This is a genomic window from Lentzea sp. NPDC037011 (assembly GCF_055607425.1).
Genome location: NZ_JBVJRT010000011.1, coordinates 264,060 through 321,036, shown reverse-complemented (window position 1 = coordinate 321,036; position 56,977 = coordinate 264,060). Strand labels below are relative to the sequence as shown.

Annotated in this window: 53 protein-coding genes, 1 tRNA gene and 1 pseudogene (1 of these 55 running past the window's edge); 30 read left to right on the top strand and 25 right to left on the bottom strand. The window is 71.5% G+C overall.

The window, feature by feature from the left end; translation table 11 throughout:
* The 4 genes from ACZ7CH_RS31930 to ACZ7CH_RS31915 form a co-directional block, all read left to right on the top strand.
* A protein-coding gene (locus ACZ7CH_RS31930; RefSeq protein WP_360400796.1) for a sigma-70 family RNA polymerase sigma factor crosses the window boundary here: on the top strand, positions 1-373 show its 3' portion. 230 nt of this gene lie to the left of the window's left edge; the window shows 373 of its 603 coding nt (coding positions 231-603); its start codon lies beyond the left edge, outside the window; it ends in the stop codon at positions 371-373.
* A complete protein-coding gene (locus ACZ7CH_RS31925) occupies positions 370-1,092 on the top strand; it encodes an anti-sigma factor (RefSeq protein ID WP_470375635.1) in 723 nt (240 codons plus the stop codon). The genes ACZ7CH_RS31930 and ACZ7CH_RS31925 overlap by 4 nt, the downstream gene beginning before the upstream one ends.
* A gap of 29 nt (positions 1,093-1,121) precedes the next feature.
* Positions 1,122-1,739, top strand: a complete 618-nt coding sequence (locus ACZ7CH_RS31920) for a lysoplasmalogenase (protein ID WP_458434051.1) — start codon at positions 1,122-1,124, stop codon at positions 1,737-1,739.
* A gap of 66 nt (positions 1,740-1,805) precedes the next feature.
* Positions 1,806-1,879, top strand: a tRNA-Lys gene (locus ACZ7CH_RS31915).
* Between the two features lie 92 nt (positions 1,880-1,971).
* On the opposite strand, the gene ACZ7CH_RS31910 is transcribed toward ACZ7CH_RS31915, so the two are convergent.
* From ACZ7CH_RS31910 to dnaE, 4 genes are all read right to left on the bottom strand, one after another.
* On the bottom strand, positions 1,972-3,177 hold the full coding sequence (locus ACZ7CH_RS31910) for a hypothetical protein (protein ID WP_470375634.1): 1,206 nt from the start codon (positions 3,175-3,177) through the stop codon (positions 1,972-1,974).
* Positions 3,174-3,713: a tetratricopeptide repeat protein gene (locus ACZ7CH_RS31905; RefSeq protein ID WP_470375633.1), complete on the bottom strand. Its 540-nt coding sequence runs from the start codon at positions 3,711-3,713 to the stop codon at positions 3,174-3,176. The genes ACZ7CH_RS31910 and ACZ7CH_RS31905 overlap by 4 nt, the downstream gene beginning before the upstream one ends.
* A 537-nt stretch (positions 3,714-4,250) precedes the next feature.
* Complete coding sequence (locus ACZ7CH_RS31900; RefSeq protein ID WP_470375632.1) at positions 4,251-5,165, bottom strand: AAA family ATPase; 915 nt, start codon at positions 5,163-5,165, stop codon at positions 4,251-4,253.
* A gap of 133 nt (positions 5,166-5,298) precedes the next feature.
* On the bottom strand, positions 5,299-8,859 hold the full coding sequence (gene dnaE, locus ACZ7CH_RS31895; RefSeq protein WP_360400782.1) for a DNA polymerase III subunit alpha: 3,561 nt from the start codon (positions 8,857-8,859) through the stop codon (positions 5,299-5,301).
* Positions 8,860-9,212: 353 nt separating this feature from the next.
* On the opposite strand from dnaE, the gene ACZ7CH_RS31890 reads away from it, so the two are divergent.
* Together ACZ7CH_RS31890 and ACZ7CH_RS31885 are read left to right on the top strand one after the other, a co-directional pair.
* Positions 9,213-10,199 (top strand): fatty acid desaturase family protein, encoded by a 987-nt coding sequence (locus ACZ7CH_RS31890; protein ID WP_360400779.1) that lies wholly within the window; start codon positions 9,213-9,215, stop codon positions 10,197-10,199.
* A gap of 43 nt (positions 10,200-10,242) precedes the next feature.
* Entirely contained in the window at positions 10,243-10,944 is a 702-nt protein-coding gene (locus ACZ7CH_RS31885; RefSeq protein ID WP_360400776.1) for an SDR family NAD(P)-dependent oxidoreductase, read from the top strand.
* 3 nt (positions 10,945-10,947) lie between these two features.
* Here the strand turns inward: ACZ7CH_RS31885 and ACZ7CH_RS31880 are convergent, their stop codons facing one another.
* The 6 genes from ACZ7CH_RS31880 to ACZ7CH_RS31855 form a co-directional block, all read right to left on the bottom strand.
* Positions 10,948-12,147: a cytochrome P450 gene (locus tag ACZ7CH_RS31880; protein ID WP_470375631.1), complete on the bottom strand. Its 1,200-nt coding sequence runs from the start codon at positions 12,145-12,147 to the stop codon at positions 10,948-10,950.
* Positions 12,148-12,162: 15 nt separating this feature from the next.
* Positions 12,163-12,945: an ABC transporter permease gene (locus ACZ7CH_RS31875; protein WP_360400770.1), complete on the bottom strand. Its 783-nt coding sequence runs from the start codon at positions 12,943-12,945 to the stop codon at positions 12,163-12,165.
* On the bottom strand, positions 12,942-13,877 hold the full coding sequence (locus ACZ7CH_RS31870) for an ATP-binding cassette domain-containing protein (RefSeq protein WP_360400762.1): 936 nt from the start codon (positions 13,875-13,877) through the stop codon (positions 12,942-12,944). The genes ACZ7CH_RS31875 and ACZ7CH_RS31870 overlap by 4 nt, the downstream gene beginning before the upstream one ends.
* Positions 13,878-13,889: 12 nt before the next feature.
* Entirely contained in the window at positions 13,890-14,732 is an 843-nt protein-coding gene (locus ACZ7CH_RS31865) for a DUF4097 family beta strand repeat-containing protein (protein WP_470375630.1), read from the bottom strand.
* A 72-nt stretch (positions 14,733-14,804) separates the two neighbouring features.
* Positions 14,805-15,326, bottom strand: coding sequence for a YlcI/YnfO family protein (locus ACZ7CH_RS31860; RefSeq protein ID WP_458434059.1), 522 nt, complete (start codon positions 15,324-15,326; stop codon positions 14,805-14,807).
* A gap of 216 nt (positions 15,327-15,542) precedes the next feature.
* A complete protein-coding gene (locus tag ACZ7CH_RS31855) occupies positions 15,543-16,157 on the bottom strand; it encodes a TetR/AcrR family transcriptional regulator (protein WP_360400753.1) in 615 nt (204 codons plus the stop codon).
* A 110-nt stretch (positions 16,158-16,267) separates the two neighbouring features.
* On the opposite strand from ACZ7CH_RS31855, the gene ACZ7CH_RS31850 reads away from it, so the two are divergent.
* The 10 genes from ACZ7CH_RS31850 (at position 16,268) to ACZ7CH_RS31805 (ending at position 24,770) form a co-directional block, all read left to right on the top strand.
* Entirely contained in the window at positions 16,268-17,272 is a 1,005-nt protein-coding gene (locus ACZ7CH_RS31850) for a DMT family transporter (RefSeq protein ID WP_360400750.1), read from the top strand.
* A 25-nt stretch (positions 17,273-17,297) separates the two neighbouring features.
* The gene (locus tag ACZ7CH_RS31845; protein WP_360400747.1) at positions 17,298-18,116 is read left to right on the top strand and encodes an MBL fold metallo-hydrolase; all 819 of its coding nucleotides are present in this window, start codon (positions 17,298-17,300) and stop codon (positions 18,114-18,116) included.
* Positions 18,113-18,808 (top strand): DsbA family oxidoreductase, encoded by a 696-nt coding sequence (locus ACZ7CH_RS31840; protein ID WP_360400744.1) that lies wholly within the window; start codon positions 18,113-18,115, stop codon positions 18,806-18,808. The genes ACZ7CH_RS31845 and ACZ7CH_RS31840 overlap by 4 nt, the downstream gene beginning before the upstream one ends.
* A 293-nt stretch (positions 18,809-19,101) precedes the next feature.
* The gene (locus ACZ7CH_RS31835; protein ID WP_360400741.1) at positions 19,102-20,253 is read left to right on the top strand and encodes an aminotransferase class I/II-fold pyridoxal phosphate-dependent enzyme; all 1,152 of its coding nucleotides are present in this window, start codon (positions 19,102-19,104) and stop codon (positions 20,251-20,253) included.
* A complete protein-coding gene (locus ACZ7CH_RS31830) occupies positions 20,243-20,749 on the top strand; it encodes a DUF6190 family protein (RefSeq protein ID WP_470375629.1) in 507 nt (168 codons plus the stop codon). Before ACZ7CH_RS31835 ends, ACZ7CH_RS31830 begins: the two co-directional genes overlap by 11 nt.
* Before the next feature lie 6 nt (positions 20,750-20,755).
* The gene (locus ACZ7CH_RS31825) at positions 20,756-21,544 is read left to right on the top strand and encodes a dihydrodipicolinate synthase family protein (RefSeq protein ID WP_360400735.1); all 789 of its coding nucleotides are present in this window, start codon (positions 20,756-20,758) and stop codon (positions 21,542-21,544) included.
* Complete coding sequence (locus ACZ7CH_RS31820) at positions 21,541-22,356, top strand: iron-containing redox enzyme family protein (protein ID WP_360400732.1); 816 nt, start codon at positions 21,541-21,543, stop codon at positions 22,354-22,356. Before ACZ7CH_RS31825 ends, ACZ7CH_RS31820 begins: the two co-directional genes overlap by 4 nt.
* On the top strand, positions 22,353-22,661 hold the full coding sequence (locus ACZ7CH_RS31815) for a Rieske (2Fe-2S) protein (RefSeq protein ID WP_360400729.1): 309 nt from the start codon (positions 22,353-22,355) through the stop codon (positions 22,659-22,661). Before ACZ7CH_RS31820 ends, ACZ7CH_RS31815 begins: the two co-directional genes overlap by 4 nt.
* The gene (locus ACZ7CH_RS31810; protein ID WP_470375628.1) at positions 22,658-24,070 is read left to right on the top strand and encodes a purine-cytosine permease family protein; all 1,413 of its coding nucleotides are present in this window, start codon (positions 22,658-22,660) and stop codon (positions 24,068-24,070) included. Before ACZ7CH_RS31815 ends, ACZ7CH_RS31810 begins: the two co-directional genes overlap by 4 nt.
* Complete coding sequence (locus tag ACZ7CH_RS31805) at positions 24,060-24,770, top strand: DsbA family oxidoreductase (protein ID WP_470375627.1); 711 nt, start codon at positions 24,060-24,062, stop codon at positions 24,768-24,770. The genes ACZ7CH_RS31810 and ACZ7CH_RS31805 overlap by 11 nt, the downstream gene beginning before the upstream one ends.
* 141 nt (positions 24,771-24,911) lie before the next feature.
* Here ACZ7CH_RS31805 and ACZ7CH_RS31800 read toward each other — a convergent pair whose 3' ends face one another.
* The 4 genes from ACZ7CH_RS31800 to ACZ7CH_RS31785 all read right to left on the bottom strand — a co-directional run bounded on the left by ACZ7CH_RS31800 (position 24,912) and on the right by ACZ7CH_RS31785 (position 29,461).
* The gene (locus tag ACZ7CH_RS31800) at positions 24,912-26,291 is read right to left on the bottom strand and encodes a GMC family oxidoreductase (protein WP_470375626.1); all 1,380 of its coding nucleotides are present in this window, start codon (positions 26,289-26,291) and stop codon (positions 24,912-24,914) included.
* 165 nt (positions 26,292-26,456) lie between these two features.
* Positions 26,457-27,248: a TIGR02452 family protein gene (locus ACZ7CH_RS31795; protein WP_470375625.1), complete on the bottom strand. Its 792-nt coding sequence runs from the start codon at positions 27,246-27,248 to the stop codon at positions 26,457-26,459.
* A gap of 46 nt (positions 27,249-27,294) precedes the next feature.
* Positions 27,295-28,284: a hypothetical protein gene (locus ACZ7CH_RS31790; protein ID WP_470375624.1), complete on the bottom strand. Its 990-nt coding sequence runs from the start codon at positions 28,282-28,284 to the stop codon at positions 27,295-27,297.
* Entirely contained in the window at positions 28,193-29,461 is a 1,269-nt protein-coding gene (locus tag ACZ7CH_RS31785; protein ID WP_470375623.1) for a glycosyltransferase 87 family protein, read from the bottom strand. Before ACZ7CH_RS31785 ends, ACZ7CH_RS31790 begins: the two co-directional genes overlap by 92 nt.
* Positions 29,462-29,630: 169 nt before the next feature.
* Between ACZ7CH_RS31785 and ACZ7CH_RS31780 the strand changes: the two genes are divergently transcribed.
* Positions 29,631-30,467: a DUF4082 domain-containing protein gene (locus ACZ7CH_RS31780; protein ID WP_470375622.1), complete on the top strand. Its 837-nt coding sequence runs from the start codon at positions 29,631-29,633 to the stop codon at positions 30,465-30,467.
* Positions 30,468-30,565: 98 nt separating this feature from the next.
* Here the strand turns inward: ACZ7CH_RS31780 and ACZ7CH_RS31775 are convergent.
* Positions 30,566-32,101 (bottom strand): annotated as a pseudogene (locus ACZ7CH_RS31775) (ABC-F family ATP-binding cassette domain-containing protein); the annotation flags it as partial.
* 334 nt (positions 32,102-32,435) lie between these two features.
* On the opposite strand from ACZ7CH_RS31775, the gene ACZ7CH_RS31770 reads away from it, so the two are divergent.
* Positions 32,436-33,464, top strand: coding sequence for a sensor histidine kinase (locus ACZ7CH_RS31770; protein ID WP_470375621.1), 1,029 nt, complete (start codon positions 32,436-32,438; stop codon positions 33,462-33,464).
* 34 nt (positions 33,465-33,498) lie between these two features.
* Here ACZ7CH_RS31770 and ACZ7CH_RS31765 read toward each other — a convergent pair whose 3' ends face one another.
* The 7 genes from ACZ7CH_RS31765 to ACZ7CH_RS31735 all read right to left on the bottom strand — a co-directional run bounded on the left by ACZ7CH_RS31765 (position 33,499) and on the right by ACZ7CH_RS31735 (position 41,476).
* On the bottom strand, positions 33,499-35,037 hold the full coding sequence (locus ACZ7CH_RS31765; RefSeq protein WP_360400699.1) for a helix-turn-helix domain-containing protein: 1,539 nt from the start codon (positions 35,035-35,037) through the stop codon (positions 33,499-33,501).
* Positions 35,034-36,095: a DUF917 domain-containing protein gene (locus ACZ7CH_RS31760; RefSeq protein ID WP_470375620.1), complete on the bottom strand. Its 1,062-nt coding sequence runs from the start codon at positions 36,093-36,095 to the stop codon at positions 35,034-35,036. The genes ACZ7CH_RS31765 and ACZ7CH_RS31760 overlap by 4 nt, the downstream gene beginning before the upstream one ends.
* Before the next feature lie 63 nt (positions 36,096-36,158).
* Positions 36,159-37,229, bottom strand: coding sequence for a DUF917 domain-containing protein (locus tag ACZ7CH_RS31755; protein WP_470371303.1), 1,071 nt, complete (start codon positions 37,227-37,229; stop codon positions 36,159-36,161).
* Complete coding sequence (locus ACZ7CH_RS31750) at positions 37,222-38,790, bottom strand: hydantoinase/oxoprolinase N-terminal domain-containing protein (protein WP_470375619.1); 1,569 nt, start codon at positions 38,788-38,790, stop codon at positions 37,222-37,224. The genes ACZ7CH_RS31755 and ACZ7CH_RS31750 overlap by 8 nt, the downstream gene beginning before the upstream one ends.
* Before the next feature lie 11 nt (positions 38,791-38,801).
* Entirely contained in the window at positions 38,802-40,118 is a 1,317-nt protein-coding gene (locus ACZ7CH_RS31745) for a purine-cytosine permease family protein (RefSeq protein ID WP_360400688.1), read from the bottom strand.
* Between the two features lie 112 nt (positions 40,119-40,230).
* Positions 40,231-40,863 (bottom strand): hypothetical protein, encoded by a 633-nt coding sequence (locus ACZ7CH_RS31740; protein WP_360400685.1) that lies wholly within the window; start codon positions 40,861-40,863, stop codon positions 40,231-40,233.
* Between the two features lie 145 nt (positions 40,864-41,008).
* Entirely contained in the window at positions 41,009-41,476 is a 468-nt protein-coding gene (locus ACZ7CH_RS31735; protein ID WP_470375618.1) for a hypothetical protein, read from the bottom strand.
* Positions 41,477-41,533: 57 nt separating this feature from the next.
* Between ACZ7CH_RS31735 and ACZ7CH_RS31730 the strand changes: the two genes are divergently transcribed.
* The 9 genes from ACZ7CH_RS31730 (at position 41,534) to ACZ7CH_RS31690 (ending at position 52,257) form a co-directional block, all read left to right on the top strand.
* Entirely contained in the window at positions 41,534-41,977 is a 444-nt protein-coding gene (locus ACZ7CH_RS31730) for a YbaB/EbfC family nucleoid-associated protein (protein ID WP_360400679.1), read from the top strand.
* Positions 41,974-42,282, top strand: coding sequence for a type VII secretion target (locus tag ACZ7CH_RS31725; protein WP_360400676.1), 309 nt, complete (start codon positions 41,974-41,976; stop codon positions 42,280-42,282). Before ACZ7CH_RS31730 ends, ACZ7CH_RS31725 begins: the two co-directional genes overlap by 4 nt.
* On the top strand, positions 42,279-43,598 hold the full coding sequence (locus tag ACZ7CH_RS31720) for a WXG100 family type VII secretion target (RefSeq protein WP_470375617.1): 1,320 nt from the start codon (positions 42,279-42,281) through the stop codon (positions 43,596-43,598). Before ACZ7CH_RS31725 ends, ACZ7CH_RS31720 begins: the two co-directional genes overlap by 4 nt.
* On the top strand, positions 43,595-44,527 hold the full coding sequence (locus ACZ7CH_RS31715) for a DUF6346 domain-containing protein (protein WP_470375616.1): 933 nt from the start codon (positions 43,595-43,597) through the stop codon (positions 44,525-44,527). Before ACZ7CH_RS31720 ends, ACZ7CH_RS31715 begins: the two co-directional genes overlap by 4 nt.
* Positions 44,524-44,844, top strand: coding sequence for a DUF6346 domain-containing protein (locus ACZ7CH_RS31710; RefSeq protein WP_470375615.1), 321 nt, complete (start codon positions 44,524-44,526; stop codon positions 44,842-44,844). The genes ACZ7CH_RS31715 and ACZ7CH_RS31710 overlap by 4 nt, the downstream gene beginning before the upstream one ends.
* 119 nt (positions 44,845-44,963) lie before the next feature.
* Positions 44,964-45,854 (top strand): hypothetical protein, encoded by an 891-nt coding sequence (locus ACZ7CH_RS31705; protein ID WP_470375614.1) that lies wholly within the window; start codon positions 44,964-44,966, stop codon positions 45,852-45,854.
* 52 nt (positions 45,855-45,906) lie between these two features.
* Positions 45,907-47,244: a TIGR02677 family protein gene (locus ACZ7CH_RS31700; protein ID WP_470375613.1), complete on the top strand. Its 1,338-nt coding sequence runs from the start codon at positions 45,907-45,909 to the stop codon at positions 47,242-47,244.
* The gene (locus ACZ7CH_RS31695; protein ID WP_470375612.1) at positions 47,241-48,395 is read left to right on the top strand and encodes a TIGR02678 family protein; all 1,155 of its coding nucleotides are present in this window, start codon (positions 47,241-47,243) and stop codon (positions 48,393-48,395) included. The genes ACZ7CH_RS31700 and ACZ7CH_RS31695 overlap by 4 nt, the downstream gene beginning before the upstream one ends.
* Positions 48,388-52,257 carry a TIGR02680 family protein gene (locus tag ACZ7CH_RS31690; RefSeq protein WP_470375611.1) on the top strand — a complete coding sequence of 1,290 codons (3,870 nt, stop codon included), beginning with the start codon at positions 48,388-48,390 and terminating at the stop codon, positions 52,255-52,257. The genes ACZ7CH_RS31695 and ACZ7CH_RS31690 overlap by 8 nt, the downstream gene beginning before the upstream one ends.
* An 85-nt stretch (positions 52,258-52,342) precedes the next feature.
* On the opposite strand, the gene ACZ7CH_RS31685 is transcribed toward ACZ7CH_RS31690, so the two are convergent.
* From ACZ7CH_RS31685 to folP, 3 genes are read right to left on the bottom strand one after another with little or no spacing between them, the layout of a single operon-like run.
* A complete protein-coding gene (locus ACZ7CH_RS31685; protein WP_360400652.1) occupies positions 52,343-52,627 on the bottom strand; it encodes a hypothetical protein in 285 nt (94 codons plus the stop codon).
* Between the two features lie 49 nt (positions 52,628-52,676).
* Positions 52,677-53,615 carry a hypothetical protein gene (locus tag ACZ7CH_RS31680; RefSeq protein WP_360400649.1) on the bottom strand — a complete coding sequence of 313 codons (939 nt, stop codon included), beginning with the start codon at positions 53,613-53,615 and terminating at the stop codon, positions 52,677-52,679.
* A 1-nt stretch (position 53,616) separates the two neighbouring features.
* Complete coding sequence (folP, locus tag ACZ7CH_RS31675) at positions 53,617-54,453, bottom strand: dihydropteroate synthase (RefSeq protein ID WP_360400646.1); 837 nt, start codon at positions 54,451-54,453, stop codon at positions 53,617-53,619.
* Positions 54,454-54,515: 62 nt separating this feature from the next.
* Between folP and ACZ7CH_RS31670 the strand changes: the two genes are divergently transcribed.
* From ACZ7CH_RS31670 to ACZ7CH_RS31660, 3 genes are all read left to right on the top strand, one after another.
* A complete protein-coding gene (locus tag ACZ7CH_RS31670; protein ID WP_470375610.1) occupies positions 54,516-55,556 on the top strand; it encodes a DUF2786 domain-containing protein in 1,041 nt (346 codons plus the stop codon).
* A gap of 94 nt (positions 55,557-55,650) precedes the next feature.
* Complete coding sequence (locus tag ACZ7CH_RS31665) at positions 55,651-56,133, top strand: hypothetical protein (RefSeq protein WP_470371314.1); 483 nt, start codon at positions 55,651-55,653, stop codon at positions 56,131-56,133.
* A gap of 64 nt (positions 56,134-56,197) precedes the next feature.
* The gene (locus ACZ7CH_RS31660) at positions 56,198-56,473 is read left to right on the top strand and encodes a GlsB/YeaQ/YmgE family stress response membrane protein (protein ID WP_470375609.1); all 276 of its coding nucleotides are present in this window, start codon (positions 56,198-56,200) and stop codon (positions 56,471-56,473) included.
* Positions 56,474-56,977 lie beyond the last annotated feature (504 nt).

Genomic DNA, 56,977 nt, shown 5'->3' with positions numbered 1-56,977 from the left:
GGCGACGAGGTTCGACCCCGAGAGGGGCAGTGCCACGACCTGGATCATGACCCTGACGCACCGCCGTGCCGTGGACCGGGTCCGGTCCGCGCAGGCGGCGAGCAACCGCGAGGAGCACGTGGCGCGGCTCGACCCCGCGCGGCCGTTCGACGAGGTGAGCGAGCAGGTCTCCGGCCGGTTCGAGCAACGCCAGGTGCGCCGCTGCCTGAGCTTCCTCACCGAGCTGCAGCGCGAGTCCGTCGTGCTCGCCTACTACCAGGGCTACTCCTACCCGGAGGTGGCGAGCCTGCTGGGCCTGCCGCTCGGCACGGTCAAGACGAGGATGCGCGACGGCCTGATCCGGCTCCGCGACTGCATGGGGGTGACCGGATGAGGACCACGTCCCCCGATCTGCACACGCTCACCGGCGCCTACGCCGTGAACGCCCTGTCCGACCTCGAACGCGCCGCGTTCGAGACCCACCTGGCCCACTGCGCCGGTTGCGCCGTGGAGGTCGCCGAGCTGGCGGCCACCGTGACCCGCCTGGGCGTCGCCGTCGAGTTCACGCCCCCACCGCACCTGCGCGCCCGCGTGCTGGCGGCGGCGAGCGAGACCCGCCAGCTGCCCCCGCACACCCCGCGCGCCGCCCGTTCCCGCAGCTGGCGTCCCGCCGGCGGCCTTCTCGCCGCCGCCTGCCTGGTCGCGGCCGTCGTGCTGACCGTGCAGGTCACGGGTTCCGACTCGTCGCAGGACCAGCTGACCCAGCTGGCGAGCGAGTACGGCCGGTTCTCCGACCTGCTGTCCACACCGGACGCCAGGCTGGTGACCGCGAACGGACCGGCCGGGTCGACCGCCACCGCCGTGATCTCCCCCAGCCGCAACGAACTGCTGTTCCTCAGCCGCTCGATGCCCGCCCCGCCGACCGACCGCGTCTACCAGCTGTGGGTGATCAACTCCGACGGCCCGCACTCGGCCGGCGTGCTCCCCTCGGGCTCGGCACCACTGCTGACCGGCGGCGTCACCGGCGCCGAACGGGTGGCCGTCACCGTTGAGCCACAAGGAGGTTCGCCCACCCCCACCGGCGAGAAGGTGATGGAGATCACCGTCGTGTGACGGTGCCGCAGTCGCTTTAGGCTGCGCCCGTGAAGAAACAGGCCTACGCGCTGGCCGCGGTCGTGGACTCGATCGCGGCCGCGCGCCGCACCACCTCCGTCCGCAAGGTGACGAAAACCGCGCTGATGCCCGCTTTGGCGGTCGCCAGCCCACCCCGCGACCCCGGCATGGCCGTGGGCCTCGCCGGCTCGTGGGCGGGCGACGTGGCCCTGCTCGGCGACTCCGACCGCGCGTTCCGCACCGGCCTGTTCTCGTTCCTGGCCGCCCACCTCGGGTACACGGCGGCACTGGCCCGCCGCTCCCGCCCCGGTACCCGCGGCGCCGTCGTGCCGATCGTCGCCGCTTCCGCAGCCGCCGCAGCGCTCTTCGGCCGCGCGGCCGGCCCGCTGGGACGCCCGGTCGCCCTCTACGCCCTCACCCTGGGCACGATGGTCGCCGCCGCGTCCACCGCCCGCGGCACCGGCGCCCGCCGCGTCCTCGGCGGCGCAACCCTGTTCATGACCTCGGACGCGCTGCTCGGCGCGAGTCGGTTCGTCCTCAAAGGACGTGCCGCCCGCATCGCGTCGGCCGGGGTGATGCCGACCTACGCGGCCGCGCAGTGGCTGCTGCACACCGGCTTCGCGCAGGGTCGGGGGGAGCCCTCGTAAAACGGTTCCCAGGCGTGTGCTAACGTTCTTCTCGTCGGAACGAGCAGGACACCGGCACACAAACAAGCGCCGCTAGCTCAGTTGGTTAGAGCAGCTGACTCTTAATCAGCGGGTCCGGGGTTCGAGTCCCTGGCGGCGTACACCGGAGAAGCAGGTCGAGATTCGTCTCGACCTGCTTCTCCTTTTGTGCGGGTTCGTCGCAGACCACCACCGGCTCGACCTCGGCCCACGGCTACTGCTGGTTCCCGACGTTCCTGGTCGCTTCCAGGCGGGCTCGGACGACCTGGACGTAGTCGGCCGGGGTCTTCGCGTTCCGGCACAGCACGACGGCCTTGCAGTCGTCGTCGAACGCGACGACCGCGCCCGGCCCGGGGTTGTCTTCGAGGGTGCAGCCGCCGAGGCCGAAGTCTTTGTGGGGCTGGGCAGCCGCGGCGGCGAAGGCAGCCCAGCGGCGCGCGTGGAGGGTGCTCCGGATGCCGCAACGGCGAGAAGGGGACTCCGGCGGGGTGAGCAGGAAGAGCCGCGTGTGCGCGCCGGCCTTCCTGATGACCGCCAGCTCGTAGCTCAGCTGCCGGTAAGGGTGCGGGAACGTGATGACACAGCGGGAGTGCTCCACCAGCCACGCGAACTGCTCGCGCCACTCCTCGTCGGCCGTGTAGGCCGCCGTTCCCCCGTGCAGGGGCAGGCGGTCGTGCAGGTTCCCCATGTGCTGCCAGCGTCCCAGCAGCTCGCTGGCGGTGGGCTCCAGGAACTCGGCGAACGACGCCCTGCCGCGGCGGAACCGGTTGGGCTTGTACGTGATGCCGAGCCCGGTGTTCACCCCGTGGTCAGCGGAGGTGTGCGCGAACAGGTCGAGCTCGCGGCGGAACCCGCGGATGTAGACCACCGCGCCGGCCTGGAGGACCACGTCCCTCTCCGCCTCTGCCTTGTCCTTGCGCAGCGCCGCGTCGAGGAAGAGGCTCGCCAGGACGATGAACGGCACGACGAAGACGTGCGCCCCACCGGTCAGGTGGATGACGGCGAGTCCCACCGGGACGGCCAGGGTGAGCGCCTTGCCGATCGAGAGGAACGGCATCCAGTGGCTCCTGCTCCCCACCTTCCTGGTGCGGCTCGGCCTGGTCGTCAGGACCAGGAGCGGCACGGCCAGCACGCCACCACCCAGGATCGTGAGCAGGACGGTGCTGCGGACCGGGACGTCGTCGAGCGCCACGACCACGTCGAACACCACGCCCGACAGCCAGGCGCCGGCGAGGGCGACCCCCGTGGCGACGTGTCCCAGCCGTCGGCGCAGGTCCCGTTGCGAACCGACCTCCTCGCGGGAACCGGACCAGTACAGCGCCGCGGCGGCCACCACCGGCAGCAGGACCATGACCACCAGGTTCAGGGCGGAGACGAGCTCGCCGTCCGACGCCTCAGCGGACAGGAACAGCATGTTCACCGCGAAGCCTCCAGCGCCAGTGCGGCCCGTTCCCGCGAGCGGGCCAGGTGGACGGTGCTCCCCAGCTCCTCGTTGAGCTCGACGGCCCGCCGGTGGCAGACGAACGCGAACCGGTGTCGTCCCGCCGAGGACAGCGCGACGCCCATCGCGTCGAGTGCCTGCGCCTGGCCGTAGCGGTCGCCGAGCCGCCGGAAGAGCCGGACCGCCTTGGCGTGCAGCACGACCCCGCTGTCCAGCGACCCCTGCGCGGTGCGGACCCGGCCGAGGAGGTTGACCGTGCTCGCCTGTCCCGCCAGGTCGGCGCGGGCGGTGTAGATCCGCAGCGCGGCGGTGGCGTCGTCGCACGCCTCCTCCGGCCTGCCCGCGTACAGGTGGCTCCCGGCCCTGCCGTTGAGGCAGTTGGCCTCGCCGTGGGTGTCGCCGCAGCGGCGGTAGTTCTCCAGCGCGGCCGAGTAGCACTCCGCCGACTTCGCCGGTTCACCGAGCTCGGCGTACGCCCTGGCCAGCGACCGCAGGACGCGGTTCTCGGCGGCCACGTCGGCCAGCATCCGCGGCCTGGAGCGCGGTGGTGTGGCAGTCGGCCCAGTCCTGCCACCGGCCGTGCAGGTGCAGGAAGTCGGTGAGCGCCCACGGGATCATCCACGCGTGGGCGAACGCCCCCTGGTCGAACGCGATGCGGGCGGCGGCGAGCAGGGCCGTGATCTCGGCCGCGAACCAGTCGACCGCCTCGGTGTAGCCCTCCACCGCGGGGAGGACCATCCCCTCGGGCGGGGCGGGCGTGTCGATCGGCCGCCGGTGCGAGTTCAGCACGCGGTCGGCGCAGAGGGCGGTGTGCAGGGCGTGGTCGAGGAAGCCGGTGATCGCCGCGCGGCGCACCTCGTCCGGGTCGACGGCCGCGCACCGTTCCCGTGCGAACACCCGGAGCAGGTCGTGGAAGCGGTACCGGCCGGCGTCGGCGAGCAGCAGGTTGTGCGACGTGAGCTCGCGCAGGTGGCCGTCGGCCTCCCGCACGGTCAGCCCGCTCACCGCCGCCGCGCCCTCGACGCTGAAGGAGTCACCGGGCCACAGGCTCGTCAACCGCACCGTGCGGGCGGCCCCGTCCGACAGCAGGTCGTACGAGCTGGAGATGACCGCGCCCAGGTCGGCGGCGGGGATGTCCAGCCGCAGACCGTGCTCCCGCAGCTTCCCCGCGAAGCGCTCCAGGTCCATCCCGGGGTGCTGCACCGCGGAGGCCGCCGCGATCGACACGGCGAGCGGCAGGTCGGCGCACTCCTCGGCGAGCAGCGCGACCGCGGATCACCGGCCCGTCCGGCGCCGAGGTGGTTCTCGAACAGCTCCAGCGACTCGGCGCGCGTCAGCGTTCCCAGTCGCAGGACCTCCGCGCCGTACAACGCGTGCAGCGCGGCGGGGCTGCGGCGCGTGGTGACGACCACGAAACACCCGTCACCGGGCAACAGCGGTTGCACCTGACCGCTGTCCCGCGCGTTGTCGAGCACCAGCAACAAAGAGCGGTCGTGCACCAGATCGCGGAAAAGAGCCATTCGCTCGTCGCTGTCCGGCGGCACCTCGCCGGGAGGTACCCGCAGCGCGGACAACAACGCCAGTGTGGCCCGGTCCCGGCTGACGGCGGGCTGTCCGGGCGTGAACCCGTGCAGGTCGAGGTAGATCTGCCCGTCGGGGAACAACCGCTCGGCGACGTCCCTCGCCCACCGCGTGACCAGGCACGTCTTGCCGACTCCGGGTGCTCCCTCGACCACGCAGACCCGGTTCCCCCGCCCGGCCGGGGTCTCCGCCAGTGCCGTCAGCGCCGCGAGCGCGTCCGACCTGCCGACGAAGTACCTGCTGGTAGCGGGCAGCTGGCGGGGGACGTGGCGGCGCTGCGCGGTGTCCGGGTGCACGTGGACGCCCCCGTGCACGGTGCCGGCCTGGACCACCGGGCCCCGTGTCCCCACCGCCTGGTTGCTGACCGCGTTCGACCCGTGGTCCACATTTCCCATCATCCACAGCAATGCGCAGAAATCCCGTGCGTCACTCCTGCGGACCAGTTCCGCTGATACGGCTGAGTTATCGCTCAGGCCATTTGTGGTGCTGACGCGGAAAACAGTCCTCGTCGAACCGAATTCACCTCTGGACGGTCACACCGCGGATCGTCTTGAGGTCGCCGAAGAACGACGGGGTCGGCTGGACGCGGTAGTTGTCCACGACCAGCAGTTCCTTCGTCTTGTCGCGGCGCTGGACCTCCAGGTGCACGGCGACGTGGCCCTCGTGCGACTTGAGGGTCAGCTTCAGCTCCTCGACGATCTCCGGCGTGAGGTTCTTCGCCTGCAGGCCCAGCACGATCGGCGGGTCGGCGTCGGGGTTCAGCTCGGCGTCGCTGATGTCGAGCGGGATGACGCCGTCGCCGAAGATCGCCATCTTGTCCTCGCGCCAGTTGACGCGGCCCTTGACGCAGACGGCGGAGTCGAGCTCCAGGTCGTCCTTCAGCACCTCGTAGGACTTCGGGAAGAACAGCACCTCGATCGAGGCGTCCAGGTCCTCGATCACGGTGATGGCCCAGGGCTGGCCGTTCTTGTTCACCCGGCGCTCGATCGAGGAGATCATGCCGGAGACGATCAGCTCGCCGTCCTTGGGCGGGTCGTCCAGGATCACGGCGATGGGCCGCGGGGCGTGCTTGCGCAGGATGCGCTCGGCGCCGTCGAGCGGGTGCGAGGAGACGTAGAGGCCCAGCATCTCCTTCTCGTAGCTGAGCATCTGCTTGCGCGGGTACTCGTCCGCGCCGATCTTGAGGTGCGCGAGCGGTGAGGTGCTGTCGTCCGGCTCGTCGGCGCTGTCGGAGCCGAAGAGGTCGAACTGGCCCTCCGCCTCCTTGCGCTTGATCGGCACCACGCCGTCGACCGCGTCCTCGTGGACCTGGAAGATGCCCAGGCGGGGGTGGCCGAACGAGTCGAACGCGCCGGCCTTCGTCAGCGACTCGATCACGCGCTTGTTGCAGACCACGAGCTCGGACTTGTCCATGAAGTCCGTGAACGACGTGTAGGCGCCCTTCTCGGCACGGGTCTTGATGATCGACTCGACGACGTTCGCGCCGACGTTGCGGATCGCGCCGAGGCCGAAGCGGATGTCGGTGCCGACCGCGCTGAACCGCAGCGCCGACTCGTTGACGTCCGGCGGGAGGACCTTGATGCCCAGGCGGCGGCACTCGGCGAGGTAGACCGCCGACTTGTCCTTGTTGTCGCCGACCGAGGTGAGCAGGGCGGCCATGTACTCGGCCTGGAAGTTCGCCTTCAGGTAGGCGGTCCAGTAGGAGATCAGGCCGTACGCAGCGGCGTGCGACTTGTTGAACGCGTAGCCCGCGAACGGGAGGATCGTGTCCCAGAGCGCCTGGATGGCCTCGTCGGAGAAGCCGCGCGGGTCGGCCCGCATACCCGCCTGGAAGCCCTCGAACTCCTTCGCGAGAACCTCGGCCTTCTTCTTGCCCATCGCCTTGCGGAGCACGTCCGCGCGGCCCATGGAGTAGCCGGCGACCTCCTGGGCGATGAACATGATCTGCTCTTGGTAGACGATCAGGCCGTGCGTCTCGCCGAGGATCTCCTTGAGCGGTTCCTCGAGCTGCGGGTGGATCGGCTTGACGTCCTGGCGGCCGTTCTTGCGGTCGGCGTAGTCGTTGTGCGCGTTCACGCCCATCGGGCCGGGCCGGTACAGCGCGCCGACGGCGACGATGTCCTCGAACGTCGTCGGCTGCATGCGCCGCAGCAGGTCGCGCATGGGGCCACCGTCGAGCTGGAACACGCCGAGCGTGTCACCGCGGCCGAGCAGCGCGTAGGTCTCCGGGTCGTCCAGCGACAGGTTGTCGAAGTCCGGGACGGCGGCCTCACCGCGGTTGGCCTTGATGTTGTCGATCGCGTCACCCATCACGGTGAGGTTGCGCAGACCGAGGAAGTCCATCTTGAGCAGGCCGATGTTCTCGCACGACGGGTAGTCCCAGCCGGTGATGAACGAGCCGTCGGGGCGGTACCAGAGCGGGATGGACTCGGTGAGCGGGTCCTTCGACATGATGACCGCGCACGCGTGCACACCGGCGTTGCGGATCAGGCCCTCGAGGCCGAGCGCGGTGTCGAAGATCTCCTTCACCTGCACGTCGGTCTCGAGCAGCGACCGCACCTCGGCCGCCTCGCCGTAGCGCGGGTGGCTCTTGTCGACGATGCCCTTGAGCGGGATGTCCTTCGCCATGATCGGCGGCGGCAGCGCCTTGGAGATCTTGTCGGCGATCGCGAAGCCCGGCTGGCCGTGGTGCACGCGCGCCGAGTCCTTCAGCGCGGCTTTGGTTTTGATGGTGCCGAACGTGATGACCTGCGCCACCTTGTCCGCGCCGTACTTCTCGCTCGCGTAGCGGATCATCTCGCCGCGCCGGCGGTCGTCGAAGTCGATGTCGATGTCGGGCATGGCGGTGCGCTCGGGGTTCAGGAACCGCTCGAACAGCAGACCGTGCGGGATCGGGTCGATGTTCGTGATGCCCATCGCCCACGACACGGCGGCACCCGCGGCGGAGCCACGGCCGGGACCCACCCGGATGCCGACGCTGCGGGCGTAGCTGATCAGGTCGGCGACGATGAGGAAGTACGCCGGGAAGCCCTTGTCGATGATGACCTGGGCCTCGTAGTCGCAGCGCTTGATGTACTCCTCGGGGACCGGCTGCCCCTTGAACCGCCACTCCAGGCCGCGCTGGATCTCCTTGCGGAACCAGGACGCCTGGTCCTCGCCCTCGGGGACCTCGAAGTTCGGGATGCGGTCGCGCGGGGTCCACACGTCCTCGTACGACTCGATCATCTCGGCCACGAGCAGCGTGTTGTCGCACGCCTCCGGCAGGTCCTTGAAGACCTCGCGCATCTCGGCGGCCGACTTCAGGTAGTAACCGTCACCGTCGAACTTGAACCGGTTCGGGTCGGTCAGCATCTTGCCGGACTGCACGCAGAGCAACGCGGAGTGCGTGTCCGCCTGCTCCTTGGTGACGTAGTGGCTGTCGTTCGTCGCCAGCGGCGGGATGCCGAGCTTCTTGCTGATCGCGAGCAGGTCCTCGCGGACCCGCGTCTCGATGCTGAGACCGTGGTCCATCAGCTCCAGGAAGAAGTTCTCCTTGCCGAAGATGTCCTGGTAGTCGCCTGCGGCCCGGTAGGCCTCCTCGACCTGGCCGAGCCGCAGCCGGGTCTGCACCTCGCCGGACGGGCACCCGGTCGTGGCGATGATGCCCTCGGAGTGCTCGGCGACCAGGCCGCGGTCCATGCGCGGCTTGTAGTAGTAGCCGGTCTTGCTGGCCTCGGTGTGCAGCCGGAACAGGTTGCGCAGGCCGGTGGCGTTCTTCGCCCACATCGTCATGTGGGTGTAGGCGCCCGCACCGGAGATGTCGTCACCGCGCTGGGACGGGTCGCCCCAGAACACGGGCTTGTTGTGCAGCCGGTTGTGCGGTGCGAGGTAGGCCTCGATGCCGATGATCGGCTTGATGCCGGTCTTCGTCGCCGTCTGGTAGAACTCGTCGGCCCCGTACATGTTGCCGTGGTCGCTCATGCCCACTGCGGACATGCCCAGCCGCTCGGCTTCCTCGAACAGCGGGGCCACCTTGGCCGCACCGTCGAGCATCGAGTACTCGGTGTGCACGTGCAGGTGGACGAACGACTGCCCAGACAAGGCGGAGACCTCCCAGCATCGTGGTCGACTGTGCCGGACCCGGCACGGACCAGACGCACACACTAGCCAAGCCCGGTCCGCCGCGGCCGCCCGACCGCACAGCGTCGATGATGCCCCCGAACCTACCCGGACGGGTCGCGCGACGCGCCGTGCGGTGGGCTCGCGGAGGCCGGCCCGCGGGTCGGCGGGCGGGACGCCGCAGTGGCTGCTCAGGCGTGTGCACGTCATCACACCGGGTGACATCCAGCCGTGGTGGGCGAGCTCGAACTCGCCGGTGCGCGGTGCGGGCGGCCTTTGCGCATCCGTCACCGGTTGTGCGTTGACTTGCCGCCGAAGCACGTCAAACTGCACGAATGGTGCTTCGGCAGGCGAGCGACTTCGCCCAGCTGTCCGCGTTGATCAAGCAGGCCGGCCTGCTGCGGCGACGGCGCGGCTCTTACTACGTCCGCATCGGTGCGAACCTGCTGGTGTACGCCTCGCTGTGGGTGGTGTTCGCGGTGCTGGGCGACAGCTGGTGGCAGCTCGCGGTGGCGGTCGCGCTGGCGGTCATGACCACGCAGCTGGCGTTCATCGGCCACGACGCCGGCCACAAGCAGATCTTCGCGTCCCGGCGCTGGAACGAGGTCACCGGCTACTTCCACAGTGGACTGGTGGGGGTCAGCTACGACTGGTGGGTGGGCAAGCACAGCCGCCACCACGCCAACCCCAACCACGAGGACGAGGACCCGGACGTCGACATCTCGGTGCTGGCGTTCACCCAGCGGCAGAGCGCGGCCAAGCGCGGGCCGCTGCGCTGGATCGCCGCCCGCCAGGCCTTCCTGTTCTTCCCGCTGCTGCTGCTCGAAGGCTTTGCGCTGCACTGGCACTCGATCAGGTACTCCGGCCGGGAGCGGTACGTGATGATCGCGAACGTCGTCGTGTACCTCGGCGTCGTCTTCTGGGTGCTGTCCCCCGTGTACGCCATCGCGTTCGTGCTGGTGCACCAGGGGGTGTGGGGGCTCTACATGGGATGTTCGTTCGCCCCCAACCACAAGGGCATGCCGGTGCTCTCGGCCGGGCACTCGCTCGACTTCCTGCGCAAGCAGGTGCTGACCTCCCGCAACATCACCGGCGGCTGGTTCGTCGACCTCCTGCTCGGCGGGCTGAACTACCAGATCGAGCACCACCTGTTCCCCAGCATGCCCCGGCCTGCGCTGCGGCACGCCCAGGTGATCGTGCGGGAGTTCTGCGAGCAGCACGGCATCTCCTACGCCCAGTGCGGGCTGTTCCGCTCGTACGGGTACGTGCTGGAGCACCTGCACGAGGCGGCCGCACCGCTGCGGGTCAAACCCGCGGTCTGATTCCCGCCAGACCCGCGGCTGCCGTTCGACCAGGCTTTGCCCCATGGGATCACTTGAAGGCAAAGCAGCACTGGTCACCGGTGGCAGCCGCGGGATCGGGGCCGCAGTCGCCGCCAGGCTCGCCGCGCTGGGTGCGCGGGTGGCGGTGACGTACCAGAACACCAAGCCGGACAACGGGTTCGCGATCAGGGCGGACAGCGCCGACCCGGACGCGGTGGTCGCGGCGGTCGACTCGGCCGCGGCGGAGTTCGGCCGGCTCGACGTGCTGGTGAACAACGCGGGCACGTTCCAGGTGGGGCCGCTGGACGAGATCGGCCGTGCCGAGTTCGACCACACCATGGCCGTGAACGTCCGTGCGCCCTACCTCGCGGCACGGGCGGCGGCACGGCACATGCGCGACGGCGGCCGGATCATCAGCATCGGCAGCAACGTCGCGGTGTACGCGCCGTTCCCCGGTTTCGCGTTGTACTCGGCGAGCAAGACGGCGCTCATCGGGATGACGAAGGGCCTGGCCCGCGAACTGGGACCGCGGGGCATCACCGCGAACATCGTGAACCCCGGTCCGACCGACACGGACATGAACCCGGCGGACGGGCCGATGGCGGAGACGATCCGCGGGCTGACCGCGCTGGGGCGCTACGGGCAGGCTGCGGAGATCGCCGAGGTGGTGGTGGCGCTCGCGGGGGACGCCGGTGCGTACGTCACCGGAGCCTCCGTCAACGCCGACGGCGGGTTCACCGCCTGACCGCTACTGCCCCCAGGTGACCGGCAGGGCGTGCACGCCGTAGATGTTCATGTCGGTCCTGAGCCTCACCTCGTCAGCGGGCACGGCCAGCCGCAGCGTCGGGAACCGGCGCAGCAACCCCTCGAAGCCGGCGCGCATCTCGATGCGGGCCAGCTGCTGGCCGAGGCACTGGTGGATGCCGTGCCCGAACGCCAGGTGGCCGCGTGCGTTGCGGTGCACGTCCAGCTCGTCGGCGCCGGTGAACCTCGCGGGGTCGTGGTTGCCCGCCAGCAGTGACAGGACGACCGTCGACCCCCGCGGGATCGTCTCGCCGAAGAACTCGACGTCCTCCGCTGCGTAGCGGAAGAACACGTCGGCGACCGCGAGGTAGCGCAGCAGCTCCTCGACGGCGCCGGGGACCAGCTCGGGGTCCGCCCGCAGCGCCGCGAGCTGGTCGGGGTGCTCCAGCAGCGCGAACGTGCCCAGCGCCAGCATGTTCGCCGTCGTCTCGTGCCCGGCGAGCAGCAGCAGGAACGACATGCCGACCAGTTCCGGGACGCTCAGGTCCTCGTCGCGGGCGAGGTCGGACAGCAGGTCGTCGGCGGGGTCGGCGCGCTTGGCGGTGACGAGGCCGGCCAGGTAGGTGGCGATGGCCGTGTAGGCGGCCATCTTGTCCTCCAGGGTGATGTCCCGCTCCATCATCCTGGAGGAGTTCACCTGGAAGGTCTCCCGGTCGGCGTACGGGACGCCGAGCAGCTCGCAGATCACCAGCGACGGCACCGGAAGCGCGAACTCGGCGACCAGGTCGACCGGCGGGGTGAGCTCCGCCAGCGCGTCGAGCTGCCGTTCGGTGATCGCGATGATGCCCTCTTCGAGCGCCTTCATCCGCCGGACGGTGAACGCGCCGGTGAGCTTGCGCCGCAGCCGGGTGTGGTCCGGCGGGTCCATGCTCAGGAACAGGCCGGGCTCCTGCGGGGACGGCTCGGTCTGCTCCGGCCAGCCCGGCGTCGGGTACGGCACGTGCAGGACCCCGAGGTCCTGCCGGGAGCTGAACCGGGTGTCCGCCAGCGCCTGCCGGACGGCCTCGTAGCCGGAGACCAGCCACCCCTCGTGGCCGTCGGGGAAGAGCATCGGACTGACCGGGCGCTCCGACCGCACGGCGGTGATGGCGCTGGGCGGGACGAACGGACCGGCGTCGCGGTCCATCGGCAAGCCTTGCAACATGGTTCGGTCTCCTTCTCAGCGGGTGGACTCGCGGTTGAACAGCTTCTTGGACCACAGGTAGCCGCCGAACCCGATGACGACGCACCAGCCCAGCGCGATCCAGCCGCTGTGGCCGATCGGCGTGCCCGTGAGCAGGCCGCGCAGCGCGTCGATGAACGGGGTGAACGGCTGGTACTCGGCGAACCAGCGCAGCACCGCCGGCATCGAGTCGGTGGGCACGAACCCGTTGCCGAAGAACGGCAGCAGGATCAGCGGCAGGCCGATGTTGCTCGACGACTCGACGGACCTGCTGGCGAGGCCCAGCGCGGCGGAGAGCCAGATGAGCGCGAACGACATGCCCACCAGCAGGCCGATGACGGCCAGCCACTCGACCGGGCCCGCCTGCGGCCGGAACCCGATGGCCACGGCGACGCCGAAGACGAACGCCATGGCGAGCACGGTCTGCACGAGGCTGCCGACGACGTGTCCGGTGAGGACGGACACCCGTGCGATCCGCATGGTGCGGAACCGGTCGACGATGCCCTCGGTCATGTCCATCGCGATGGAGATCGACGTGCCCTGCACCGCCGCGGTGATCGCCATCAGGACGATCGTCGGGGTGACGTAGCTCAGGTACTCGGCGCGGCCACCGGACGGCCCGCCGAGGCCGGCGCCGAGCGTGCCGCCGAAGACGTAGACGAACAGCAGCAGGAAGACGACCGGCATCAGCAGCAGCTGGAACGTCATCGACGGGTAGCGGACCATCCGCCGCAGGTTGCGGCGGACCATCGTCGCCGAGTCGGTCAGCACGTAGCTCATGGCTGGGCCACCTTTTCGGGATTGCCGGTGAGGGCGAGGAAGACGTCGTCGAGGTCGGGGGTGTGCGTGCTCAGCGAGCCGACCGGGACGGCGTTGTGGTCGAGCCGGTCGAGCAGCGCCTTGAGCGAGCTCACGCTGCCGTCGTTCGGCACGCGCACCGCGAGCGCGTCGCCGTCGCGGGTGGCGGTGCGGACGACCCGCAGGGCGGACTCCAGGTGGCGCGGGTCGGTGAACTGCAGCAGGACGTGACCACCGGGGATGCGCCGCTTGAGCTCGTCGGCGGTGCCCTCGGCGACGACCCGGCCGTTGTCCAGCACCGCGATCCGGTCGGCGAGCTCGTCGGCCTCCTCCAGGTACTGGGTGGTCAGGAAGATCGTGACGCCGGAGGCGACCAGCTCCCGCACGACCTGCCACATGGCGCGGCGGCTGCGCGGGTCGAGCCCGGTGGTCGGCTCGTCCAGGAAGATCACCTGCGGTGAGCCCACGAGCGTCATCGCGAGGTCGAGCCGGCGCCGCATGCCGCCGGAGTAGGTCGACGCCGACCGGTCCGCCGCGTCGACGAGGTCGAACTGCTCCAGCAGCCGGTCGGCCCTGCGCCTGCCCTCGGTCTTGCCGAGGTGGTGCAGGTCGGCCATCAGCTTCAGGTTCTCCCTGCCCGTCATCAGGTTGTCTACGGCGGAGAACTGGCCGGTGACGCCGATGGCGGCGCGCACGGCGTCCGGGTCGGCGGCAACGTCATGTCCCGCAACGGAAGCACTGCCGCCGTCGGCGCGGATCAACGTGGAGAGGATCTTGACCGTGGTGGTCTTGCCCGCGCCGTTCGCGCCGAGCAACGAGAAGACGGTGCCGCGCGGCACGGTCAGGTCGACGCCCTTGAGCACCTCGGTGTCGCCGTACGAGCGGCGCAGGCCGGTTGCCTTGATCGCGTTCATCGGGGTTGCTCCTCAGGCCCGGCGGATCGTGATGTCGCCGAACGACGTGCTGGCGTGGACCTTGACGGTCTGGGTGGAGTCGCCGGGGCCGTCGCTGCCGTCGAGGGTGTTGGTGACGCGGCCGAACCCGGTCTTGACGTCGAGCCACGCGGCGGTGCCCTGGGCGATGCCGAGCTCGATGCTGCCCATCGCGGTGCTGAGCGTGGCGGTGTCGCGGACGACCTCGCCGACGGTGACGGACCCCATGGCGGTCTTGGCGTCCAGCAGCGCGCCGACCCGCTCGGCGGTGATGTCGCCGTTGGCGGCGCGGGCCCGCAGCTCGCCGCCGACCGTGCCGATCTCGGTGTTGCCGTTGGAGTTCTTCACCGTCAGCGAGCCGGTGACGGCACCGACGCGGATGCTGCCGCTGCCGGACTTCACGTCGGCGTCGCCGTTCACGGCGCCGACGGTGACCTGACCGGCACCGGTGTCGACCTTCAGCTTGCCGGTGCGGTCGACGTGGACGTGGCCCGCGGACATGTCGGCCCCGGTCTCCCCGAGCACGCCGCTGGTGCGGATGCCGCCCGCGGTCACGTCGAGGTCGGCCTTCGAACCGGTCGGCAGCTCGATGACCACGTCGACGCTCCTGGTCTTCTTGGAGAAGTCGAACGTGCGCTTCTGGCCGCGGATGGTCAGCGTGCCGTCGGCGAAGTCGACGCGGGTCTTCTGCGCGGCCTCGACGTCGGAGGTGTCGCGCGGGTCGGACGGCCGGATCTCGACCGAGGTCGTCGTGCGGTCGCTCGCCCTGACCTCGACGTGGCCCGCGTAGATGTCGAGCAGCACCGAAATCGGTTCTGGCGTGTCGTAAGAAGGCATGGCTGTCCCCTCAGAAGGTGTCGGAAAACCGTCTCCGCAGGTCAGAGACGTGAGGTGAAGAGCGGCAGGGAGCTAGCGGACCCAGCCGGTGAACCGCTGCGACTGGGCGACGCCGCCCAGCCAGGAGTCGGTGCCGGTGTCGCGCTTGGGAGCCAGCTGGGCCGTCGCGGCGCGGACCAGCCACGCGTTGACCGACCGGCCCTCCTTCGCCGCTGCCTCGTCGATCGCGGCCTTGAGCTGTTCGGGCAGGCGGACGTTGATGCGCACGGTGGCGCCGTCCTCGTAACCGGAGGCGTCCTCGGCCGGTGCCGGGGCGGGCTCCGGCGCGACCTCGGCCGGCTGCGGCTCCGGTGCGCGGCGGGTCACGACGAACCGGGGGTCACGGCCCCGCAGCAGCACCTGCACCGAGTCCGGTGCCAGGTCCGCGGTGATCTCGTCGGCGGCGGCGGAGAGCGCTTCGAGCAGCGCCAGCCGGATCGCCGACTCCATCGACACGGTCAACCGCTCGACCAGCGCGCTGTCCTCGCCGCTGCCCATCTCGGCGGCGGTGAGGAGCTCGCGGCCGAGGGAAGCCACATACGGGGTCAGATCCATGGCACCACTATGGCACACGGTGGCACCACCCACAAGCACCTTTGGCTCAATTTGGCATCACCGTGGCTCAAAATCCGGCCTCAGGGAGGATAGTCGCAGCTCACAGCAGTGAAGCAGGATGGCTCACGCGGTGCCACAGCGACTCGGAAGTGGCCTTCGGACCGCAGCACGACCGAGCCGGGTGGCACCCGGCGGCTCAGGCTGGCTCAGCGTGGCTCAGGGCATCAGCAGGCGGTGGCTCATCCACGTGAGCCCCTCCGCGATCTGCTCCCTGCTCACGCCGCGGCGGCGCTGCTCCTGGTAGACCTCCGGCGCCAGCGGGGCCAGCAGCACCTCGATCAGCCCGTTCGGCTCCGTGACGCCGGCCTCGACCAGCAGCGACCGCACGTGCACCCGCCAGAACCCGTAGGCGCCCGTGCCGAACCGGGCGGACCCGACCTCCGCGCCCAGCACGAGGTGCAGGTGCCGGTCCAGCAACGAGGTCATCGCGCCGTAGAACGCCGCCAGCCGGTCCGACGGCGTCGCGCCGGGACCGAGCGGCGGCTCGCCGCGCAGCAACTGCTCCTGCAGTTGCCGTTCGTGCTCGTCCAGCAGTGCCGCGGCGATCGACGCCGGGTCCGGGTACCGGCGGTACAGCGTCGCCCTGCCGACACCGGCGGCGCGGGCGATGTCCTCCATCGTGACCTGACGCGCGTCCTTGGCCGCGAACACCTGTTCCGCGGCCGCGAGCACGCGCGCACGGTTGCGCGCGGCGTCGACGCGCTCCTTGACCTCCGGCTGCCCGGTCGTCACCGCGAGCAGGGCCTCACCCTGTCCGCCCCTGATGGCCATGGCCGAATCCTACGCGCACCGCAAGGAAGTGGACAGCGCGTCCACTTGCCCCTTAGGCTGACGCGGTCATATGGACACGCTGTCCACTTATTCAGGTCGGGGGTAGTCCCGTGTACTTCGCACTCTTGGCGGCGGCGCTGCTGGTCGGATGTCTGCTCGCCGTGCAGGCGTCGGTGAACCTTCAGCTGAACAAGGCGGTCGGCACGCCGTACGGCGCCTCGACGCTGCAGCTCAGCGTGGCCACCGCACTGCTCGCGATCCTCGCGGTCGCGGTCGGCACGATCGGCGCGGTCTCCCTCGTGCCCGACGTCGAGCCGTGGCACCTGCTCGGTGGCCTCGCAAGCCCGCTCTACATCACCAGCGGCATCCTGCTGTTCCCGCGCCTGGGCGCGCTGGCGGCCGTCGGCCTCTTCGTCACCGGCCAGATGTTCGCCTCGCTCGCGCTGGACCTGTTCGGGCTGTTCGGCGTGCCGAGGCAGCCGCTCACGATCGGTATCGCGGTCGGCGCCCTCGCCGTCCTGGCCGGCATCACCGTGATCATCCGCGGTCAGCTCAAGGCGCAGAAGGCAGCCGCGCCCGCCAGCGCCGCGCCCGCACCGGCCACGCCCGCGGGCGGTGGCACCGCCGTCGCGACGAAGTCCGCGTCCGGCACGAGCGTGAAGCAGGCCGGCTGGATCGTGCTCGGCATCGTCGCCGGTGCCGTGCTGCCGATCCAGGGCGCGGTGAACGCCAAGCTGCGCGCCGACCTCAAGGCGCCGATCACCGTCGCGATGATCAGCTTCGTGGTGGCCACGCTCGCCATCGCCATCGTGCTGCTCGTCATGCGCGCGCTCAACCGCACTCCCGCGCCGAAGCTGGCGCCGCTCAAGACGATGCCGTGGTGGGGCTGGCTCGGTGGCGCGTGCGCCGCCGCCTACGTCACCGCGACGTTCATGCTCATCCCGGAGATCGGCGCCGCCACCACGGTCGCGCTCACCGTCACCGGCCAGCAGCTGGCCTCCGCGCTGATCGACAGCCGCGGTCTGTTCCAGATGCCGCGCCGGCCCTTCACCGCGGTCCGCGTCACCGGCCTCGCGCTGCTGGTCGTCGGTTCCGCACTCGTCCAACTCACCTGACACCACGCACTTGGGGGGACCACCCGTGCCGCCGAACATGCGCAAGCCCTACCGCGCAGCTCCCGAGATCTTCACCCTCCCGTCGTACTTACCGATTCCCGGCGCGGGCCTGCTGCCCGTCAACGCGCACCTGGTCCGCGCACGGGAACCCGTCCTCGTCGACACCGGCATGGGCATCGACCGCAGCGACTTCCTGGAGTCGCTGTGGTCTTTGGTCGATCCGGTGGACCTGCGGTGGATCGTGCTCACCCACGACGACCGCGACCACGCGGGGAACCTCAAGGAAGTCCTCATGGCGGCACCGAACGCCATGCTGATCACCAACGGCCTCGCCGTCGCCCGCCTCGGCGAGGAGTGGGACGTGCCGCCGAACCGGGTGCGCCTCGTCAACCCCGGCCGGACGCTCGACCTGGGCGACCGCAAGATCACGCTGCTGCGCCCGCCGTCCTACGACTCTCCCTCCACGCTCGCCGTGTACGAGCACCAGGAGGAAGCGTTCTTCAGCGCGGACAGCTTCGGCACGATCATCCCGGACCTGGTCGACGACGCCACGGACGCCAAGGAGAGCGAGTACCTGGAGGGCATGGCGCTCTTCACGCGCGCCAACGCCCCGTGGACCGCCCTGGTCGACCAGGCCAAGTGGGACCGCAACCTCGACGACCTCGCCCGGCTGCGGCCGCGCCGGGTCCTCAGCTCGCACGGCCCGACCGCGACCGACCGCGTCGAGCGGCTCATCGAGACCGTCCGCGGCGTGCCCGCGATGGACCCGTGGCTGCCCGACGAGGACGTCGAGGTCGAGTCGGTGCTCGCCCAGTACGAAGCAGACCAGAGGAGTGCGCAGTGACCGTCACCAAGGCAGACCTCACGCCGGAGCAGGGCACCATCGTCGTGTTCTCCGACATCTGGTGCTCCTTCGCCCACATCGGCATCCACCGCCTGCACGCCACCCGCGAACGGCTCGGCCTGCAGGACCGCGTCCGGTTCGACCTGCGCGCGTTCCCGCTGGAGCTGCTGAACAACGCCTCCAGCCCGCGCTCGGGCACGGACAGCGAGGTCGGGCGGATGGCGGCGCAGGAGCCCGCCGCCGGCTGGCAGCTGTGGCAGGTGCAGGACTGGCTGTACCCGTCGACCGTCCTCCCGGCGCTGGAGGCGGTGCAGGCGGCCAAGCTGCAGGGCCTGCACGCCTCCGAGCAGCTCGACCTGAGGCTGCGCAAGGCTTTCTGGGCCGAGTCGCGCAACATCAGCAACCGCAAGGTGATCGTCGACTGCGCCCAGGACACCGGTGCGGTCGACGTGGCCGAGCTCGTCGAGGCACTCGACGACGGCCGGGCCCGCCGCACGCTGAGCGACCAGGCTGCCATCGCGGCCACGGACGTCGTGAACTGCAGCCCGCACCTGTTCCTGCCCGACGGCAGCGACCACGCCAACCCCGGCATCCAGGTGCGCTGGGAGGGCGGTTACGGCGTCGGCTGGCCCGTCGTGGAGGCCGACGACAGCGACGTCTACGAGGAAATCCTGAAGCGTTCGGCGGCCTGACCGCGGAACCCAGTCAAAACGGACACAGAAAAAACTTAACCATCCTCCGCTAAATAACAAGCAGAACACCAGAAACCGGCATGGCGCGCCCCTTCAGGGGCAGCGCCATTTCGGCGTTCCCGAAAAAGCAGCTCAGGAATCCCATAGGCAACTTTGCAGAAACATTGGCGTTACCTTTCCGTTACACAAATTCTCGAAGCGTTCGGATAGCTTTGCACCCATCGCGGCTGGGGAGTTCGCGAAACCACCCACAACAATTCCTCGGGGGAATTACTGTGAGTAACAACAATGCTGTGGAAGATTTCGTCGATCTCACACAGCACGAACTGCTCGCTCTTCGAACAAAGTTCAACCTCGCTGACGCGCACACCCACCAGTACCAGTCGCCGAGTCAGGACAAGATCGTTTCTCGACTTCCTGACCTGTGGTACGAGGCTGAGCGCGACCAGCAGGCCCACTTCGAGCAGAAGTTCATCGATGCTTTCTTCCGGCTGCACAAGCAGCCGACCGCGCTGGCAATGGGAAAGACCTGGCTGTCCTACTCGGCCAGCGTCTCCACGATGGTCGCGGCGATGTACATGAAGCAGCGCAACATGTCCGTCTCTTTGGTCGAACCGTGCTTCGACAACTTGGTCGATCTGCTGAAGTGCATGCGGGTGGACACCCGGCCGCTGGCCGAGACCGCGCTGCACGACGTCGGCTCGATCTACGAGAACCTGAAGGTCGTCGAGACCGACGCGATCTACCTGGTCGACCCCAACAACCCCACCGGGTTCACGCTGCTCAAGGACGGCCGCAGCGGTTTCGAGGAGGTCGTCCGCTTCTGCGTCGACCACGACAAGCTGCTCGTCATCGACTTCTGCTTCGCCTCGTTCGCGCTGTGCGACCAGGGCATGGACCGCTTCGACGTCTACCAGCTGCTGGAGGACTCGGGCGTCACGTACATGGCGATCGAGGACACCGGCAAGACCTGGCCGGTGCAGGACGCCAAGTGCGCGATGATCACGGTCAGCGAGAACATCCGCGAAGAGGTCTACAACATCCACACGGCGGTGCTGCTCAACGTCTCGCCGTTCGTGCTGAACGTCCTCACCCAGTACGTCGAGGACTCCATCGCCGACGACTTCGCGTCGGTGCGCGACGTCATCAGCGAGAACCGGGCCACCATCCGCGAGGCGCTCGAGGGCACGATCCTCGAGTACGTCCAGCCGGTCGTGGACACCAGCGTCGCGTGGTTCCGCATCGCGGACGAGAACCTGACGGCCACCGAGCTGCAGGCCTCCATGCTGGAGCACGAGGTCTACGTGCTGCCCGGCACGTTCTTCTACTGGAACGAGCCGGCCCGCGGCGAGCGGTTCGTCCGCATCGCGCTCGCCCGCCAGCCGGAGCACTTCGCCGGCGCCGCGCGCAAGATGCGGGAGGTGCTGCTGTCCGATGAGCGCTGAGGCGATGATCGACGCCTCGCTGTTCATGGGCATGCACAGCACCGACGACACGATCCGCCTCCGCTGCAAGAGCTTCTTCGCGCAGCGGATGGCGGGCCGGGTCTCGATGAGCCTCGAACACGTGGGGTTTTGCGACAACCTGGTGTGGAGCCACCCCAGAGCGGAGCAGGACGCGTACTACCCGTTCATGGACGTCCTCCACACGGACATGCGGATCGACCGCATCGGCTACGAGGAGACGGACCTCAAGTTCGCCCTCGACCAGTCTTGGCCGCCCGACCTGCCCTGGCACGAACGGCTGCTGCTCGCCATGGCGACCAGGCTCGGTGCCACCGTGCACACGGCCAGCAGCCGGCTCACCGCCCGCACCGACCTGCCCGCCGCGGTGGTGTCGGTGTGGAACACCGCAGAAGAGTCCACGGTGGACTTCCCGCAACCGCTGGAACGGCTCTACGAAGAGTCGCTGGCGTTGCGGGTTGCTCCGGAGAGGGTGTGAACGACGATGGCTTACTCCGGAACGATCGTGCCGCTGGTGACCCCGCTCGACGACAGCGGGCAGGTGGACACCGACAGCGTCGCGCGGCTCGTGGAGTCGGTGCGGGGCAACGTGAACGGGCTGATGCCCACGCTGAGCTCCGGCGAGGGCTGGTTGCTCGACACCCGGCAGTGGACCGACATGGTGAGCGCGACCGTCGAGCACTCCGGTGGGTTGCCGGTGCTGGCCGGCGTTCAGCTGCCCGACACCGAGTCGGTGGTCGAGCGGTCGCGGCTGGCCGAACGGCTCGGCGTGTCGGCGGTGGTGGTCACCACGCCGTTCCGCGCGGACATCAGCCAGGACGAGATCTTCCAGCACTACCGGGAGGTCTCCGAGGCGCTCGACGTCGGACTCTTCCTCTACAACGAGAAAGCCGTGTCCGGCAACAGCATCGAGCCCGCGACGCTGCGGCGCGTCTGCACGCAGCTGCCGAACGTCGTCGGCGTCAAGGAGTCCAGCGGCTCCGCGGAGCTGACCCGCGCGCTGGTCGCCGAGTGCCCCGGCCTGCCGGTGTTCGAGGGCTGGGAGAACCTGCTGCTGGAGGCGCGGGGCGTCGCGGGCTTCATCGGCCCGCTCGCCAACCTGGAGCCGAAGGTGTGCACGGAGATGCTCGCCGAGCCCACGCAGGAGCGGCAGGACGAGATCAACGCGCTGTGCGAGAAGTACGGCGTGTTCGAGGACGACTGGTACCGCCACGTCAAGACGGCCCTGCGCGAGCGCGGGATCATCAAGACAGACCGGGTGGTGGGCACATGAGCGACCAGCGGCAGCTCTACGTGCACAACCGCTCGGTCCTCGACCTCGGCGCCTACGCCGACCTGCTCGACATCGAGAGCCGCTGGGTCGTGCCCAAGGCCGCGGAGCTGGAGGCGGCGGCGCCGTCGTTCGGCCACCGCCGTGAGCTGCTGGAGGCGATCGAGGCGTTCCTCAAGGAGGAGGAGGCCGCCGGTCCGTCCGAGCACGAGCGGTTCCTCGCCGAGGAGGCCACGCTGGACCAGTTCCGCGTGGTGGTGCGGGAGTTCGCCGTCGACGGGCTGGTGGAGTCCCAGTCGCACCTGGGAATCCTGCCGCGGCTGCCGAACAAGGCGCGGATGGCCGTGCTGCGCGTGCTGATCGACGAGTTCGGCTGCGGCAACGACGAGCAGGAGCACTCGGCGCTGTACGGCAAGCTGGTGGCCGAGCTCGGCATGCCGACCGACCTCGACTGGTACGTGGAGCGGGTCGGCGACGAGAGCTTCGCCTACGTCAACCTGTTCCACTGGCTCGCCGAACGGGCGCCCGCGCCGGAGTACTTCCTCGGCGCCTACACCTACTTCGAGTCGAGCGTGCTGTACGCGTTCCGGTGCTACGCGCAGGCGTGCGACCGGCTGGGGGTCGTCAACCGCAGGTACTACGACGAGCACCTCTACATCGACGCCTACCACAGCAGGCAGATGCAGGCGTCGATCAAGGCGCTGGCCGACGAGCGGCCGGTCGACCTCGCGAAGGTGTGGACCGGCGTGACGCTGACCAGCGCGGTCGTGGCCGAGGCGACCGAGGCCGCGATCGACAGGGCGAGGGCGGCATGAGCGCCGAACCCGTGGTGCGCCAGCTCGCGGAGGACCTGATCCTGGTGGAGGTCGCGGGCAGGCGGATCCTCACCGAGTCCGCCTGCCCGCACCGCCGCGGCCGGCTGCGCTACGGCTACGTCAACGGCCGCACGCTGCGCATCACCTGCCCGCTGCACCTCTCGTCGTTCGACCTCACCACCGGCAGGCAGGTCACCGGGCCACCGTGCCGCGAGCTCGTGGTGGCACCGCTGGCGGAGGGCGCCGAGGTGCCCGACCCGGACACCGCCCGCGCGCTGCTGGCAGCGGCGGAGGAGGCCCGATGAGCACTCCGCAGAAGGTCGTGGTGGAGACCCGCGGCGTGGACGTCGTCCCGGACGAGGAGCGGACGTCGTCGCCGGGGGAGTTCTTCTGGATCTGGAACTCCGCGCAGTTCTCGCTGGGCACCGTCGTGCTCGGCTCGGTGCCGGTGGCGTTCGGGCTCGGCTGGTGGGCGAGCATCAGCTCGTTGCTGATCGGGCTGCTGATCGGCACGGTCGTGGTCGCGCCGCTGGTGCGGTTCGGCAAGGCCACCGGCGCCAACGACCCGGTGTCGAGCGGCGCCCACTTCGGCGTGCGCGGGCGGGTCATCGGCAACGTCATCACGGTCTGCGCGGCGATCGGGTTCTTCTCGATCGCCGTGTGGACCGGCGCGACCGCGATCCTGTTCGCCGGGCAACGCCTGCTCGGCACGCCCGCGGACGGTGCGGCGCTCGCCGTGGTCGCACCGGTCGTGGCGGTGGTCGTGGTGCTCGTCGCGGTGTACGGCCACGCGGTGCTGCTGGCCACCTACCGGGTGATGACGATCATCGGTGCCGCGGTGCTGCTGGGGCTCGTCATGGTGCTGCTGCCGGAGTTCGACCCCGGTTACGCCGGCGGTGCGTACGCGCTCGGCGACTTCACCAGGACGTGGCTGCTCGCGGTCACGTTCAGCGCGACGGTGCCGATCTCGTACTCGACCTTCCAGGGCGACTACAGCCGCTACCTGCCGAGGTCGGTGAGCGACCGGACCGCCGTGTGGTGGAACGGTTCCGCGATGTACCTGAGCAACGCGGTGGCGCTGGGCGTGGGCGCGTTCGTCACCACGCTGCTGACCGATCCCGGTAAGCCGTGGATCATCGGCGTGGCCGGTGTGGTGCCGGCGTGGTTCGCGGTCGTCGTGGTGGCCTACGGGCTCGCGGGCACCCTGCCGCAGGGTGGCCTGTGCATCTACGCGGCGGGCCTGTCGGCGCAGTCGATCTTCTGGCGGCTGTCCCGGCCGGTGGCGACGGTCCTGGTGTCGGTGGTCGGCGTCAGCGCGCTGTACGTGGGCGCGGTGGTGTACGACGCGATCGACTCGATCTCGGCGTTCGTGCTGGTGCTGCTGGTGTTCGTGGCGCCGTGGGCCGCGATCATGCTGGTGGGCTACCGGCAGCACGGTGGCCGCTACTCGGCCGCGGACCTGCTCGCGTTCACCTCCGCCGGCCAGGGCCGCTACTGGTACACCGGCGGGTTCAACCTCCGCGCGGTGTGCGCGTTCGTGCCGTCCGTCCTGCTGGGACTGCTGTTCGTCGGCAACACCCTCTACACCGGCCCGCTCGCGGGGCTGGCGGGCGGGATCGACCTGAGCGCGGTGGTCCCGTTCGTGGTCGCCGCGGTCCTGTACGACGTGCTGTGCCGCCTGTTCCCGGAAAGGGTTCTCGCGCATGCCGACTGACCCGCGGCTCCCGTCGAGCCACGACACGATCACGGTCTTCACCGACCTCAACTGCTCCTTCGCCCACCTGGCCGTGTACCGGTTGCACGAGGCACGGCGCAGGCTGGGGCTGGAGGGCCGGATCTGGTTCGACCACCGGGCCTTCCCGCTGGAGCTGTTCAACCGCACGGTCAACGAACGCCCCGGTGTCGACTCCGAGGTGTCCGTGATCGGCGCGCTGGAACCGGACGCGGGCTGGCGGCTGTGGCAGGGACCGGACTGGACGTACCCGGTCACGATGCTGCCGCCGCTGGAGGCGGTGCAGGCCGCGAAGGTCCAGGGCTGGCACGCCTCCGAACAGCTCGACCTGGCGCTGCGCCGGGCGTTCTGGGCGGAGGGCCGCTGCATCTCCCTGCGCCACGAGATCCTCGACATCGCCGGGTCGACCGGTGTCGTGGACGTCGGCGAACTGGCTCGCGCGCTCGACGACGGCCGTGCCCGCGCGGACGTCATGAGCCAGTACGAGGCCGCGAAGGACGGGCGGGTGAACTGCAGCCCGCACGTGTTCCTGCACGACGGGACGAACCTCGCGAACCCCGGCATCCGCACCCGCTGGGTCAACGGCGGGTTCGGCACCGGGTTCCCGGTGATCGACGCCGACGACCCGTCGGTCTACACCGATCTGCTCGACCGCGCCGCCGGCTTGTCGACGGCCGCCTGACACGCCCCGGTCGCGCCGGCGCCGCCGCCGCGACCGGGAGCGGATCACCACCGGTGCCGTCCCGACAACGGCGCCGGTGCCGAGGTGTGGCCGGGTACGGCCTGGCTGTGCCCACGCCCGGCCACACCGAAGCGACCGGCCTCAGCCGGTCGCGCGCACCGCCCGTTCGTCCTCCCACCGCCGCGCCACGAGCACCGCCGCCCGCTCGGCGACCGCCAGCACGGACGCGCTCGGGGGTGCGGCGACGACCGTCGGCATGACGGAGGCGTCCACGACCCGCAGCCCGCCGGTCCCGTACACGCGCAGCTGCGGGTCGACGACCGCGCCGATCGCGCACGTCCCGGCGAAGTGCAGGAACGTCCCGGTCGCCCGCCGCACGTACGCCCGCAGCTCCTCATCGGACGTGACGCCCGCACCGGGCAGGTGCTCGCCGATCCGCCACCGGGACAACGCGGCCGCCTCGCCCACCTCCCTGGCCCGCCGCAGCCCCGTCACCATGAGGTCGAGGTCGCGCGGGTCGCGGTAGTGGCCGGGGTCGACCAGCGGCACCTCGTGCGGATCGGCGGTCGCGAGCCGCACCGAACCCCGGCTGTGCGGGCGCTGCAACGAGAACATGACCGAGAAGCCGTTGTCCGGCTTGCCGTGCGGCAACGCGAAGTGCGTGAACACCAGCCGCAGGTCAGGGTCCGCGACGGGGTCGCTGCGCAGCAGCACCTGCGGTGTGTCCGGCACCCGCCCGTCGTCGGCGGAGACGCGCGACGTGAACGTGACGTGGCCGAAGGGGTGGTCCTGGAGGTTCTCCCCGACGCCGGGCAGGTCGCGCACGACGTCGATCCCCAGCTCCCGCAACCGGTTCGCCGGTCCGACACCGGACAGCAGCAGCAACTGCGCCGACCCGACCGCACCGGCGGCGAGCAGGACCTCGCGCGAGGCGAACGCGATGCGCGGGCGGCCGTCGACCACGTGCTCGACGCCGGTGCAGCGCCGTCCGGCGAAGAGCAGCTGCCGGGCGCGGGCACCGGTGAGGACGGTGAGGTTGGGGCGGCGCAGCGGTTTCAGGTAGGCGGCGAACGGGCTCTGCGGGGTGAAGCCGACGAGGTTCACCTCGGTGCGCGCCACACCTTCCGCGACCCGGCCGTTGCCGTCGGCGGTGAACGGCGCACCGACCTCTTCCGCCGCGCGGTAGCAGGCGTCGTAGAACGAGCCGGGCTCGGCCATCGGCGCCGGTGACACGACCACCGGGCCACCGCGGCCGCGCCACCGCGGGTCCATGCCCGCGGCGTGCTCGGCGCGTTTGAGGTGTGGCAGCAGGGTCTGGAAGTTCCAGCCGGTGGCACCGGCCGCCTCCCACGCGTCGTAGCTGGAGCGGTGCGCGCGGACGTGGGCCGTGGGCGTGTCCGGGGTGTCGTGGTGGCCGGCTTCGAGCAGCAGGACCGTGTGCGCCGGGTTCTCCGACAGGCGCGCGGCCAGCACGCAGCCCGCCGTGCCACCGCCGACGACGACGAAGTCGTAGTCGCTCATCGCCGCGCTCCTCGGCCGGAAACGGGCATGGCGAACAGGGCCAACAGCGTGGCTGGCATCGGTGCTCCCTGGGGTTCGTCGACCGGCCGGCTGGCGGCCCGACGCCACCCACACGGACAGCGGGCCGCGGCGGTTCAACAGAACCCCGGAAATTTTTCCGGGAGGTCAGCTCCCGGCGAACACCCCGGTGAACGCCCTCAGCGCGGGGCTGTCCCGCTGCCGGTCGAACACCGCGAACACCACCTCGTCGAAGAAGCGGCACTCCCCCAGCGCGTCGTGGAACGCCCGTGCCACGGTCGCCGGGTCGTTGGCGAACACACCGCAGCCCCACGCGCCCAGGACGAGCCGCCGGTGGCCGTGGGCGGCCGCGACGTGCAGCACCCGGACCGCGCGCCGGCGCAGCTGCCCGGGAACGGCCGGCGCGCGTTCGGGCTGCGTGCGCAGGATCGCGCCCAGGTTCGGCGCGGCCGCGGTGAGGAACGACACCGGGTACGGCCGCGGCAGGAACTCACCGCGGTCGTCGCGGAACACCGGCACGCCCGGCGAGTGGATGACCCGGTCGCTGTAGGACAGGTCGTCGTGCGCGCGGTGGTGGGCGTAGAAGTCGCCGGCCGCCAGCAGGCACGGGTACAGCGCCGACGCCCTCGCGACGCTCTCCTCCTGGGCCTGCGCGCCGTTCAGGAAACCACCGCCGGGGTTGCGGGCGGAGGCGAACACCAGCGCCGCGACGTCCCCGCCCAGCCGCCGGGTCGCCACCAGCGTCGACTCGGCGGTGACCTCGACGCGCGGCGGACCGCCCTGCTCGGGCAGCGGCACGACGTCTTCGGGGACGTACAACCGCGTTCCGCTGACCGCCGGGGCGACGTCGACCGGCACGGTTCCCGCCGCGGTGCGGTAAGAACCGCTCTGCGCGATGGCCACGGTCTCGTGGGCGATCGCTCTCAGCCTTGTGCTCATGATGAGCCGATTGTGGCCGCACGGTTTCCGCGCGGCCAAGCGAGTTTCAGCCGGTGCGCGCGTAGTGCTCGGCGACCGCGGCGAACGCCGCCTTGGGTTCCCACGACCCGTCCTCGCGGACCTTCACGATGCCCGGGCTCGCCATGTCGAGGTCGCGCCGCGGGTCACCGGGGCGGTGCGGGAAGTCGTTGAGCGCGAACAGGTACACGAACGCGCTGTCGACCCGTTCCGCCTCGAGGACCGCCAGCACCTCGCGCAGGTACCGCGCCTGTTCGTCCTCGTCGCGCTCGTAACCGGCCCTGATCCCCACCGGCCGCCCGTCCCGGTCGTGCTCGACGATCTCCATGCTGCGCGGCGCGACCGCACCCGACCCGCGCCACGCCGTCGTGCCGAACCCGGTGATCGCGACCGGTTTCCCCTGCGCCACAACGGACCGGATGCCCTCGGCGTACCGGTCGGCGACCTCGGCCGAGCGGATCAGCTCCAGTGACACGACGTCGAACAGGTTCCAGTCGACCCGTTCGAACGGGATGGCCGCGTAGGTGACCCGCCCGTGGAACACCTCGCGCACCCTCGTCACCGCGTCCGCCAGGAACTCGTTCAGCCGGGTGGCCGCCTCCGCCATCCGCGCGGGGTTCCCCAGCAGCTGCCCGACGCGGTCAAGGACGTCGTCACCGGGGGTGAACCCGCGGTTCATGATGCTCAGCTCGACACCGGTCACGAACACGACCTCGGCGCCGTCCGCGCGCACCCGTTCCGCCCGCTCGGCGCAGTCGGCGAGCAACGCGGTGAGCTGCTGCGCCGTCAGCTCCAGCGGGTACGGCGAGAACCAGACCTCCAGTCCCAGCTCGGCCGCCCACCGGGCAGCCCGCTCCAGCCGGTCCGGGTCGCCGCCGACCAGGTGCACGGCGGTGCAGTGCAGCTCGTCGCGGATGACCCGCAGGTCACGCCGCACCGCCTCCGGGTCGAACACCGGCAACGAGTTCTCCCCCTTCAGCACGAACCCCGTGCTGTACGCGATTCCCCTGCCCCGCATGGCCGTTCTCCTCCGCGTCGGTCGACGCCGCCGAGGGTAGCCGCCATTCTTGCGTGTGCGCAAGTTTGCGTGTTCGCATGAAACACCAGCCGAGGAAGGCCAGCCCGAGCCACACGTAGGCGTTGCCGGCGAGGTGCTGCCACCACGTCCACCGCAGCTCGCGATCGGCCTCCTTGGGCAGCCACCAGTGCACGCCGGCCGCGAAGAGCAGCACGACCGCGACGCGCACCCGGCCGTGCAGCAGCGGGACCGCGAGCGCGACCCACGCCCAGTGGTGCGACCAGGACACCGGCGAGACCAGCAGGCCGGTGACGGCGACCGCCACCACGGCGGTCAGGTCGTCCCGCAACCGCGGCAGCACGAGCAGCAGCACCGCGACCACCGCCGCGCACAGCACGACCCACAGCGACTCCGGTGCCTGCGCCCGCACCAGCAGCCCGCGCAGCGACTGGTTCGCCGTGTACGCGAGGCCGCCGACGCGCTGCGGGTCGAGCACGGCGTCGAACCAGAACCGCCGCGACTCCCCCGGCGCCAGCACCCAGCCGACAGCGGCGCAGCCCGCGAACGCCGCCACGGCGGTCGCCACCGCGCGCCACCGCCCGCGGCACAGGAAGAACAGCACGAAGACCGCCGGCGTCAGCTTCACCGCGGCGGCGAGCCCGACCAGCAGCCCGCGCGGCCACGGGGTGCGCGGCAGCAGGCAGTCCAGGGCGACCAGGCCCAGCAGCACGAGGTTGACCTGCCCGAGGTCGAGCCCGCCGCGCACCGGTTCCAGCAGCAGGCACGCCGCCGCCAGCCCGAACCCGGCCCGCGGCACGGTGCCCGGCGCGGCCGCCCGGCTCACCGCGACCTGGCACGCGAGCGTGAACAGCACGATCCCGGCCGCCGCCCACGCCACCGCGGCGACCACGAGCGGCAGCGGTGCCAGCAGGCCGAAGAGAGCGGCGGCGAACGGCGGGTAGGTGAACGGCAACCCCCGCGGGCCGGGGAAGTCCGGTCCGTAGAGGCCCTCGCCCGACCACAGCGCCTCCCCGCCCGCGAGGTACACCCGCAGGTCCAGCGAACCGCCGTGGGGAACGCGTGCCGCCACCCACACCAGCACCCCGGTCGCGACCGCCGCCCACACCCAGCGGAGGTCGATCCGCACCACCCACCGGGGAACCACCTGATCCAGCACCGCCCGCGCCCTCCCGCCGTCCGACGTGGACGAGCGTGCCGATCACCGGCACCCGGCCGGATCGGTCGGCGGGCCGGGAAAAGTCGTGCTTTCAGACGGCAACCCGAGCGGGGGTCGGCCGTTCGGCCGAGGCAGGGGCCGTCCGCCGCTGGTGCGACACTTGCGCACCATGAAGCGATTAGCCGCACTCCTGCCGGCCCTGCTCCTGCTCCAGGCGGCGCCCGCCCTCGCGGCGGACACCCCGTACGCGATGATCCACTCGCCGAGCACGGGCACCTCGGTACCGCTCAACACCCCGCTGGTGCTCGCCGGTGGCGCGGTCAACGGCGAGTCCGGCGGCGTCACCACCGTCGAGTTCTCCTCCGACGGGGTCAACTGGACCTCGCTCGACGCGCGCACCGAGACGTGGTCGACGGTGCTGTTCCCGAGCGTTCCCGGCCCGGTCACGATCTGGGCGCGCGCCCGCACCGCCTCGGCGCTCGGCGCGGTCACCGCCTCGACCACCATCCACGTCGGCGGCAGCACCACCCCGCCGCTGCACGGCGACACCAAGCTGGTCCTGCCGCCGCAGCCGAGCCACCCGGCCGAGCTCGACCCCGACCTCGCCGCCGTCGAGCTCGGCCTGCGCACCCGGTTCGACCGCGCGGGCTCCGTCCCGGCCGTCGTCCTGCGCCGGGGCGGCTACACCGGTCCCGTGACCGCACGGGTCTGGGGACCGGACGGCACGCTGCTCGCGCAGCAGGCCGCGCCCGGTGCCGCGCACTCGCAGCGGATCACCTTCGCCACCCCGGTCCCGGTGCAGCCGGGCGTCGACTACGTCGTCTCCTACTACACACCGGCCGGCGGGTACGTCGCCTCCGAGAGCTACTTCCTCGGCGGCGTGGCGAACGCGCCGTTCTACGCCGGGGTGGAGGCCGGGGTCTACCGCTACGGCGAGGGCGGCGGCTTCCCCACCGAGACGTGGAACGCGAGCAACTACTGGATCGAGCCGATCTTCCGGCCGTGAGCGCAGGCGCCGGTCGCCCGGCGGTGCCGCACCTCGTCGGTACCGCCGGTCAGGTCGAGCAGGCGCACCAGCGCCTCCTCGGACCGCAGCCGTTCGTCGAGGCGGGCGCCGTCCCAGCGCTGACGCAGCAACCGGTCGTGCGATGCCACGACCACCGCGCCGGGGTAGTCCGCGAGCGCCGCCTCCAGCTCCTCCACCAGCGCGGGCGACAGGTGGTTCGTCGGCTCGTCGAGCAGCAGCACGTCCCACTCGGCCCGCAGGAGCCGCGCCAGCGCGAGCCTCCGCCGTTGCCCCACCGACAGCGCGCCCACCGGGGTCGCGAAGTCGTCCTCCCGGAACAACCCCAGAGCCGCCAGCTCGCCGGCGTCACCGCCGAAGGCCGCCAGCACCGGCTGTCGTGGTTGTGCGACAACGGTTTCCTGCGGGAGGTAGCCGACCGCACCGTGCCTCTCGACCGTGCCGCTGTCCGGTCGCAGCACCCCGGCGAGCACGTCGAGCAACGTCGACTTGCCCGCACCGTTCGGCCCGGTCACCAGCAGCCGCTGCCCCGCGTCGACGGTCAGCTCCGCCAGCGCCAGCCGCTCGCCGACCACCACGTCCCGCAGCTCCAGCACCGCGCCCTCGCGCACCGCCGCGTCGAGCGGAGCGTTGAGGTGCAACGGGTCCGGTGGCCTCGGCACGGGTGCGGCGCGCAACCGCTCCAGCCGTTCGGAGGCGCTGCGCACCCGCGTCCGGACGGACGCCTGCACCCGCCGCCCGTCGCCGTTGTACTTGCACTTGTTGTGGTCGGGGATCGGGCGGCCGGGCGCGACCCGGTGCGCTGTCGTGCCACGCCACCGCGTCCAGTGGCCGACCTCGCCCGTCCACTCCGCGTACGCCTGCTCCCACCGCTGCCGCGCGGCCCTGCGTTCGGCGAGGTAGCCCGCGTACCCGGCGCCGTAGCGGGCGGTGGTCCGCCGGTCGCCGTCGACCTCGACGATCGTGGTGGCCACCCGTTCCAGCAGCAGCCGGTCGTGCGTCACCACGACCACCGTGCCGCGGTGGGCCAGCAGCCGTTTCTCCAGCCACCGCAACGCTTCCCCGTCGAGGTGGTTGGTCGGCTCGTCCAGCAGCAACAGCTCCGGTTCCGCCGACAGCACTCCCGCGAGCGCGAGCCGGGCCCGTTGCCCGCCGGACACCGCGCCTAGCTCGCGGTCCCGGCCGATCCCGCCGACCCCGAGCGCCGACATGGCCGCCTCGACCCGCGCGTCGGCCGTGTACCCGCCGCGCAGCTCGAACGCCGTGAGCAGGTCGCCGTACTCCGCGAGCCGCTGCTCCCGCGCCGCGACCGCGATCCGCCGTTCCAGCGACCGGAGGTCGGCCAGCGCGGAGTCGACGGCGTCGCCCACGGTCGCGCCGGGCGGCAGGTCGAGCACCTGCCCGAGGTGCCCGACGCCCTGCGCCACCACGGTGACCTCGCCGTCGTCCGGGGTGTCCACCCCGGCGGCCAGCCGCAGCAACGTCGACTTGCCCGAACCGTTCTCTCCGACGACGCCGACCCGCTCGCCCGGCCTGACCGTGAGCGAAACGTCGTCGAACACCCGCCGGTGGGCGAAGCTCTTGCTGATCTTCTTCAGCGTCAACTGACCTGACATGACACCACCCACTACCGAGAGGAGGAAGTTCGGATGCACGGATGTGGTGTCAGAAGATCATGTGGTCAAGGCTCCCATACGGTGTACGAGAGCGCAACCGCACACCGGTCCTCGTACCCGGCGAGCCGGTTTCGTCCGTGGCGCTCGGCCGGTCGTTCCTGTGGACAGCGCTGTTCGGCAGGCCATGACGCGAGTCCACACAGGACCTCGAACCGCCTGCCGGACAACGGTGTCCGGCAGGCGGAAACCGGACCGGTCGCCACCTGCGAAAGTAGGGTCCACAGCCTGCTGACGTAGGTGATCCGGACCACTTCCGCGCAGTATCGTCAGGGAGGTGAAAGCCGCCGGCGACCTGGCACTGGTGCTGCTCGTCGCAGCCCTGGGCACGTGGCGCGAGCTGACCGCGCCCGCACACCTGGTGGCCGCCCCGACCGCCGCCTACCTGGCGGTGCACCTGCTCGCCGCCGCCGCGCTGTGGTGGCGCCGTTCCCGCCCGCTGACCTCGGCCACGGCGGTCGGGCTGCTCTGCCTGCTCGCCCCGAGCTACGCCGCGTTCCCGGTCGCCGTCACGGCCGCCGCCCAGCCCCGCCGCCGCTGGGTCGCCGCCACGCTGCCCGCGGCGTGGGCGCTCGGCGCCTGGTCACCGGACCCCACCACCCCGGCCCTGCTCGTGATCGCCGCCCTCACCGGCCTGCACCAGGGCACCCAGCACCGCCTCAGCCAGGCCCAGGCCGCTCAGGCCCTGCTGCTCGAACAGGCCCGCGCCGACGAACGCACCCGCCTGGCCTCCGAGATGCACGACGTCGTCACCCACCGCCTGAAGCTGGTGGTCCTGCACGCCGGTGCCCTCCGCATGGCCGCGCGGACCGACGCCGTGCGCAGGGCCGCCGACGACCTGCGCACCGCGGGCCTGAAGGCCCTCGACGAGCTGCGCGACCTGGTCGGCGTCCTGCGCGCGGGCCGCACCGCCCGCATCCCGGACGTCCTGCCCGACGAGCTGTCCAGCCTCGTCGCCGCCACCGGCCTCACCGTCACCCTGACCGAGCACGGCGACGCCGACACCGTCTCCCCCGCCGTCCGCCGCACGATGTACCGCGTCGTCCAGGAGTCCCTGACCAACGTCCACAAGCACGCGCCCGGCGCCGAGACCGCCATCACCGTCCACTGTGGACCGAACAGTGTCCGCGCCGTCATCCGCAACACCCCGCCCGCGACCGCCCCCGGTCCTCTGCCGACACCGGGCACCGGCCTGCTCGGCCTGCGCGGCCGCGTGGAGATGGTCGGTGGCACCCTGACCGCCGGCCCGACGTCGGACGGCGGCTACGAGGTGGACGCCGTGCTGCCCGCGTTCGTCCCGACCTAGCTTCACCGGCATCTGCCGGTGCCGTGGACGAGGGCTAGAGCTCGTCGGACGCGCGGGCCGCCCGGCAGGCCAAGTGCACGGCCAGTCGTTCGTCGGCGTTCAGCAGGCTCACCCCGAGCAGCTGCTCCGCCCGGTTGATCCGCTGCGACACGGTGTTGCGGTGCACCTTCAGCCGCACCGCGGCCGACGACGTCACGGACTCCTCGTCGAGGTACACGGCGAGGGTCCGCAGCAGCTGCCCGTCCTCCACCCCCACCAGCGGTTCCAGCAGCCGGGTCGCCTGCTCGACCAGCGCCGGCGTCTCGGCCGCCATCGACAGCAGCCGCCGCACGCCGAGCTCGTCGATGTGCACGACCTTCGCCGTGCCGGTCATCGCCGCCGCCTCACGCGCCTCCGCGAGCGTCCGCCCGACACCGGCCGCCCCCGGGTGCGGCCGGCCGATGCCCGCCACCAACCGGCTCGGGCCGAGCGCGGCGGCGATCCGCGCGGTCAGCTCGCGGTGCTGCGACTGCGGTGGCTCCGAGTCGTTGGTGAGCCAGAACGACCAGCCCTCCGCACCCTCGACGAGCTGGCCGTGCAGGCCGCGGCGGGACAGCTCGACGCGCAACCGTTCGGTGTGGCCGGGGTCGTGCACACCGGGCACCGGCGGGGGCGCCACCACGTGGACGCCGGTGTGCCAGCCGTCGAGCCGCCACCCCGCGAGCACCGCCTGCTGCACCAGCAGCGGCGGCACGTGGTCACCGGCCGCGAGCAGCTCCGACAGCAGCGAGCCGCGGGAGCGGGCCCTGCGTTCGGTCTCCAGCCGTTCGGCGGCGACCCAGCTGCCCAGCGCCCAGGACGCGACCTGGCTGATCTGCAGCACCGTCTGCGCCCAGCGCCGGTTGCGTCCGCCGGCGTGCACGACGAGCCACAGGTGCACGTGACCGGTGCGGTCGGTCTCCACCGGCACGGCGGCGGCGAAGCCCTCGGCCAGCTCCACGGTCGTCGCGACCGAGCCCACCAGCACGTCGGCGGGCAGGCCCGGTGGGGCCAGGCCCTCGATCGCGGTGCCGTCGGCGCTGATCACCGCGCACGTCACGTGCAGCTCGCCGGACAGGATGGTGACGACCGACCGCGGGTCGGGGCGGGACCGGCCCAGCCGCGCGGTGACGGCGACGAGCAACCGGGCCGCGACCACCTCGGGATGGCGGACCGCGGTGCGCAGCGCGTCGGCCACCAGCAGCGGATCGGCGGCACCGGTCTGCAGCAGCGGCACGCCGAGCCGGTTCGCGAACGACAGCGTCGCGGCGGACGGCGGCTGGTGGGTGCCGGAGACCGGCCGCACCAGCACGACGGCCCGCACGTCCGCGCTGTAGGCCCTGCGCAGCGCCACCTCGACGAGGTACGGCTGGTTCCCGGTCAGGATCACCACGTCACCGGCGGCGCACGCCTCCACCGCGGTCAGGTCCGCCGCCAGCCGCACGTCACCGACCTCGACGTCGAGCCCGCGTCCACCGGCGAGCAGAGAGGCGTCGTCGAGCACGCCGATGTCGAGCAGGTCCCGCACGGTCAGCGCGTCGGCGTCGTCGATCACCGGGCGGCCCCGAAGGGCACGTAGTCGAGGTCGTAGCCGAACGCCCGCGGTTCCACCCGGCCGAGCACGTCGCCGTGCAGCCACTGCGCCGGTGATGGGAGCGCTACCACGTCGACCACGGCGCCGAACGTGAGCCGCTCCGCCGACACCGGCGTGCCCGACTCGGCGTCGAGGCAGCAGAGCAGGTCGGGCGTCGTCACGAGGGTCTCGCCGTCGGCCAGCGCGGCCAGGTACTCGCCCTGCATCTCCAGGCGCACGTAGGCGTCGTCGTCGTCCAGCAGCCGCAGCGCCGCCGTCCCGCGCGGGAAGTCACCGCTCGACTCGCGCCAGACCTCGACGACCTTCCCCCGTGCCACCAGGAACCCGCCCGACTCCGCGGCCCTGTCGGCGACGGGTGCGGTCCGGCGCGACCAGATCTCCCCCAGCCGCAACGCCCGCATCAGCGAGCCCGTCACGCCCGCGCCGAGCGCGTCCCCGAGCCGCAACGGCTTCGCCACCATCATCGCCCAGCCGCCGAAGTCGACCATGACCGTGCGCGCGAGCTTCTCGATGCCGGTCGCGTCGAGCACGGCCCGGTTGCCGCCGGGTTCGGTGATGGCCAGCGGGGTCGTGGGCAGCCCGGCCGCGTCGTAGGTCGTCTGGTCGATCCGTGGGAACGCTCTCCCCATCCCGTCCACGTCGACGTACGGCAGGCCCAGCCGCGCGGCCAGGATGAGCGGCAGCAGGCCGTTGCACCCGCCGACCTCCCACCCGATCACGGCGGTCACGGCCGTGTCGTCGTGGCCCCGCAACGCCTTGAGCGCCTCCTGCGCCTCCCGGCCGGACGGCAGCTTCTCGATCACCACCGACGGCGCACCGATCAGCCCGACCCGCGCGCCGTGTCCGTCCGGGTCCGCCTCCTCCGGCGACAGGACGGTGACCGGGCCGCTCTCCCGCAGCTGCTGGCGCAACATGGCCGCGAAGGCGTGCGTCTCGCGTTCCCCGCCGCCCCCACCGCTGCCGAGCACGACCACGCCCAGCGCGAGCCGGTCGACCTCGTCGGGCTGGAGCAGGTGCATGCGCGGAACAGTAGTGCCGCGCCGTGCGGGCGAGAAGCTCCCGCGACGGCGCGTCCGGGGCGGTCAGGCCGGTCCGAGCGGCTCGTACCCGTGCGGGTAGCCGAACGCCGACGGGCCCACCAGCGCAAGCCCCTCCGGCGTCCGCCAGCGCGGGTGGCACGGCGCTCCCACGACGACCACGCGCTGCCCGTACCGCAGCCGCTCGCCGGGGACCGGTTCGCCGTCGGCCTCCAGCACGCAGATCAGGTCGGGCACGGACGCCACCACCACGTCGTCGAGGGTGGCCACGAGGTGCTCGTTCTGGAACGCGAGGCGGCAGCGCGACCCGTCGTGCGCGCCGGACCCCTCCAGCAGCGCCTCGCCCCTGGCGAAGCCGGGGTCGTTCTCCCGCAGCACGCCGGCCACCTTGCCGGTGAACAGCACCCGCCCGCCGAGGTGGTCCGCCACGGCCGCGCACGGGTCGGCGTGGTCGCGCCGCGCCTGCTCGACGAGCCGCCCGAGCCGGGCCGCGCGGGTCAGCGTGCGCGGGATGACGGTGCCGCGGGCCTGCGCACCGGACATCGGGAAGCTGCACAGGACCGCCGTGCAGCCCATCCTGACCGCCGCCGAGCGCGCGAGCCGTTCCGCCCAGTGGTTGTCGAGCACGTCGAGGACGACCGAGTTGCCCTTCTCGTCCGCGACCGCGAGCGGCTTGGCCGGCACGCCGTCGAGCGTGCACACCACCATCTGCACCATCGGGAACGCGCGGCCCATGCAGTCCGCGTCCAGCACCGGCAGCCCGAGCGCGGCGGCGACCGGGAACGGCGCCAGCGAGTTCATCCCGCCGACCTCGATCGGCAGCACGTGCGTGATCGGGCGGCCCAGCTCCCGTTGCAGGGTCCGGAAAGCCGTCACCGCCTCGGTGCCGGAGGGCAGCTTCTCGACCATCACGGTCGGGGCGCCGATCATGCCGATGCCGGCCACCAGCGCGTCGTCGGGCACCTCGTGCGGCTCGACCGCGAGCACCGGCCCGTGCTCCCGCAGCGCCTGTTCCGCCACGAGCCGCCCGATGTAGGGGTCGCCACCGCCGCCCGCGCCCAGGATCGCCGCGCCACGGGCGAGGTACCGCAGCTCCTCGACTCCGATCTCACGCACGGGCCCTCCTCGGCAGGCCCTCCAGCACGAGATCGCCCACGGCCCGCGCGCGCACTCTGCTCGCGTTGCCCGGCAGGTAGGCCAACGGGATCTCCTCGACCTCCACGATCCGCACGGTGTCCGCCTTCGCGCCCGCGGCCACCGCCTTGTCCACGGCCTCCTGCCTGGCCGCGTCGAGCACGTCGCCGCGCCGTGCCGGGTCGATCGTGAACACGCGGTCCACCTCGCCGCCGACCTGCGCGATCGCCGCGCCGATGGCGTTGGCGAACCCGTGGTGCTCCGGCCGGACGAGCTCGCTGACACCGGCGAGCTCTTCCGGCACCAGGACGCTGCCGCCCCCGACCAGCACGACCGGCACCGGCGTCGGGCTCGCGCGCATCCGGTCGACCAGCCCGGTGATGCGCTCGCCGGCGTGGCCGAGCACCGCGGTCACCAGCGAGCGGTCCAGGTGGCGCACGAGCGAGGCGTCGCCGATGTCCGCGCGCCCGGCGGCGACGGCGACGTCCGTGGCCGTCAGCGTGTCCCCGCCGAACACCAGGGCCTTCTGCGCCAACCGGAATCCGACGCTGTCCGGTCCGACGAGGACGCCGTCGCGTTCCCGCACGACGCTGCCGCCGCCGAGGCCGACCGACAGCACGTCGGGCATCCGGAAGTTCGTGCGCACCCCGCTGATCTGCACCTGGGAGGAGGCCTCGCGCGGGAAACCGTTGTGCAGCACGCCGACGTCGGTCGTGGTACCGCCGACGTCGACCACCACGCACTCGTCCAGCCCGGACAGGAACGCGCCGCCGCGCATCGAGTTCGTCGGCCCGGAGGAGAAGGTGGCGACCGGGTAGCAGCGTGCGTGCTCCAGGTCCATCAGCGTGCCGTCGTTCTGGCTGAGGAAGAGCGGCGCGTCGATGCCCTGTGCCGCCAACGACTCCACGAGCCCGTCGGCGATCTGCGCGGCGAGCTCGCGCAGCGCGGCGTTGATGATCGTCGCGTTCTCCCGCTCCAGCAGGCCGAGCCGGCCGAGCTCGTGGGAGAAGCTGACCACCAGGTCCGGCACCTCGGCGGTGAGGACCTCCGCCGCCTGGCGTTCGAGGTCGCCGTCGACGAGCGAGAACACCGAGGAGATCGCGACCGACCGCACGCCCTTCGCGGCGATGTCGGCGGCCACCGCGCGCAGCTCGTCGTGGTCGAGCGGCGAGATCAGCCGGCCGTCGTACTCGTACCCGCCGTGGCACAGGTAGGCGTGCCCGCCGATCACCCGCCGCAGCCGGTCCGGCCAGTCGACGAACGGCGGAAGTGCTTTCGTGGCGGGAAGTCCGAGCCGCACGGCCGCGGTCTGCGCGAGGCCCCTGCCCTCGACGACGGCGTTGACGAAGTGCGTGGTGCCGATCATGACCGCCCGCACGGCCGCGGGTTCGAACGCGCACGCCGACCGCAGCCCGCCGACCGCGGCGACGATGCCGGTGGTGACGTCGGCGGTCGTGGTTCTCTTGCACTCGGCCAGGACGCGGCGTCCGTCAACGAGAACGGCATCGGTGTTCGTGCCGCCGACGTCGATACCGATGTGCATGTACGAACCCCTCAGACAGCGGTCGCTTCCCCGGCCACCCTACGGTTCGTGGCACGCCTGCACCGCATGCGCAGCAGGTCCAACCGGCCAGCTGAGACGTAGAGCGCGAACGCGAGCAGGAGCGCGTTCACACTGGGCTGGCCGAACGGGACGAGCTCGCCGACGACGGCGGAGGCGGGCCAGATGACCACGGTCGCGGGCACCCACGACGGCGCCGACCTGGGCACGCGCGGCCGGGTGGAGATGATCTCGTTGCGCCACCGCCGCACCACGTAGTACTCGGCGATCATGATCCCGGCGACCGGCGGGAACACCACGCCGAGCAGCACCAGGAAGTGCGTGAACTGGTGCAGGATTCCCGCTGCGGCCAGGAAGCTGCCCGCGCAGCCGGCCACGACGGTCACCTGCGCCCGGCTGATCCGCCGGTCGAACACCGCGTCGAAGAAGTTGCCGAGCCCGAGCGAGGCGGAGCGGAGGTTCCAGTCGTTGACCTTCAGCACCACCGCGACGACGACCAGCACGCCGACCCAGCCGCCCGACCGGCTGACCGCGCCCATGACGTCGGTGGTGCCGAGCCCGTGCGCGAGGAGCACGCCCGCGCACCCGGCGACCCACTGCCCGGCCGTGACGCCGAGGACGGTCTGCTTCACCACGTCCGCCGTGGACCGGTTGAACCTGGTGGTGTCCGGCGCGATCGCGGCACCGAGGACGAAGCTGCCGACGACCAGCGTGACCGCGGTCGGCAGGCCGATCCCCGGTCCCGGCGCCGGTGCCGCCACCGCCGCGGGGACGTCGGCGACGTTCGCGTGCACGACCCAGAAGACGAGGAGGAGATAGGCGGGCACGGTCAGGTAGGCCGTCCACGCCCTCCACCGCACGCCGAAAGCGGCGATGACGGTGACCGCCAGCCCGAACACCAACGACCACACCGGCGCCGGCAGTCCCGCGACCCCGGCGAGCGCCACCCCGGCGAGCCCCGTCTGCACCCCGAACCACCCGGTGGCGGCGAGTGCGACGACCAGCCCGAGCACGGCCGACCCGGCGTGCCCGAACCCGGTCCAGCGGCTGAGGACCGCCGTGGGAAGCCCTTCGCGTTGCCCGATCACGCCGACCGCGATCGCGAGGACGTTGAGCAGCACGGCGCCGATCGTCAGCGCGAGGAACGCGTCCCAGAACTCCATGCCGAACCCGAGGGTCGCGCCCAGCAGCAACTGGCTCAGCGCGGAAGTCTGCCCGAAGCGCTGGGTCGCGACCGACAACCACGGGTGCCGTGCCTGGTCAGGGACACGGGTGAGGGTCTGGTCGTCATGTCCGAGAAGAGCGGCCATGATCGTCCCTCCGCCCTGTGATCGACAACTCGGACAGTAATGGCGGAGTCACGATCGAGCTACAGACAATCTGCACAGTCGGCCGAACCATCACGTTGCGATCCGCACAGCCCTAATTCATGGCGAGCCCGATGCGCCTGCGCGCCACCAGCCGCGTGTGGTGCACGTCCGCGCTCACCGCGAGCCCCGGCCGCCGTTCGAACCGGTCGTAGCTGCGGGAAAGCAGCCAGTGCGCCGCTTCCGGTGGAATCGCCTGGAGCCGCACCTGCTCCTCCACCCGCGCCAGCGTCTCCTGCACCTGCCGCGTCAGGAACGCGTGCCGCGTGAGGCTCCCGCTGATTTCGTCGATCATGAAAACCATGGCGTGCGGCTCGTCGTCATAGGCATAGGTGCACATCAGTGCGAGATAGCCCGCGTCGATCGAGCGGTCCCCGATCCAGCACTCCCCGAACACGAGCCGCCCGAGGTCCCACGGCGGCCGTTCCTGCTCCCGCGCCGCCTCCCGCGCCCACGCCCCGACCCGTCCCGGCACCAGGTGCCCCAGCGCCGTGAGCAACGCCCCGCTGCGCCGGCTGGGCAGGTCGGCCAGGTGCCGGACGACGACCTCCCAGAACTGCTCGTCGTGCGCCACCGCCCCCACCGCGGCACTGACCCGCAGCTCGACCTCCAACGGGTCCGTGAGCTGCGGCAACGGCCGTCCGGCGGCCACCACCGCCTGCTGCACCGGGTTCAGCCTCGTCCGCACGGCCGGAGGTTAGCCCGATCGGCGCAACAGCACGCCGTTGTTGCTCCCCGGCGCCCCCTGGTTCACCACATCGTGATCACCGCGCGCAGCCCGTCGACCAGCACGTCCCCCGGAACCTCGAACCGCACCCCGCCCTGCGCGCCGATCACCACCACGACCGGTTCCGCGACCGCGTCGGCGACCACCGCCAGCTCGACCCCGCTGAACCGCTGCCAGTGCGGCGGCCAGTCCGGCGGCACCGCCTTCTCCGACGCGAACGCGTCGATGACGTTCCGCGCATCACCACGTGCTCCCGCGCCCTGCGCGCCGGGTCCGCGGGCAGCACCAGCTCGGCGGCCAGCACCGCGTCGACCAGCTCCCGCTTCTCCGCCCGCCCGTGCTGCACGAGGTACATCAACGACTCCAGGTCGTTGTCGAAGACCAGCTCCTTCGCCCGGTACCGCGGGTTCGGCACGTACTGCCCGGTGATCTCCCCGCGTTCGTCGACGAGGTAGCGCCCGACCACCGCCTCGGCCACGACCCGGTCGTACGCGGGATCCACCACGTGCAACCAGTTGTTGGGCACGAGCCGCGCCCGTTCCCGCATCTCCCTCGTCACCAGCGGCATGAACATGCACGCATTGTGCCGAACCGTGCGCGGAGAGTCGTGAGGAATGAGAACATCCGAACCGTGACCGACCCGTACGAGTACCTCGCGTCCTTCGAACAGCGCCTCGCCCAGGCCCAGGAACAGGCCACCGCGATCCAGACCGCGTTCCGCGACTCCCGCACCGAAGCCCACAGCCCCGACGGCTCGGTCGCCGTCACCGTCGGCTCCGGTGGCCGCATCGAGTCCCTGCACCTCACCCCGCGCGCCGACGACCTCGGCCACACCACCCTGGCCCGCACCATCATGGACACCATCCGCCGCGCCCAGGTCGAAGCCGCCCGCAAGATCGAGACCACCCTCCAGCCCGTCCTCGGCGACGGCGAGGGCATGGCCTTCCTGCGCGAACAGATCGACCGGGGCATCGCCGTGATCGACCCGGCGGGCACCGTCTCCGAACCACCCGGCCGCCCTGCCCCGCCGCAGGGCGACGACGACGACTTCGGCGGGAACTCGGTGCTGCGATGACCGGAGGATTCGCCGCCCGGTCCGATGCGATCGCCGCGCACGGCAAGCAGTTGGTCAACGCCGTCGCGCCGTCGCTGCAGGAGGTCGTGACGGCCTCCCAGACCAGTCTCGGCCCGAACGTGATGGGCGAGCTCTGCCAGGCCTACGCGTTCATCTTCAACGACGAGCTGGACAAGGCGAAGCAGCTGGTCGGCCTGCTGCCCGCCGTCGTGGAGGCGACCGGCGACCAGCTCGGCAAGACCGCGGAGCTCTACCAGAACACCGACACCGGCAACGCAGGCTCGTTGGAAGGGCTGCACCAGTGAGCGAACCGCTGATCGCGAAGGTCCAGGACGACACGAAGGGGCTCACCGGGGCAGGCCCGTTCGACTCCCTCGAGGACGTGGCGCGCGACGTCGTCCTGCCGTTCCAGGAGGGGAAGGGCCTGGACCCGACGGCACTCGGCATCGACGCCGCCGCGGCCGTGATGGACGTGGCCGGCCTCATGGCCGACCCGCTGGGCACCCTGGCCGCGTCGGTCGTCGGCTGGATCATCGAGAACGTCGACTTCGTCCGCGAGCCGTTCGACAAGCTGGCAGGTGACCCACCCGCCATCGAGGCCGCCGCGACCACCTGGGAGAACATCGCCAAGCGCCTCGGCGAGGAGAGGGACGGGTACCAGACCCAGCTCTCCTCCCTCAGTGGCTGGACCGGTCCCGCCGCGGACACCTACCGGATGCGCTGCTCCGTGCTCATCGGCAGCCTCCACCAGACGTCCGAAGCGGCAGCGGCGGTGGCGAACAAGATCAAGGTCGCGGGCGTCTGCGTGGCCGCGACGAGGACCCTGGTCCGCGACCTGATCGCCGAGCTCGCCGGCACCCTCCTGGCCTGGGGCATTCCCGCCGCCGCGGCAGCCGTTCCCACCGCGGGCGCCTCGGTCGCCGCCTTCATCACCCGCGCGGTGACGAAGGCGATCTCCATCGGCACCAAGATCATGAAGTTCCTGACGAAGCTGTTCAAGGCGCTCGACAAGCTCGGCGGACTCGCCAAGGCCGCCGGCGACGTCATGCGCAAGAAGGCCGACGAGCTGGCCGCCCTCGGCAAGTCGATGCCGAACTCGCCCTTTGGCAACCAACGCGCCGGGGAACTCGCGCACGACGCCGCGACGCGGACCTCCCGCGCCGACGGCCTCGACGAGCTCGGCGACAACCTGACCGACGCCGGCACCCGGATTCGCGAGTCCGCCGACAACGCCATGACCAGGGTGGACGACTGGGCGCAGCGCACCAGCCAGAAGGTCGACGACTGGGCAGCCCGCGTGAAGGAGAACGGTCCCAGCCGCAAGCAGGCGATCAAGGACTACTACGAGCGAATGAACCAGCCACCCCTGAGCACACGCCGTGACGACCTGCCCGACCCGCGGACAGCGGTGCAGAACGCGGGTGACCGCATCGACGCACCGCTCAGCAAGGGCCTGCTCGACGGCCAGAACTGGGTCCGCGCCGTTTCGAGCCGCGACATCAGCCACCTCATGCCGAACTGGGGCGACCTGATCGCTCCCACCAAGGAAGGCATGAAGGAGCACAACAACATGTTCGTCGCCGACGACAAGCAGAAGTGGGATGAGAAGGACCGCAGGTGACGAAGTACCGCAAACGCAGCTTCGCCCTCGCGTGGCTCGTCTTCTGCCTTTACGGCGCGGCGTTCCTCGGCAGCTACTGGGCTGACGCGAGCGACGAGGGCAAAGCGGTCGCAACAGCGGACGACATCCAGTGCTCCCGCAACTGGTTCCTGCTCGGCACCCGCTGGAGCTGCTCGGCGACCGTGACCGACGCGGACGGCGCGCAGTACCGCTTCACCAGCGACTCGTCCCTGCTGACCCCGGCGGACATCGGCACCGAGGTCGCGATGGAGAAGTTCACCTCGAAGAAGTCGCCACCGACCTTCACCACCGCACGGGCCGAGTTCGCCCCGATGCCGTGGAACCTCGTCGGCACGCTGGCCTTCATCGCCCTCGGCATCGCCGGCCTCGTCGTGCTGTGGCCACGTGACCGCCTCGGCTGGCCGAAGACCCGCGAGGCACGTCTCGCTGAAGCCCGCCGCCTCCGCGCGCAATGGCCGAAGAACCTCGCTATCGGCGCGCTGGGGCTCTACGGCGCGTTCTTCGTGCACGGCGTCTTCGTCGCCTCGCACATCGACGACAACGGCATCGTCGCCCTTCCCACCGACGGCACCGGCGTCGTCCAGTCCTGCGGCCGCGACTGGCGCTACCTCGGCGCGGTTCGGCGCTGCACCGTCGACGTCACCTCGAAGACCGGTGCCAGGACCACGGAGTCGATCACCTGGTTCACTCCCGGTGACCGCGGTGAGCAAAAGCCGGTGACGCTGGTGGACGGCGCCTGGGAAGCCGTCGGCCAGCCCTACGAGAACCGGTTCGCCAAGGCGTTCACGGTGCTCCTGCTCCTCGTCGGCACGGTGGTCGCCAAGCCGCTGACCAACCTCCAGATGGCCCGGCGCCTGGAGAACACCGCCCCCGGACGCGACGCGCTGAACCAGAGATTCCTCTCATGACCAAACGAATCGCCCTCGCCGCCGTCCTGTGGGTCGTCGCCCTCTACACCGCCCAAGCCGCCACCCTGTTCTTCGACGGAGCTCCCGGCTCTGGCGGCCCCGCCATGGGCCACACCGAGGACGTCAGCTGCAAGCGGAACTGGTGGGCTTTCGGCCTCCTCTGGTCCTGCACCGCGACCATCGTCGCCGACGACGGCGAACGCCACCCCTACCGCACCGACAACTCGGCGATCACAGCCGCCGACATCGGCACCCAGGTCCCCATGACCCGCCGCGACGTCTCCAGTTCGAGGTCCTCCCGGCCCACCCCCACCTGAGCGCCTGCCGAGCGGGTGGAACCCGACAAGGTCCTGCGGATCTTGGAGTTGATGGGCATCCCTGGCATCGCCCTCCTCATCACCTTCCGCATGTTCCGCGACAAGAAGAAGCCGGTGTCGTGAAAGGACACCACCAACGCTGGCTCGCCCTGGTCTGGCTGGCCCTCTGCACCTACGCCGCCGCCTTCCTCTTCCTGTTCTGGGAGGACCACGGCCCGAAGGGCAGCCCCGTCGCCCAAGCCGACCACATCGAGTGCGACCGCAACTGGCTGTTGCTCGGCACCCGCTGGAGCTGCAGCGCCATCGTCACCGACAACGGCGTGCGGCACCGGCACACCAGCGACTCCTCGCTCCTCACCCCCGCCGATACGTCCGTCTCCGTGCAAAGGCTCGACCACGGCCACTACGTCCCGGCCCGCGCCTCGTTCACCCCCGCGCCGTGGCCCACCATGGGTGCGGTGGTGCTCATCGCCGCCGGCCTCGTCGGCTCCGGCATCGCCTGGCAGAACAGCCGCACCGGTCCTCCGCCGCGCCGCGCGGAAGTGCGCCGCCTCCGCCGGGATGCGCCCCGGTACGTCGCCGCGGGACTGCTGGCCCTCGCCGCCGTCCACTTCACCCACGGCCTGTTCATCGCCGCCCGCGCCGACTTCTGGCCCCGTCCCGTCGAGGGCACCGGCACCGCCACCTCGTGCGACCGCGACTGGCGCTACCTGTCCGCCACCTGGCGCTGCACCGTCGACATCACCGCCAGCACCGGCGAGAAGGTCACGCAGACGATGGCCCACTCGCAGTTCACCGAGGTCGGCCGGCCGCAGCCCGTGACGCTCATCGGCACCACGTGGGAGGTGGCCGACCAGCCTTTCGAGCACCGGTTCGCCAAGACGGCGCTGGTCCTCCTGCTGGCAGGCGGCGTCGCCCTGCTCGCCAAGCCGCTCTACGACCTGTCGCGCATCCGCGACCTGGAGCACCCCGGTCTGCCCCGGCAGCCGCTTCCGCCGACAACGGGCTGACGACCCACGATGTCACCCGGAAGAAGTAGGCGCACCCGCTACGGTGGTGCAGGTGACGACGTTTCCGACGGTGCCCGCGGACCTGTTCCGCTTCACCACGGCGCCGAACGCGGAGCTGCACACCGCGGTCCTCCACGTGTTCGGCGAGGCGGCCGAGCGCCTTGAGACCGCTCTCACCACCGACGACCTCCACGAGGAGCTGCGCAGGACGCACCGCCCGGTCGGTGACGAGGAGCTGAAGACCGCTCTCGGGAACCTCGGGCGGTGGGGGCTCACGGAGACGGTCCAGCGGCACGCCGCGCACTTCACGACCGCGGCCGAGTACGAGCGCCACAACGTCGTCCACGTCCTGACCCGCCACGGCGAGGCCGCCGTCGCCGCCACCAGGGAAGCGCTGAGGACGATCACGAGCCGTGGCGCGCTCGACGCCTCCCACCTCGACGCCATCGCCGACCGCCTCGAAGCGCTGGCCGCCGCCGAGACGCGCACGAAGGCGACGCTCCGGGAGCTCGAAGCGCACCTGGACGCGTTCCGCACGGACATCGTGCTCTTCGTCGGCGAGCTGCAGCGCGGGGAGCACGTGCCCACCGCCGACACCGTCGGCCACCTGCAGGGGTTCGTCGAGGACCTGGACGCGCGCAAGGACCGCATCCGCCGTGCGCTCGCCGGGCTCACCCGTGATGACCTGCACGAACGCGTCGAGGAGCTCGCCGCCTGGTCACGGCGGCTCGACCGGCTCGAGGACGTCGTCCGCGCCGCCATCGTCGACTTCCTCGGCAAGCTCGACCGGATCGGCGAGCAGCGCCGCAAACCCACCAACACCGCCGCCGACTTCCGGGCGCTCGCGAGCTGGTTCGCGCGCACGAGCGACGACGACGAGGCGCACGCGCTGTTCAACGCGGCGTTCGGGTTGTGGCCGGCCAGGCACGCGCACCTGCAGCACGCGGACGGCGAGCTGATCCCGAGCGCGGAGCCGTGGCACAACACGCCCGCGGTGCCGGTGTCGCCGCAGCTGCGCAAGTCCGGCCGGCAGGAGCACATCGGCGCGACCGGCAAGGTCCGCGACGTCGAGCAGATCCGCCGGGCGCGCAAGGAGCAGGCGCAGCGGGAGCGGCAGCAGCTGGAGCTCGCCTGGCAGCAGCTGCAGACCGACGGGCCGATCCGGATCTCCAGCCTGCAGGAGCTCGACCACGACACGTTCGACCGGCTGCTCGACCTGGTCGGCAGGGCGCTCGGGGCGATGCCGGACAGCACGGGCACCCGCGCGGCCTCCACCAGTGACGGCCGGGTGCACATCAGGCTGCGCAACGCACGCGGGTGGGCGAAGATCACCACGCAGAGGGGTACGTTGAGCGGCCCGGACTACGTGATCGAAGTGCAGCGCCGATGAGCCGGACCGGGAACCAGCTCGCGCGGTTGGAGAGCGAGGAGGTGGCGCGTGGCATCAGGATGCTGCTCGCGAGCCCGTTGCTGACCGCCGCGCTCGAACCGGACGGCTTCGACCTGGTGCGCCGCCGCCGTGAGCCGATCACGAAGTGGTTCGACTACTACTGCGGCTGGCGGCTGCACGTCGAGCCGCGCGCCGGGTACGCCCGGCTGACCAAGACCACGCAGCGGCCCGACCCGACCCGGCCGGCGCGGCGTGCGCGGTCGGGACGGGCGCCGTTCGACCGCCGCCGCTACACGCTGCTGTGCGTGGTGTGCGCGGAGTTGCTGGCCGGTCCGGCGACGACGATCGGCCTGCTCGCCGACCGCGTGCGGCAGACGACCGCGCTGGAGGGGTTGCCGGTGTTCGACCCGTCCCGCCGGGACGAGCGGTCGGCGTTCGTGGACGTGCTGCTGTTCCTCGAACAGCACGGTGCCGCACGGCCTGTCGACGGCAAGGCGGAGAGCTTCCTCGACCAGCCCGGCGCGAAGGTGCTGTACCGGGTGGACGCCGCGCTCGTCACCCGGCTGCTCGCCGCGCCCGTCGCACCGTCCACGGTGGATAGCATCGAGGGCCTGACCCGGGAGAACCGCTACGAGGACAGCTCGGCGGTCCAGCGCACGACCTGGACCCGGCACTCGGTGCTGCGGCGGCTGGTCGACGATCCGGTCGTGTACCGCGACGAGCTCACCGAGGACCAACGTGCGTTCCTGGCCTCGCCGAGCGGGCGCAAGCTCGTGCACACCGCGGTCGGCATCGCCGGGTGCACGCTGGAGGAGCGTGCGGAGGGCTTCCTGGTCGTCGACGCCGACGCGATCGCGACGGACACGCGGTTCCCCGATGACGACGACCACGCCAAGGTCGCCGCGCTGGTCCTGCTCGACCGGCTCGCCCGGGGCGACGCGACCGAGGACGACCTGGTCGCGGAGACCGACGAGCTGCTGACCCGGTTCCCCAACTGGGCCAAGGCCTACCGTTCGGACGGCGGCGCCGCCCGGCTCGCGCAGGACGGGCTCGCGCTGCTGCGGGCGTTCGGGCTGGCCCGCGTCGAGGACGGCAACGTGAGCAGGCTGCCCGCGGCAGCCAGGTACGCGGTCGAGGAGCTGCATGACTGACCGGTGGCAACCCAGCCGCGCCGGCATCATCAACGTCTGGCGCTACTACGACGAGATCTTCACCTTCCACGAGGGCCGGCTGCTGCTCAGGGGCCCGAACGGCACCGGCAAGTCGAAGGCGCTCGAACTGCTGCTGCCGTACCTGTTCGACGCGAACCTGCGCCCGCACCGCCTGTCGACGTTCGGCAGCGCGGACCGCACCATGCACTGGAACCTCATGGGCGAGGGTGTGCACGGCAGCACGCGCGTGGGCTATGTGTGGCTGGAGTTCCAGCAGGGCGAGCGCTGGTTCACCTGTGGCGCGCGGTTGCAGGCGACCACGAACACCAACAACGTCACCACGCACTACTTCACCACCGACCAGCGCGTCGGCGACCTGGCGCTGGTCAACGAGGCCGGACGGCCGCTGACCAGCTCCGACCTCGCGACCGCGATCGGTGAGCACGGCGCCGTGCACCCGTCTCCGGCCGAGTACCGCGACACGGTCCGCACGACGCTGTTCCCCGGTGTGAGCGAGCAGCGCTACGACTCGTTGATCACGGCCCTGTTGCAGCTGCGCACGCCGAAGCTGTCCGAGCGGCTCGACCCGAGCGTGCTGTCGACGTTGCTGTCCAGGGCACTTCCGCCGCTGGACACCACTGAGCTCGGGGAGATCGCCGAGGGCTTCGAGCTGCTCGACGGGCAACGCGAGGAGCTGCGGCGGCTCAACGAGGAGATCGCCACGGCCGACGTGCTCGCCGCACGTCAACGCACCTATGCCCAGCGCGTGCTGCGTGCGGCGGCCACGGCTCTGACGTCCGCCGAGGCGGAGCTGGCCGAACGCACCCGTGCCGCCGAGGAGAGCGAGCAGCGCTACCACCAGCAGGTCTCCTACGTGGAGCAGAACGCGGAGCAGCTCACCGCCCTGATCGCGGAGGCGAGCGGGGTCGAGGCCGAGATCACCGGCATCACCGAGCTGCCCGCCTACCGGAAGGGCAAGCAGGTCGACCGGCTGCGCCGTCAGCTCGACACCGCGAGCGCGTGGGCCGCCGCTGCCGCCGCGCACGCCGAGAAGCTGCGCGCCCGTGCCACCGAGGACGCAGAACGGGCGGCCGCGGCCAGGTCCACGGCCGCCGACCGGGCCGAGCACCTGCGCAAGTCCGCCACCGAGGCCGAGCACGCCGCCGAACGCGCGGGCATGCCGTCGGTGTTCGGCGAGCTCGACCGCGGCACCGACGTGCGAGTGCAACGCCAACTGCTCGACGCGGCCGTCGACGCCAGGACCGCGCAGGTCGCCGACGTGCGGCGGGTGCTCCTCGCGCACGAGGTGGCCCTGCACGTGCAGAAGGCGGCGCAGCAGCGGCTGGAGGAGACCCGCGACGAGCTGGCGCAGGCCGAGCAGGCGGAGATCCAGGCGCAGAAAGCGCACGAGCAAGCGTTTGCGCGCTTCGCGGAGGAGTTCGCGACGTGGGCCCGCGGCTGCTCCGAGCTGACGCTGGCCGACCCCACCGAGATCGTGCCCTCCGCCGTCGTGGAGGCCGCCGCGCTGGCCCGTGAGGAGTTCGCACGCGCCGAGGCGACGTTGCACGAGAGCCGCAACGCGCTGAACCGGCAGCTCTCGCAGTACAACGCCATCCGCGAGAAGCTGGCCAACCAGGTCGACGTGCCACCTCCGGCGCCTTACACCCGCGACCTCGACCACCGGATGACGGCCGCGGGCACCCCGCTGTGGCGTCTCGTCGAGTTCCACCCGGACGTGCCCACCCCGGTGCGCGGGTCCGTCGAGGCGGCACTGGAGGCGTCCGGCCTGCTCGACGCGTGGCTCACGCCGGTCAACTCGTACGGCCTGAGCGACGAGGACCGCTTCGCCGAGCCCCTGCTGGCCGCGCCCGCACCCGGCCGCACCCTGCTCGACGTGCTGACCAGCGAGGACAACCGCGCCCGGCAGCTGCTCGAAGGCATCGCGTTCGGCGAGACCGCGACCGGTCACACGGCGGCGATCGGCGCCGACGGTTCGTGGCGGCTCGCGGCGGCGCACGGCCGCTGGACCAAGCCGGAGCCCACCTACATCGGTGCCGCTGCACGGGAGCGGGGCCGTTCCCGGCGCATCGCCGAGCTCACCGCGTCGATCGAGGAGCTCGCCACCGACCTCTCCGGCCTCGACGCGGCCCTGTCGCTGCTGTCCGTGCGCCGCGCGACCCTGGCCGGTGAGATCGCCCGCCAGCCCAGCCACGACCCCCTGGAGCTCGCCGAGGAGCAGCGCACGCGCGCCCAGCTCCGTTGTGCCGCACGGAAAGACGCCGTCGCCGCCGCGACCACCCGGTGCGCGGAGGCCGACCTCGCCGTCACCGAGGCCCTGCGCGCCGTGACCGCGCTGGCGACCGACCTGCCCACGACCGAGCAGGGGCTCGACGCGGTCCTGGCCGCGGTCGCGACGTTCCGCACCACGGGCCAGCGCTGGCTGGACGACCGCCTCGACGCGGCCGCCGCCGAAGCACTGGCCGCCGACGCCGTGGCCCGCGCGGCCACCAGCGCCGAGCTCGCGGAGGAGGCCTCCGACTCCGCCGCGACGCAGCAGCAGGAGGCCGAGGGGCTCGCGATCGTCCTGGAGACCGTCGAACGCTCCTCCGGCGCCGAGTACCAGGAGCTGGACCAGCAGCTCGTCACGTTGCGCGCGCAGGCCCGTTCACTGCTCGACTCGCAGGAGGCGTTGCGGCACAAGCAGACCTCGCTCGCGCGCGTCCTCGGCACGTGGGAGGAACGCCGCAAGGCCGACACCGCCCGCGCCTTCGAGGCCACCACAGCCCGTGACGCCGCGAGGACCCGGTTCGGCCACCTGATCGGCAGCCGGCTGCCCGCCGACGCCCTCGTGTCCACATCGGACGCCGCGGGGCTCGTCGAGGAGCTGGCGGACGTCCCGTTCGAACAACGCCTGATCCGCGACGCCGAGGCCCAGCTCAACAACACCGTGCACGACGCACGCCACCAGCTCGCCGGCCGCGTCGACCTCTCCCTCGAACCCGACGACGACGTCACCCTGCTCACCGCCACCGTGAACGGCGTGAGCACCGGCGCCTCCGGCCTGCTGGCCACCCTGCGCTCCGACCGCGACCGCATGCTCGCGCACATCGCCGACAGCGAGCACGCCCTCTTCGACCAGCTCCTCACCGGCGACACCCGCCGTCACCTCGCCCAGCGCATCAGCTCCACCATCGACCTCGTCGACACGATGAACCAGCGCCTGGAGCGCGTGCAGACCGCGTCGAACATCCGCGTGCAGCTCGTCTGGCAGGTGGACCCGCAACTCCCCCTCGGCACCTACGAGGCCCGCGACCTCCTGCTCCGCGACCCCTCCGGCCTCAGGGACGACGAACGCGCGACCCTGCACCAGTTCTTCCGCGAGCGCGTAGAAGAGGCACGCGCCCACGGCACCGCGACAGGCTGGGAACAACAGCTAGCCCAGGTCCTCGACTACACGACCTGGCACCAGTTCGTGGTGAAGGTCGACCGCGGCGACGGCTGGATCCCCGTCACCAAACGCGTCCACGGCGCCCTGTCCGGCGGCGAGAAGGCCATCGTCCTGCACCTCCCGCTGTTCGCCGCGGCTGCCGCCCACTACCAGGCCACCCCGACCGCACCCCGCCTGATCCTGCTCGACGAGGTCTTCGTCGGCGTCGACGCCACGAACCGGGGCCAACTCCTGGAGCTGCTCGTCGCGTTCGACCTCGACCTGGTCCTCACCTCGGACCACGAGTGGTGCGACTACCAGGAGCTCAGCGGCATCGCGATCCACCAGCTGACCACGGGCACCGACGGCGACGACGCGGTGACGACGGTGCGGTTCACGTGGGACGGCCACAGCCTGCAACCGGACGAGTCGTGACCTGGGGGTGAGAGCGCTTCCAGGTGGTGTTGCGGCGGTTCCCGGAACTCGTGCTCGCCGCTGAGCCCGAGTGGCGGGTGGTGCCTCATCCGAGGCTTGGCGACATCTCGCGTGCGACCGAAGCCCTGACGGCTGCTCGGGCGGCCGACAGGTCGTCGACCGCGTAAATCTCCGGACAGGAGGCGATGACGAGGTCCTTGTCCGACGCAACGGTCAGCAGAGAAACTTTCTCCGACAACGAGCTGGCTTGCCGGACAACTCCCTTGGCGTCGACGCGGATCAGCGTGACCCACGTCTCTGACCAGGGAAAGTCCGCAACGGCGCTGGATTTCCGCAGGCCTTCCACATCGAACTCGGCAAATCTGGGCATGGCACCAAGATTAACCACTGAAGGTTGCGGAAAGCCAAAGATCACCCTTTCACCGCAATGCAGCCAGCAGATGGGACAGGTTGACACCAACGGCGTCGGCCAACCGGCGCACGACTTCTGGAGCGGGTGCCAGCGGGTGGGTGTCGCGGGTGAAGGGCAGGCCCTCGCCGCCGGAGAACTTCGACTGCGGGGTGACCGGCGCGAGGATCGGGTAGACCCGCCAGCGCGGAACCTTGGAGTCCGCCATGGCGAGCGTGTTCTCGTGCCACAGCATCACGGCCGACTGGCGGATGTTCCGCGCGAGCACGCACCCGTAGCCCGTGAGGGTGATGGCGCGGGCGGCGGCGCGGACCGGGTTGCGGAAGTCGCCGTCCACGACCCAGACGCCGTTCATCAGCTCCGCGGACAGCCCTTCGGCCTCCAGCGCCGCGATGGTCTCCGCGTGCTGGTCGTCGGCGGCGGCCGTGGCCAGTTCCACGACCTCCTGCACCTCGGTGGCGGTCACGACGCGTGCGCCGGCCTCCGTCGAGTGGTGCAGCAGCCGTTCGACGTGGCGGTCCTCCGCGTAGGCGGCCCACTCCTGCGCCTTCTCCCACGCCGTGCGCGCGATGACGTCCGCCTCGGAACCACCGCGCAGACGGGCGTCCTGCAGCAGCTGTGCGAGCACCACGGCGATGACGGAGCTCAACAGGCCGTCGTCGCGCGTCTCGTCGTCCTCGGGCACGAGAGAAACGACCAGGTCACGCAGCTCCGCGCGCCAGCTCTCGTCGCCCGCCCACACGCCGACGGCGAGCAGGTTCAGGTAGTGGTCCGCGATGGCCATCCGCACGAGCAACGGCTGACCGGCCGCCTCCCGTGCGTCACGGCGCGCGGTGGCCTTGACCTGCTGCCGTTCCGCGGGGTCCACCGCCGTGACGCGGATCTTGTCGAGCTCGTCGAGGAAGTCGTCCCACCGGTCGTCCGAGAACCGGGCGAAGACGTCGTCCACCTCATACCTCCTGCTGCAGCCGGGCGACGGCCTCGAGTACTCGTCTGGTGCGCGCCACTTCGTGCGCGCGGAACACCGCGGCGCCCGCCACCGCCGCGATCGCAGTCGCGACGAGGGTGCCCTCGACGCGCTCGTGCAGTTCAACGCCGAGGGTCTCCCCGACGAAATCCTTGTTGGACAACGCCATCAGCACCGGCCACCCGGTGGCGACCAGCTCGTCCGTGTGCCGCACCAGCGCGAGGCTGTGCCAGGTGTTCTTGCCGAAGTCGTGCGTGGGGTCGATGAGCACGCTCTTGCGCGGCACGCCCAGGGCGACCACCTTCTCCGCGTGCGCCGTCGTCTCCGCGACGACGTCCGCCACGAGGTCCGGGTAGCTCACCCTATGCGGACGCGTCCGCGGCTTCACGCCCCCGGTGTGCGAACAGACGTACCCGGCGCCGTACTCGGCCGCGACCTCGGCCAGCCTCGGGTCCGCGCCCGCCCACGTGTCGTTGAGCAGGTCCGCACCGGCCTCGCAGGCCAGCCGGCCGACGTCGGCGCGCCACGTGTCGCTGCTGATGATGAGGTCCGGGTACGCGTCGCGCACACGGGCGATGAACGGCACGACGCGGCGCACTTCTTCTTCGGGGTCGACGAGGTCGCCCGGACCGGCCTTCACCCCGCCGATGTCGACGATGTCCGCGCCCTCGCCGACCACGCGGTGGACGGCCTCCATGGCGACGTCCTCGGCGTAGGTGGCGCCCCTGTCGTAGAACGAGTCCGGGGTGCGGTTGATGATCGCCATCACCAGCGCGTGGTCGCGGACGACGGTCCGGCCGCGGAACTGGAGCTCGATCACATCCCGTGTCTACCAGGCGGGCCCCGGCCTGTGCACATGGCGGACGTCTCATACTGCCCTGCGTGGAACTGGTGAAAGCGGTCGACGCGCTGTGGGAGCGGGGATGGTTGCCCTACGACGTTCGCGAGATCGTGTCGCGTTCGCTCGACGAGTCGGCCACCTCGCTCGTGGTGGACGTGATCGCTTCGTCCTGTTCGCCCCATGCCGCGAGCACGGTGCACCCGCGCTGGCAACGGCAGCTGGACGAGATCGGCGCCGCGGTCTGGTGGGAGGGACCGCTGCTGGAGGCGTGGGCGGCACGGCACATCGAGACGGCGTCCTACGCGTCCCGCACGGCCGCGGAGCTGCTCGCGTTCCTGAACCGGCTGCCGACCCTGCCGCGGATCCTGCCGCTGCCCGGTGACGCGCTGAGCGGTCTCGTGCGCGCGGGTGTGGATCCGAAGGTGCTCAACCGGGTGCGCGGGCTGCTGGCGAAGGCCGAGTCGACGTCGTTCCCGGAGGAGGCGGAGGCGCTGTCGGCCAAGGCGCAGGACCTGATGAACCGGCACGCGCTCGAACGGGCGGTGCTGGACGCGGACCTGCCGCAGCTCGCGACGTCGCGGCGGATGTGGCTCGACAAGGCGTACTTCAAGGAGAAGTCGCAGCTCGTGCACGTGGTGGCGGAGGCATCGCGGGCGCGTGCGGTGGCCTACGACGGGTTCGGGTTCGTCGCGCTCGTGGGCGACGAGGTGGACCTGGAGATCGTGGAGCTGCTGTCCACGTCGTTGCTGGTGCAGGCAACGCGCGCGATGGTGGCCGCCGGCGGGAAGGAGACCAAGGGCAGCGAGGCGCGGTCGCGGCCGTTCCGCAAGTCGTTCCTGATCGCCTACGCGTCCCGGATCGCGGAGCGGCTGCACACCGCCGACGAGCCGGTGCCGGACGAGCGGCTGCTGCCGGTGCTGGCGAACCGCAGGAAGGCCGTGGACACGTTGTTCGACGAGATGTTCACGCGGACGCGGACCTCGCGCGTGACGGTGCGGTCGGCCGCCGGGTGGGGCGCCGGGCGAGCGGCGGCGGACGCCGCGGACCTGGGAACGGGCCAGAAGGCAGTGCCACGGGGCTGACCCCGTACCCGTTCGAGTGAACTCCCCCTTCCCGGGGCCGTCCCGGGGCAACCGGGGCCGAAAACCGTCAGACCCCCTCCCTAACGTCAACCCCATGCCAAGCACCTACCAGAACGAGACGAAGCTCGGTGAGGTCCTGTACCGGCTGAGCGCCACGACGGACGCGGACGAGTCCGTGGTCCTGGACCTGCTGGGGTCCGCCCCCTCGGGGGAGGTGGTGGCCGACGGCCGCCTCAGGCTGCCCTCCGAGGGCGGGGCAGCCGTCGGCAAGCTGCTCTCCCGCGTCCTGGGCGCCCACACGCGCCTGCGCGGCCGCCCAGCCCGCCACGCGAACGCCAACCAGCCCTGGACCGACTCCCTCGACTCCGACCTCCGCGCAGCCTGGCTCACCCCGTCCACCGACGACGCCACCGTCCTCATCCGCGCACTGGGCGAGGAGATGCAGCGCTCCTCGACCGCCATCCGGGCCCGCCTGGCCCGCGTGGGCTGCGACCCGGACGTGCCCGGCCGCGAGCTCTCCTCCACCGCCGCCGCACTGCTAGGGGGAATGTCAGGGCAGCCTCAGGGGAAGACCTGATTCGGCGGACCCCCGCGGCGGCGGACCCTGGAGCAGTACGCACCAGAGTCTTCAGGGGGTAACCGTGGAAATCACCGGCCTGATCAGCGCCCTGCTCATCGGCGCCTTCATCGGCGGCCTCGGCCGCCTGGTGGTCCCCGGCAGGCAACACGTCTCGCTGCTCACGACGATCCTCGTCGGCATCGCGGCGGCTCTGCTGGGCACCGCGGCGGCCACCGTCCTCGGCGTCGCCGACACCGCGGGCATCGACTGGATCGAGCTGGCTCTCCAGGTCGGCCTGGCCGGCGCCGGCGTCACCGCCCTCGCCAACCGCCGCACGAGGTCCCCCCTCGTCCACTGACCCACCCCTCGTGGCCGGCTTCCCGCCGCCACCGGCCGGGTGGACCCGCCAGCACCCCACCCGGCCTTGCCCACCGCACAACCGCCCCACAAACCGCACCTCTCCCGACCGCCGACCGCCCTCGCGCCAACCGCCGTCGCACAGCCCGCCGGCACTTCGGCCCGCCACCGGTCCCCGGTCGCACCTCACCCCGCCCTCGGCGCCCGCCGCGCACACCCCGTGCCTTGATCCCGCACGCCTCGCGCGCCGCCCGCCGCCCCGCGGCCCACCTCCCCGGCCCTTCGACGCGCCCGCTTCCCCCGGCCACGCCCCGCACCGCGTGCCCCGCAAGCGCCCGCGCCGACCACCGCCACCCCGGCACGCGCATCCTCGGCCGCCCGCCGCACCCCGGCCACGCCCAACGCGTGCTCCGCAAGCGCCCGCGTCAACCACCGCCACCCCCGGCACCCCGCGGTCTCCGACGCGCCCGCTGGCTCCCAACCACGCCTCACGCGTTGCCACGCA

Excerpts from the sequence above, each read along its gene's own strand:
- ACZ7CH_RS31870 (WP_360400762.1), bottom strand. The coding sequence starts at position 13,877 with ATGAACGCGATCAAGGCAACCGGCCTGCGCCGCTCGTACGGCGACACC.
- ACZ7CH_RS31780 (WP_470375622.1), top strand. The coding sequence starts at position 29,631 with ATGAAGCGATTAGCCGCACTCCTGCCGGCCCTGCTCCTGCTCCAGGCG.
- ACZ7CH_RS31760 (WP_470375620.1), bottom strand. The coding sequence starts at position 36,095 with ATGCACCTGCTCCAGCCCGACGAGGTCGACCGGCTCGCGCTGGGCGTG.
- ACZ7CH_RS31725 (WP_360400676.1), top strand. The coding sequence starts at position 41,974 with ATGACCGGAGGATTCGCCGCCCGGTCCGATGCGATCGCCGCGCACGGC.
- ACZ7CH_RS31925 (WP_470375635.1), top strand. The coding sequence starts at position 370 with ATGAGGACCACGTCCCCCGATCTGCACACGCTCACCGGCGCCTACGCC.
- ACZ7CH_RS31685 (WP_360400652.1), bottom strand. The coding sequence starts at position 52,627 with ATGCCCAGATTTGCCGAGTTCGATGTGGAAGGCCTGCGGAAATCCAGC.
- ACZ7CH_RS31885 (WP_360400776.1), top strand. The coding sequence starts at position 10,243 with ATGGGATCACTTGAAGGCAAAGCAGCACTGGTCACCGGTGGCAGCCGC.
- ACZ7CH_RS31860 (WP_458434059.1), bottom strand. The coding sequence starts at position 15,326 with ATGGATCTGACCCCGTATGTGGCTTCCCTCGGCCGCGAGCTCCTCACC.
- ACZ7CH_RS31745 (WP_360400688.1), bottom strand. The coding sequence starts at position 40,118 with ATGGCCGCTCTTCTCGGACATGACGACCAGACCCTCACCCGTGTCCCT.
- ACZ7CH_RS31865 (WP_470375630.1), bottom strand. The coding sequence starts at position 14,732 with ATGCCTTCTTACGACACGCCAGAACCGATTTCGGTGCTGCTCGACATC.
- ACZ7CH_RS31790 (WP_470375624.1), bottom strand. The coding sequence starts at position 28,284 with ATGCGGGGCAGGGGAATCGCGTACAGCACGGGGTTCGTGCTGAAGGGG.
- ACZ7CH_RS31880 (WP_470375631.1), bottom strand. The coding sequence starts at position 12,147 with ATGTTGCAAGGCTTGCCGATGGACCGCGACGCCGGTCCGTTCGTCCCG.
- ACZ7CH_RS31695 (WP_470375612.1), top strand. The coding sequence starts at position 47,241 with ATGAGCCGGACCGGGAACCAGCTCGCGCGGTTGGAGAGCGAGGAGGTG.
- ACZ7CH_RS31805 (WP_470375627.1), top strand. The coding sequence starts at position 24,060 with ATGCCGACTGACCCGCGGCTCCCGTCGAGCCACGACACGATCACGGTC.
- ACZ7CH_RS31690 (WP_470375611.1), top strand. The coding sequence starts at position 48,388 with ATGACTGACCGGTGGCAACCCAGCCGCGCCGGCATCATCAACGTCTGG.
- ACZ7CH_RS31795 (WP_470375625.1), bottom strand. The coding sequence starts at position 27,248 with ATGAGCACAAGGCTGAGAGCGATCGCCCACGAGACCGTGGCCATCGCG.
- ACZ7CH_RS31800 (WP_470375626.1), bottom strand. The coding sequence starts at position 26,291 with ATGAGCGACTACGACTTCGTCGTCGTCGGCGGTGGCACGGCGGGCTGC.
- ACZ7CH_RS31810 (WP_470375628.1), top strand. The coding sequence starts at position 22,658 with ATGAGCACTCCGCAGAAGGTCGTGGTGGAGACCCGCGGCGTGGACGTC.
- ACZ7CH_RS31855 (WP_360400753.1), bottom strand. The coding sequence starts at position 16,157 with ATGGCCATCAGGGGCGGACAGGGTGAGGCCCTGCTCGCGGTGACGACC.
- ACZ7CH_RS31710 (WP_470375615.1), top strand. The coding sequence starts at position 44,524 with ATGACCAAACGAATCGCCCTCGCCGCCGTCCTGTGGGTCGTCGCCCTC.
- ACZ7CH_RS31890 (WP_360400779.1), top strand. The coding sequence starts at position 9,213 with ATGGTGCTTCGGCAGGCGAGCGACTTCGCCCAGCTGTCCGCGTTGATC.
- ACZ7CH_RS31820 (WP_360400732.1), top strand. The coding sequence starts at position 21,541 with ATGAGCGACCAGCGGCAGCTCTACGTGCACAACCGCTCGGTCCTCGAC.
- ACZ7CH_RS31750 (WP_470375619.1), bottom strand. The coding sequence starts at position 38,790 with ATGCACATCGGTATCGACGTCGGCGGCACGAACACCGATGCCGTTCTC.
- ACZ7CH_RS31815 (WP_360400729.1), top strand. The coding sequence starts at position 22,353 with ATGAGCGCCGAACCCGTGGTGCGCCAGCTCGCGGAGGACCTGATCCTG.
- ACZ7CH_RS31825 (WP_360400735.1), top strand. The coding sequence starts at position 20,756 with ATGGCTTACTCCGGAACGATCGTGCCGCTGGTGACCCCGCTCGACGAC.
- ACZ7CH_RS31665 (WP_470371314.1), top strand. The coding sequence starts at position 55,651 with ATGCCAAGCACCTACCAGAACGAGACGAAGCTCGGTGAGGTCCTGTAC.
- ACZ7CH_RS31875 (WP_360400770.1), bottom strand. The coding sequence starts at position 12,945 with ATGAGCTACGTGCTGACCGACTCGGCGACGATGGTCCGCCGCAACCTG.
- ACZ7CH_RS31735 (WP_470375618.1), bottom strand. The coding sequence starts at position 41,476 with ATGTTCATGCCGCTGGTGACGAGGGAGATGCGGGAACGGGCGCGGCTC.
- ACZ7CH_RS31830 (WP_470375629.1), top strand. The coding sequence starts at position 20,243 with ATGAGCGCTGAGGCGATGATCGACGCCTCGCTGTTCATGGGCATGCAC.